Origin of the sequence: Mycobacterium sp. NPDC049093 (genome assembly GCF_040704635.1) — a bacterium.
Lineage (GTDB): Bacteria > Actinomycetota > Actinomycetes > Mycobacteriales > Mycobacteriaceae > Mycobacterium.
Window position 1 is genome coordinate 445,108 of record NZ_JBEZJS010000005.1, and the last position, 57,671, is coordinate 502,778.

At 66.1% G+C, this 57,671-nt stretch carries 52 protein-coding genes (2 of these 52 only partly in view); 29 read left to right on the top strand and 23 right to left on the bottom strand.

Features of this window, described 5'->3' with window-relative positions:
• On the bottom strand, positions 1-595 hold the 5' portion of the coding sequence (locus AB0876_RS22390) for an alpha/beta fold hydrolase (protein ID WP_491842103.1). Its footprint begins 236 nt before the window's first position; the window shows 595 of its 831 coding nt (coding positions 1-595); the start codon lies at positions 593-595; its stop codon lies off the left edge, out of view.
• 107 nt (positions 596-702) lie between these two features.
• On the opposite strand from AB0876_RS22390, the gene AB0876_RS22395 reads away from it, so the two are divergent.
• The 4 genes from AB0876_RS22395 (at position 703) to AB0876_RS22410 (ending at position 4,126) form a co-directional block, all read left to right on the top strand.
• Positions 703-1,437, top strand: a complete 735-nt coding sequence (locus AB0876_RS22395) for a (Fe-S)-binding protein (RefSeq protein ID WP_491842104.1) — start codon at positions 703-705, stop codon at positions 1,435-1,437.
• Positions 1,434-2,906 (top strand): LutB/LldF family L-lactate oxidation iron-sulfur protein, encoded by a 1,473-nt coding sequence (locus AB0876_RS22400; protein ID WP_491842105.1) that lies wholly within the window; start codon positions 1,434-1,436, stop codon positions 2,904-2,906. Before AB0876_RS22395 ends, AB0876_RS22400 begins: the two co-directional genes overlap by 4 nt.
• Positions 2,906-3,547 (top strand): LutC/YkgG family protein, encoded by a 642-nt coding sequence (locus AB0876_RS22405; RefSeq protein ID WP_491842106.1) that lies wholly within the window; start codon positions 2,906-2,908, stop codon positions 3,545-3,547. Before AB0876_RS22400 ends, AB0876_RS22405 begins: the two co-directional genes overlap by 1 nt.
• A 129-nt stretch (positions 3,548-3,676) precedes the next feature.
• Positions 3,677-4,126, top strand: a complete 450-nt coding sequence (locus tag AB0876_RS22410; RefSeq protein ID WP_491842107.1) for an STAS domain-containing protein — start codon at positions 3,677-3,679, stop codon at positions 4,124-4,126.
• A 154-nt stretch (positions 4,127-4,280) separates the two neighbouring features.
• On the opposite strand, the gene AB0876_RS22415 is transcribed toward AB0876_RS22410, so the two are convergent.
• Positions 4,281-6,620 (bottom strand): arylsulfatase, encoded by a 2,340-nt coding sequence (locus AB0876_RS22415; RefSeq protein ID WP_526042965.1) that lies wholly within the window; start codon positions 6,618-6,620, stop codon positions 4,281-4,283.
• A 153-nt stretch (positions 6,621-6,773) separates the two neighbouring features.
• Between AB0876_RS22415 and AB0876_RS22420 the strand changes: the two genes are divergently transcribed.
• The 3 genes from AB0876_RS22420 (at position 6,774) to AB0876_RS22430 (ending at position 8,621) form a co-directional block, all read left to right on the top strand.
• Positions 6,774-7,790 (top strand): AraC family transcriptional regulator, encoded by a 1,017-nt coding sequence (locus AB0876_RS22420; RefSeq protein WP_491842109.1) that lies wholly within the window; start codon positions 6,774-6,776, stop codon positions 7,788-7,790.
• 166 nt (positions 7,791-7,956) lie between these two features.
• Positions 7,957-8,307: a heme-binding protein gene (locus tag AB0876_RS22425; protein WP_491842200.1), complete on the top strand. Its 351-nt coding sequence runs from the start codon at positions 7,957-7,959 to the stop codon at positions 8,305-8,307.
• Positions 8,304-8,621, top strand: coding sequence for a hypothetical protein (locus AB0876_RS22430; RefSeq protein WP_055110798.1), 318 nt, complete (start codon positions 8,304-8,306; stop codon positions 8,619-8,621). The genes AB0876_RS22425 and AB0876_RS22430 overlap by 4 nt, the downstream gene beginning before the upstream one ends.
• Before the next feature lie 236 nt (positions 8,622-8,857).
• On the opposite strand, the gene AB0876_RS22435 is transcribed toward AB0876_RS22430, so the two are convergent.
• Positions 8,858-10,069, bottom strand: a complete 1,212-nt coding sequence (locus AB0876_RS22435) for a CaiB/BaiF CoA transferase family protein (protein WP_491842201.1) — start codon at positions 10,067-10,069, stop codon at positions 8,858-8,860.
• Between the two features lie 189 nt (positions 10,070-10,258).
• Between AB0876_RS22435 and AB0876_RS22440 the strand changes: the two genes are divergently transcribed.
• Together AB0876_RS22440 and AB0876_RS22445 are read left to right on the top strand one after the other, a co-directional pair.
• Positions 10,259-12,148 (top strand): acyl-CoA dehydrogenase family protein, encoded by a 1,890-nt coding sequence (locus AB0876_RS22440; RefSeq protein ID WP_526042966.1) that lies wholly within the window; start codon positions 10,259-10,261, stop codon positions 12,146-12,148.
• A 78-nt stretch (positions 12,149-12,226) separates the two neighbouring features.
• Positions 12,227-12,604: a hypothetical protein gene (locus AB0876_RS22445; RefSeq protein ID WP_491842111.1), complete on the top strand. Its 378-nt coding sequence runs from the start codon at positions 12,227-12,229 to the stop codon at positions 12,602-12,604.
• Between the two features lie 9 nt (positions 12,605-12,613).
• Here AB0876_RS22445 and AB0876_RS22450 read toward each other — a convergent pair whose 3' ends face one another.
• Positions 12,614-14,068: an NAD-dependent succinate-semialdehyde dehydrogenase gene (locus AB0876_RS22450; protein ID WP_526042967.1), complete on the bottom strand. Its 1,455-nt coding sequence runs from the start codon at positions 14,066-14,068 to the stop codon at positions 12,614-12,616.
• 31 nt (positions 14,069-14,099) lie between these two features.
• Complete coding sequence (gene gabT / locus AB0876_RS22455; RefSeq protein WP_526043049.1) at positions 14,100-15,446, bottom strand: 4-aminobutyrate--2-oxoglutarate transaminase; 1,347 nt, start codon at positions 15,444-15,446, stop codon at positions 14,100-14,102.
• Positions 15,447-15,557: 111 nt separating this feature from the next.
• Here gabT and AB0876_RS22460 point away from each other — a divergent pair, with 111 nt between their 5' ends.
• Positions 15,558-17,036 carry a PucR family transcriptional regulator gene (locus AB0876_RS22460; RefSeq protein WP_526042968.1) on the top strand — a complete coding sequence of 493 codons (1,479 nt, stop codon included), beginning with the start codon at positions 15,558-15,560 and terminating at the stop codon, positions 17,034-17,036.
• Here AB0876_RS22460 and AB0876_RS22465 read toward each other — a convergent pair.
• The 4 genes from AB0876_RS22465 to AB0876_RS22480 form a co-directional block, all read right to left on the bottom strand.
• Positions 17,026-17,841 (bottom strand): acyl-CoA thioesterase, encoded by an 816-nt coding sequence (locus AB0876_RS22465; protein ID WP_491842114.1) that lies wholly within the window; start codon positions 17,839-17,841, stop codon positions 17,026-17,028. The two genes, AB0876_RS22460 and AB0876_RS22465, sit on opposite strands and share 11 nt — an antisense overlap.
• A 71-nt stretch (positions 17,842-17,912) precedes the next feature.
• A complete protein-coding gene (locus tag AB0876_RS22470; RefSeq protein ID WP_491842115.1) occupies positions 17,913-19,064 on the bottom strand; it encodes an acyl-CoA dehydrogenase family protein in 1,152 nt (383 codons plus the stop codon).
• Complete coding sequence (locus AB0876_RS22475) at positions 19,064-20,287, bottom strand: MFS transporter (protein ID WP_491842116.1); 1,224 nt, start codon at positions 20,285-20,287, stop codon at positions 19,064-19,066. Before AB0876_RS22475 ends, AB0876_RS22470 begins: the two co-directional genes overlap by 1 nt.
• A gap of 109 nt (positions 20,288-20,396) precedes the next feature.
• Positions 20,397-21,611 carry a cytochrome P450 gene (locus tag AB0876_RS22480; protein ID WP_526042969.1) on the bottom strand — a complete coding sequence of 405 codons (1,215 nt, stop codon included), beginning with the start codon at positions 21,609-21,611 and terminating at the stop codon, positions 20,397-20,399.
• A gap of 104 nt (positions 21,612-21,715) precedes the next feature.
• Here AB0876_RS22480 and AB0876_RS22485 point away from each other — a divergent pair, with 104 nt between their 5' ends.
• On the top strand, positions 21,716-22,339 hold the full coding sequence (locus AB0876_RS22485) for a TetR/AcrR family transcriptional regulator (protein WP_491842118.1): 624 nt from the start codon (positions 21,716-21,718) through the stop codon (positions 22,337-22,339).
• Between the two features lie 10 nt (positions 22,340-22,349).
• Here AB0876_RS22485 and AB0876_RS22490 read toward each other — a convergent pair whose 3' ends face one another.
• The 3 genes from AB0876_RS22490 to AB0876_RS22500 form a co-directional block, all read right to left on the bottom strand.
• The gene (locus tag AB0876_RS22490) at positions 22,350-25,259 is read right to left on the bottom strand and encodes an MMPL/RND family transporter (RefSeq protein ID WP_491842119.1); all 2,910 of its coding nucleotides are present in this window, start codon (positions 25,257-25,259) and stop codon (positions 22,350-22,352) included.
• Entirely contained in the window at positions 25,256-25,684 is a 429-nt protein-coding gene (locus tag AB0876_RS22495) for an MmpS family transport accessory protein (RefSeq protein WP_064881610.1), read from the bottom strand. The genes AB0876_RS22490 and AB0876_RS22495 overlap by 4 nt, the downstream gene beginning before the upstream one ends.
• A 208-nt stretch (positions 25,685-25,892) precedes the next feature.
• Complete coding sequence (locus tag AB0876_RS22500) at positions 25,893-26,507, bottom strand: sigma-70 family RNA polymerase sigma factor (protein ID WP_491842120.1); 615 nt, start codon at positions 26,505-26,507, stop codon at positions 25,893-25,895.
• 309 nt (positions 26,508-26,816) lie between these two features.
• On the opposite strand from AB0876_RS22500, the gene AB0876_RS22505 reads away from it, so the two are divergent.
• The 3 genes from AB0876_RS22505 (at position 26,817) to AB0876_RS22515 (ending at position 29,591) form a co-directional block, all read left to right on the top strand.
• Positions 26,817-28,229 carry an NCS2 family permease gene (locus tag AB0876_RS22505; RefSeq protein ID WP_491842121.1) on the top strand — a complete coding sequence of 471 codons (1,413 nt, stop codon included), beginning with the start codon at positions 26,817-26,819 and terminating at the stop codon, positions 28,227-28,229.
• A 35-nt stretch (positions 28,230-28,264) separates the two neighbouring features.
• Positions 28,265-29,227, top strand: a complete 963-nt coding sequence (locus tag AB0876_RS22510; protein WP_491842122.1) for a DUF808 domain-containing protein — start codon at positions 28,265-28,267, stop codon at positions 29,225-29,227.
• 160 nt (positions 29,228-29,387) lie between these two features.
• Complete coding sequence (locus AB0876_RS22515; RefSeq protein WP_065459362.1) at positions 29,388-29,591, top strand: cold-shock protein; 204 nt, start codon at positions 29,388-29,390, stop codon at positions 29,589-29,591.
• Between the two features lie 58 nt (positions 29,592-29,649).
• On the opposite strand, the gene AB0876_RS22520 is transcribed toward AB0876_RS22515, so the two are convergent.
• From AB0876_RS22520 to AB0876_RS22540, 5 genes are all read right to left on the bottom strand, one after another.
• Complete coding sequence (locus tag AB0876_RS22520; protein WP_491842123.1) at positions 29,650-30,144, bottom strand: DUF5994 family protein; 495 nt, start codon at positions 30,142-30,144, stop codon at positions 29,650-29,652.
• Between the two features lie 272 nt (positions 30,145-30,416).
• Positions 30,417-31,052, bottom strand: coding sequence for a TetR/AcrR family transcriptional regulator (locus AB0876_RS22525; protein ID WP_526042970.1), 636 nt, complete (start codon positions 31,050-31,052; stop codon positions 30,417-30,419).
• Complete coding sequence (locus tag AB0876_RS22530) at positions 31,049-33,934, bottom strand: MMPL/RND family transporter (protein ID WP_526042971.1); 2,886 nt, start codon at positions 33,932-33,934, stop codon at positions 31,049-31,051. The genes AB0876_RS22525 and AB0876_RS22530 overlap by 4 nt, the downstream gene beginning before the upstream one ends.
• Positions 33,931-34,359, bottom strand: coding sequence for an MmpS family transport accessory protein (locus AB0876_RS22535; protein WP_491842126.1), 429 nt, complete (start codon positions 34,357-34,359; stop codon positions 33,931-33,933). Before AB0876_RS22535 ends, AB0876_RS22530 begins: the two co-directional genes overlap by 4 nt.
• A 113-nt stretch (positions 34,360-34,472) precedes the next feature.
• On the bottom strand, positions 34,473-35,135 hold the full coding sequence (locus AB0876_RS22540; RefSeq protein WP_491842127.1) for a TetR/AcrR family transcriptional regulator C-terminal domain-containing protein: 663 nt from the start codon (positions 35,133-35,135) through the stop codon (positions 34,473-34,475).
• A gap of 100 nt (positions 35,136-35,235) precedes the next feature.
• Between AB0876_RS22540 and AB0876_RS22545 the strand changes: the two genes are divergently transcribed.
• The 3 genes from AB0876_RS22545 to AB0876_RS22555 all read left to right on the top strand — a co-directional run bounded on the left by AB0876_RS22545 (position 35,236) and on the right by AB0876_RS22555 (position 41,836).
• Complete coding sequence (locus AB0876_RS22545) at positions 35,236-36,300, top strand: NAD(P)H-dependent amine dehydrogenase family protein (protein ID WP_526042972.1); 1,065 nt, start codon at positions 35,236-35,238, stop codon at positions 36,298-36,300.
• Between the two features lie 538 nt (positions 36,301-36,838).
• Positions 36,839-40,045: an NAD-glutamate dehydrogenase domain-containing protein gene (locus AB0876_RS22550; RefSeq protein WP_526043050.1), complete on the top strand. Its 3,207-nt coding sequence runs from the start codon at positions 36,839-36,841 to the stop codon at positions 40,043-40,045.
• A gap of 90 nt (positions 40,046-40,135) precedes the next feature.
• Positions 40,136-41,836 (top strand): alpha/beta hydrolase, encoded by a 1,701-nt coding sequence (locus AB0876_RS22555; RefSeq protein WP_526042973.1) that lies wholly within the window; start codon positions 40,136-40,138, stop codon positions 41,834-41,836.
• Here the strand turns inward: AB0876_RS22555 and AB0876_RS22560 are convergent.
• Positions 41,802-42,293, bottom strand: coding sequence for an OsmC family protein (locus AB0876_RS22560; protein ID WP_526042974.1), 492 nt, complete (start codon positions 42,291-42,293; stop codon positions 41,802-41,804). The genes AB0876_RS22555 and AB0876_RS22560 overlap by 35 nt on opposite strands.
• Positions 42,294-42,372: 79 nt before the next feature.
• Here AB0876_RS22560 and AB0876_RS22565 point away from each other — a divergent pair, with 79 nt between their 5' ends.
• Positions 42,373-43,317 carry an oxygenase MpaB family protein gene (locus AB0876_RS22565; RefSeq protein ID WP_526042975.1) on the top strand — a complete coding sequence of 315 codons (945 nt, stop codon included), beginning with the start codon at positions 42,373-42,375 and terminating at the stop codon, positions 43,315-43,317.
• Positions 43,318-43,330: 13 nt separating this feature from the next.
• On the top strand, positions 43,331-43,912 hold the full coding sequence (locus AB0876_RS22570) for a TetR/AcrR family transcriptional regulator (RefSeq protein WP_491842132.1): 582 nt from the start codon (positions 43,331-43,333) through the stop codon (positions 43,910-43,912).
• A gap of 7 nt (positions 43,913-43,919) precedes the next feature.
• Here AB0876_RS22570 and AB0876_RS22575 read toward each other — a convergent pair whose 3' ends face one another.
• Both AB0876_RS22575 and AB0876_RS22580 read right to left on the bottom strand, forming a co-directional pair.
• Positions 43,920-44,789 (bottom strand): ArgP/LysG family DNA-binding transcriptional regulator, encoded by an 870-nt coding sequence (locus tag AB0876_RS22575; RefSeq protein WP_526042976.1) that lies wholly within the window; start codon positions 44,787-44,789, stop codon positions 43,920-43,922.
• A gap of 9 nt (positions 44,790-44,798) precedes the next feature.
• Complete coding sequence (locus tag AB0876_RS22580; RefSeq protein ID WP_491842134.1) at positions 44,799-45,464, bottom strand: TetR/AcrR family transcriptional regulator; 666 nt, start codon at positions 45,462-45,464, stop codon at positions 44,799-44,801.
• A gap of 126 nt (positions 45,465-45,590) precedes the next feature.
• Between AB0876_RS22580 and AB0876_RS22585 the strand changes: the two genes are divergently transcribed.
• The 9 genes from AB0876_RS22585 to AB0876_RS22625 all read left to right on the top strand — a co-directional run bounded on the left by AB0876_RS22585 (position 45,591) and on the right by AB0876_RS22625 (position 53,267).
• Positions 45,591-45,878 carry a hypothetical protein gene (locus tag AB0876_RS22585; RefSeq protein WP_526042977.1) on the top strand — a complete coding sequence of 96 codons (288 nt, stop codon included), beginning with the start codon at positions 45,591-45,593 and terminating at the stop codon, positions 45,876-45,878.
• Between the two features lie 90 nt (positions 45,879-45,968).
• Positions 45,969-47,186, top strand: coding sequence for a sensor histidine kinase (locus AB0876_RS22590; protein ID WP_526042978.1), 1,218 nt, complete (start codon positions 45,969-45,971; stop codon positions 47,184-47,186).
• A complete protein-coding gene (locus AB0876_RS22595; RefSeq protein WP_064936961.1) occupies positions 47,183-47,845 on the top strand; it encodes a response regulator transcription factor in 663 nt (220 codons plus the stop codon). The genes AB0876_RS22590 and AB0876_RS22595 overlap by 4 nt, the downstream gene beginning before the upstream one ends.
• A gap of 95 nt (positions 47,846-47,940) precedes the next feature.
• Entirely contained in the window at positions 47,941-49,383 is a 1,443-nt protein-coding gene (locus AB0876_RS22600; protein ID WP_526042979.1) for a bifunctional aminoglycoside phosphotransferase/ATP-binding protein, read from the top strand.
• Positions 49,384-49,532: 149 nt separating this feature from the next.
• Positions 49,533-50,207 carry a cAMP-activated global transcriptional regulator CRP gene (crp, locus tag AB0876_RS22605; protein WP_526042980.1) on the top strand — a complete coding sequence of 225 codons (675 nt, stop codon included), beginning with the start codon at positions 49,533-49,535 and terminating at the stop codon, positions 50,205-50,207.
• A gap of 55 nt (positions 50,208-50,262) precedes the next feature.
• The gene (locus tag AB0876_RS22610; protein WP_491842140.1) at positions 50,263-50,775 is read left to right on the top strand and encodes a MarR family winged helix-turn-helix transcriptional regulator; all 513 of its coding nucleotides are present in this window, start codon (positions 50,263-50,265) and stop codon (positions 50,773-50,775) included.
• A gap of 14 nt (positions 50,776-50,789) precedes the next feature.
• The gene (locus AB0876_RS22615) at positions 50,790-51,221 is read left to right on the top strand and encodes a DUF5313 domain-containing protein (RefSeq protein WP_491842141.1); all 432 of its coding nucleotides are present in this window, start codon (positions 50,790-50,792) and stop codon (positions 51,219-51,221) included.
• Positions 51,222-51,282: 61 nt separating this feature from the next.
• On the top strand, positions 51,283-51,930 hold the full coding sequence (locus AB0876_RS22620; RefSeq protein WP_491842142.1) for a GntR family transcriptional regulator: 648 nt from the start codon (positions 51,283-51,285) through the stop codon (positions 51,928-51,930).
• Positions 51,927-53,267, top strand: a complete 1,341-nt coding sequence (locus AB0876_RS22625; protein ID WP_491842143.1) for an MFS transporter — start codon at positions 51,927-51,929, stop codon at positions 53,265-53,267. Before AB0876_RS22620 ends, AB0876_RS22625 begins: the two co-directional genes overlap by 4 nt.
• Here AB0876_RS22625 and AB0876_RS22630 read toward each other — a convergent pair.
• From AB0876_RS22630 to AB0876_RS22640, 3 genes are read right to left on the bottom strand one after another with little or no spacing between them, the layout of a single operon-like run.
• Entirely contained in the window at positions 53,178-54,836 is a 1,659-nt protein-coding gene (locus tag AB0876_RS22630) for an ABC-F family ATP-binding cassette domain-containing protein (protein ID WP_526042981.1), read from the bottom strand. The genes AB0876_RS22625 and AB0876_RS22630 overlap by 90 nt on opposite strands.
• Before the next feature lie 24 nt (positions 54,837-54,860).
• Entirely contained in the window at positions 54,861-55,514 is a 654-nt protein-coding gene (locus AB0876_RS22635; protein WP_526043051.1) for a response regulator, read from the bottom strand.
• Positions 55,511-56,812, bottom strand: a complete 1,302-nt coding sequence (locus tag AB0876_RS22640) for a sensor histidine kinase (RefSeq protein WP_526042982.1) — start codon at positions 56,810-56,812, stop codon at positions 55,511-55,513. The genes AB0876_RS22635 and AB0876_RS22640 overlap by 4 nt, the downstream gene beginning before the upstream one ends.
• Positions 56,813-56,980: 168 nt before the next feature.
• On the opposite strand from AB0876_RS22640, the gene AB0876_RS22645 reads away from it, so the two are divergent.
• Positions 56,981-57,671, top strand: the 5' end (the start) of a protein-coding gene (locus tag AB0876_RS22645; RefSeq protein WP_526043052.1) for a serine hydrolase domain-containing protein. The gene runs 827 nt beyond the window's last position; 691 of the gene's 1,518 nt are visible here — the first part of the coding sequence; its start codon is at positions 56,981-56,983; the stop codon falls past the right edge of the window.

Genomic DNA, 57,671 nt, shown 5'->3' on the forward strand with positions numbered 1-57,671 from the left:
CCTCGACAGCGCGCAGACCGGCCGGCTGGCGCACAGCCGCCATTTTCGTGAAGTACGCGTTCGTGCGCGCCGGGTCAGTGCCTTCGGGCGATCCTCCCTCGACCATGTCCCGCGTCGCCGCATCGAAGTCGTCGTAGAAGGGTTGCAGCACGGCCCGGGCCTGCCGTGCGTCCTGGGCCGGATACAGCGACAGGTAGTGCAGGCCGTCCAGCGCAACGACGTGCGAAACCGCGTCGGGCAGCAACCGTGCGGTTTCCACCGCTACCGCACCGCCGAGAGAATGCCCGACCACGACGACGCTCTGCGCAACCTCGGCGGTCAGGACTGCCGCCACGTCACGGGCGAATTCCTCGATCGTCCAGACCTCGCGCGCCGACCGAGATTCGCCGTGTTCGGCCAGATCGATCGCGATGACGCGGTACCGGTCCGACAGGAGGCCGGTAACGGCGTCGTAATCGGTTCTGTCACAACCCCACCCGTGAATGAAGGCGAGCGTCGGCCCGTCGGGCTGGCCGGTGACCGCGTATCGGATCGTGGTGTCGTATGGACGCTGAACCTCGCGGACCGCAGGTGCAGCCTCGCCCGTTGCCGACATACTGGCCTTTCACTCTCCGACCGCGTTCCGCAGCCACGCCGAACAACAGCCGCCCGCGGTTACGGATTCCCGGCATATTGTGGATACGTCACGGTTTAGGAGTGTGCATGCGAATCGCCCTGTTCGCGACCTGCCTGGCGGATGCGATGTTCCCACCTGCGGCGATCGCCACGGTGCAGTTGCTCGAGCGTCTGGGTCACCAGGTGGTCTTTCCTGCTGGCCAAACCTGTTGCGGCCAAATGCATGTCAACACCGGCTATCTGCAGGAAGCCACCGCGTTGGTGCGCAATCACGTCGAGGCCTTCGAATCCGCGAACTGCGATGCCATCGTCGCGCCCTCCGGATCGTGTGTGGGATCGGTCCGTCACCAACATGCGATGGTGGCCCGCCGGGCCGGCGACGAGAACCTGGCCACCCGTGCCGAGCGCCTGGCCGAAAAGACCTATGAGCTGTCCGAACTGCTGATCGATGTGCTCGGGGTCGACGACGTCGGCGCGTACTACCCGCACCGCGTCACCTATCACCCCACTTGCCACTCGCTGCGCATGCTCGGGGTGGGCGACAAGCCACTGCGGCTGCTGCACAACGTGCAGGGACTCACTCTCGTGGAGCTGCCGGAGGCCGAATCCTGTTGCGGATTCGGCGGAACCTTCGCGATCAAGAATGCCGACACCTCCACGGCGATGCTGGCAGACAAGATGGCGCACATCCTCGAAACCGAGGCCGAAGTATGCAGCGCCGGAGACTCCTCATGCCTGATGCACATCGGTGGCGGGCTCAGTCGGCTGCGCTCCGGGGTGCGCACCGTGCACCTGGCCGAGATCCTGGCGGCCGAAGCATGACCACATTCCTGGGCACCCCCGGAGTCGGCAACCTCCGTGGCGACGAGTCCTTTCCGAAAGCCGCCCGCACCGCACTGGCCGACTCCCAGCTGCGCCGCAACATCGGCCACGCCACCCACACCATCCGGACCAAACGACTGGCCGCCGTCGCCGAATGCGACGACTGGGAACAGTTGCGCGCCGCGGGCAGCGCGCTCAAGCAGGACGTGATGGCGCGGTTGCCCGAGTTGCTCGAGCAACTCGAGTCCAATGTCACCCGCCGCGGCGGCGTGGTGCACTGGGCCCGCGACGGCGAGGAGGCCAACCGCATCGTCGCCGATCTCATCCGCGCCACCGGCGCCGACGAGGTGGTCAAGGTCAAGTCGATGGCCACCCAGGAGATCGGCCTCAACGAGTACCTGGAAGCCAACGGCATCGCCGCGTTCGAAACCGATCTGGCCGAGCTGATCGTTCAGCTCGGCCACGACAAGCCCAGCCACATCCTGGTGCCGGCCATCCACCGCAACCGGGCCGAGATCCGCGAGATCTTCGACCGGGAGATGCCCGACGCGGGTGAGCTGACCGACGAGCCGCGCGTGCTGGCCATGGCGGCCCGGGCCCATCTGCGGCGCAAGTTCCTCACTGCGAAGGTCGCGGTCAGCGGGGCGAACTTCGGCATCGCCGAGACGGGCACGCTGGCCGTCGTGGAGTCCGAGGGCAACGGCCGGATGTGTCTGACGCTTCCGCAGACGCTGATCACGGTGATGGGTATCGAGAAGGTGGTGCCGTCGTTCACCGATCTCGAGGTCTTCATGCAGTTGCTGCCGCGCTCCTCGACCGCGGAACGGATGAACCCGTACACCTCGATGTGGACCGGCGTGCATCCCGGTGACGGGCCGCAGGAATTCCATCTGGTGCTGTTGGACAACGGCCGCACCCGGGTGCTGGCCGATGAGGTGGGGCGCCCGGCGCTGCACTGCATCCGGTGCAGCGCGTGCCTGAACGTGTGCCCGGTCTACGAACGCACGGGCGGGCACGCCTACGGCTCGGTGTATCCCGGACCGATCGGGGCGATCCTGAGCCCCCAACTCACCGGCACCACCGGCCACAATGACCCCAACGCCAGCCTGCCGTTCGCCTCGTCGCTGTGCGGAGCATGCTTCGAGGCCTGCCCGGTACGCATCGACATCCCGACGATCCTGGTACACCTGCGCGCGCAACAGGTGGACCAGGAAAGGACAGGGCGCGGGGTCCTTTTCTCCGGGCAGGATCTGGCGATGAAGGCGGCGGGCTGGGCAATGGGCGGCGCGGCCCGGTTCGCACTGGCTGAGAAGGCCCTGGGCGCCGGACGCCTGATCGCCGGGCGCGATCACCGGATCTCTGCACTGCCCTGGCCGGCGTCGAAGTGGACCGCCAGCCGTGACATTCCCGAGCCGCCCGCCGAGACGTTCCGGCAGTGGTGGAACCGGACCCACGAGGGAGACCGATAGTGACCGATCCGACGCCCGACGCGGCCCGCGCCGCCGTGCTCGACCGGATCCGCGGTGCCCTGGCCGCCGCACCGCCACCGTCGGTCGAGGTGCCGCGGGACTATCACCATGAGTCCCTGACCGGCGCCGGCGACGTCGAGAGGTTCTCCGAGGCCGTCGCCGAGTACCGTGCGCGGGTCCATCGGATCGGGGTCGATGCGATCGCGTCGACCGTCCTCGAGCTCGTCGGCCCGGACGCCACTGTGGTCATCCCAGCCGACCTGCCGCCCGAGTGGGTGACCGGGCTGACGGCGGTGCCCGACGAGCCGACGCTGAATGTCGAGCAACTCGATCGGGCCGATGCCGTGTTGACCGGATGCAGGCTGGGAATCGCTGCGACTGGCACGATCGTGCTAGATGCCGGCCCTGGGCAGGGGCGGCGGGCGTTGACCCTGGTGCCCGACCATCACCTCTGTGTGGTCCGGGCAGAGCAGATCGTCGACACCGTGCCCCAGGCGTTCGCCGAGCTGACGGCGACCAGGCCACTGACCTTCATCTCTGGTCCCAGCGCCACCAGTGACATCGAGCTGCAGCGGGTGGAAGGCGTACACGGACCGCGAACACTCGACGTACTGATCGTGGCCGACCTTACCGACGGGTAGGTCCGCGAATGTTCTTAGCAAAGCATTAACGCTGGCTCCCAGCCGCCTTATTTTGCCCACTTAGCGTTGTGAACAGGTTGACGCGACGGAGCTCAGCCAGAGCTCAGGAAAGACGGCGGGAGGCTGATCATGACGTTCACGAACAACACCCCGGCATTGGATCGACACTTTCGGTACGGGAACTCGGCAGTCATCTGCGAGGGCGCATCGATGCGCGCACAGTGCCGCCAACTGGCGACAGTGGTAACCGTCAAGGGAGATGTCGACAGCAACAACATCGACCAGATCGCGTCGTATGTGAATCGATTCATTCTTGCGGAGAAGCCTTTGGCACTCGATCTGAGTGGCGTGAACAGCTTTACCCCGCAGGCGATCTCACTGTTCTACGACATCGATGACCGGTGCGGCGCACTCGGTGTGGACTGGGCGGTAGTCGCCAGCCAGCCGGTCGCCGCCGAGATCCACCACCAGGAGGTGGGCGTACCGCTCAGCTCGTCGGTGCCCGAAGCCCTGCATCACTTCGCCGAAGGCAATACGGCGCGCCGCCGGTTGCTGCCCCTGCTTACCAAGAGCGCCTGAGAGAAAGGCCAACGCAATGTTGATCGATGTCCGCTGGTTGTCCCGCCTGCTTCGTCATCGTCACCGGGCGGTGCACATCTAACCCAACGCACACCAAACGACTTTCGAGGTGGCTGCCGGACCTGGTCCGGCAGCCACCTCGTTTTTGTCGGGTCTAGGTGTATGCGACGTGCACGCGGTGAATACGACCTTCGAAGGGGAACGGCGCGCGCTCGCGGTAGTCCAGCGATACGGGTGAGCCGAGGCAGGTGCCGATGTCCAGGCAGTCGTTGGCGGTGAACAACAACGGTGCACTGATCGGGACCTGGCCACTGGCGATCGTTTCGCCATTGCGCGCGACGGTGATGTCCAGCGGGCCGGCCGGGCGTGGATCCGCGTACTGAGTGGTCACCGTGAGGGTGGCGCGTCCCGGCGGGACCTTGCCCTCGGATCGGATCTTTGTGCGCTGCAGAATGAACAGGTTGTACTCGTAGCAGAGCTGCCCTTCGTCCAGATACAGGGTCAGCCCACCTGCCCCGGCGCCGAGCGCGTACAGCACCCCGTTCGCGCTGGCGGGAATGTCGACGTCGATGGTGACGACGTTGTTCTTGTTTCCGAGCGCCGGTGCGCAGAACTCCGGCATCCGGATGGTGTCGCCCGAGAACTCCCACTCCCGGTACGGCGGCGCGATGCGCAGCTCGGGGTGATACACCGGCACCCACAGCCCACCGCCGACCGGCAGCACCTCGTTGCGGGCCGCCTCGACCATGAACATCTCCCGCATCTGAGCCAGCTTCTCGGGCTGTTCAGCGGCGAGATCGTGGGCCTGGGACCAGTCTTCGTCGAGGTGGTAGAGCTCCCAGGTGTCGTTGTCGGGCGTCCAGGTGGCGATCCCCGGCGGCTGGCCCGGCACCCACGGCAGCCGCGGTCCGCGCGCCGAGGCCATCCAGCCATCGTGGTAGATGCCGCGGCTACCCATGATCTCGAAGTACTGGGTCAACTTGCCGCCGGGCGCATTTCGGTCTCCCAGCGTGCGGGCGAAACTCGCTCCCGCCAGCGGCATCTGAGGTTCACCGTTGACCGTATGCGGCGGCACGATACCGACGACGTCGTAGATGGTCGGCACGATGTCGTTGCAGTGCAGGAACACGTCCCGCGGGGCGCTCTCCGCGGCGACCTTGGCCGGCCAGCGCACCGCCATCGGGTTGCGCGTGCCACCCAGATGCGACGCGAGCAGCTTCATCCCCTTGTACGGCGTGCTGCCGGCCCAGGCCCACGCCGCGTGATACTGGTTGTCGACCAACGGTGAGCCCAGAACGTCGAGGCCGCCGAGTTCGTCGAGAGCGTCGATGTGCTGACGCACCGTGGTGGGAATCCCGTTCTGCGCCAACAGTTCGGCGATGGTGCCGTTCTGGCCCTCGCCCGACGAGCCGTTGTCACCCCAGATGTAGAGGAACAGGGTGTTCTCGGCGTAGCCGAGCGAGTCGAGCTCATCGGCGATCCGGCCGACCTGGACGTCGACGTGTTCGCCGAACCCGGCGGCGACCTCCATCAGGCGTCGCTGGAACGGTTTCTCGTCCTCGGGGATGTCATCCCAGGCGGCGAGCTGCTCATCACGTTCGGTCAGTTCGCAGTTCTGCGGGATCCAGCCCTTGTCCTTGGCGCGCGCGAACACCCGCTGCCGGTAGGCATCCCAGCCGTCGTCGAACTTGCCCGCGTACTTGTCCGCCCACTCCTTCATGATGTGGTGCGGGCCGTGGATGGCGCCGCTGGCCCAGTACATGAAGAACGGCTTGTCGGCGTTGAACGCCTTGTGCCGGCGCAGCCACGAGATCGCGTCGTCGGCCAGATCCTCCGACAGGTGGTAGCCCTCCTCCGGAGTCCGGGGCGGTGGGACGACGGTGGTGTTGCGCACCAGGTTCGGTTCGTACTGCGACGCCTCTCCGGCGAGGAAGCCGTAGAAGTATTCGAAACCCAATCCGGTGGGCCAGTTCTCGAACGGCCCCGCCGCGGTGGTCTCCTCCGCGGGGGTGTTGTGCCACTTTCCGAAGGCCGATGTCGCGTAGCCGTACTGCTTGAGCACTTCGGCCACGGTGGCGCTGGACCGCGGGATCTTGCCGGCGTAGCCGTCCCAGTCATTGGCCAGCTCGGCGATCTGGCCGTTGCCGATCTCGTGGTGGTTGCGGCCCGTGAGCAGCGAGGCCCGCGTCGGCGAGCACATCGCCGTGGTGTGAAAACGGTTGTACGACACCCCTTCAGCGCAGATTCTGTCGAGGGTCGCGGTCGTCACCTCACCACCGAAGGTCGAGGGCAGGCCGGGTCCGGCATCGTCAATGAGCACGATGACGATGTTCGGCGAGTCGTCATGGAGTCGCTTCGGCACTGACCGCGGGTTGTACGTGGACTCCTGCAACGTGCGGCCCGCGATACTGCCCGACGGGACCGGCGGGAACGGCAAAACGCCGCCGTCCGGTAGAGCTGCTGCCACCAACTGGTCACCCTGCACGTCAGACACCGCGCCCCTCTTCTCCATGAGGACTGGGCTGTGCAGCCGACCACTGGTGGGGCAAGCCGCGCAGCCGATTCACCCCGACCCGGGCATCCACTGTGCAGCAAACTGCCAGCTTCTGTCTTGACATTCCAGGACAAATCTTTGACATTGTGGGACATGGCCGTGATCCGGGGCACGGCACTCACGAATTTTCACCAGTTGGTCACCGAACTCGGTGGAGATAGTCGCGCTCTGGTCGATGCCGCCCACATTCCCTACGACGATGTCGGCCGCCACGACCGCTTCATCTCCCTGCCCAACGGGGCACAAATGCTCGAAGACACTGCCGCCACACTCGAAACCCCGGACTTCGGGCGGCGTTTGGCGCTCCGCCAAGGCATCGACATCCTCGGCCCGGTCGGGCTGGCGGGTCGTAATGCCGCCAGCGTTGCCGAAGCCTTCCTGATCTTCGACAAGTTCATGGCGGCCTACAGCCCGTCGATCACCGCGCGGGTGACCACCCATCTGGACCCGAATCTGCGTCGCTTCGAATTCGAGTACGCCCTGAACCCGGCACCTCCGCAAGCCCAGGCCATCGAGCTGTCGCTGGGAGTCACATTGCAGGTACTGCGGCTGTTCCTCGGTGCCGACTACCGGCCCGTCGCCGTGCACCTACCCCATCCCGCCCTGACGCCCACCGACGACTATCAGACCTACTTCGGCTGTCCGCCCAGCTTTTTCGAACCGGTCGCCGGGTTCACCCTGCGCACCACCGACCTGCAACGCCCGCTGCCCACCGATCGGCTTGCCCACCAGACCGCGGTCGACTATCTGGCCCAGGTGATGGGTGAATCCAACCCGACCACCAGCCAACTGGTCCGCAGCCTGGTGCGCCAACTCCTGCCCACCGGAGTGGTCGGCCTGACCGACATCGCCCGTCACATCGGTCTTCATCCGAAGGCCCTGCAACGGCGCCTGCTCGCCGAGAACGCCACGTTCGCCGACCTCGTCGACCAGACGCGGCGCGAGTCCGCTCAACGTCTGCTGCTCGACACCGACCTCAGCCTCGACCAGCTCTGCCACCAACTCGGCTATGCCGAGCAGAGTGTCCTCACCCGCTCCTGCAAACGCTGGTTCGGCACCACCCCGACGGCGTATCGCAATGGCCGCACCGCGGTACCGCCGCGGCCCTAAAGGCTGACGCACCAAGACATGCCACGTGCTTGCCGAGCGAAAGATTCGTCGCACACACCCCGTCCCACCTGCTAAAGTTCGGCCCGCCGGGCGATGCAATCGGCACCTGCCCACCTCGGGAAGGAGTCCCGCTGTGTCCCGCACACCGACCACCGTGCGCTACGGAATGATGCCGGCGTTCGCCGCTGGTGCCGTCGGGGTTGTCGTCGGCCTGTTCGGCCCTGTGACAGCAGCCGCCGAGCCGCCGCCGCCCAATTGCACGGCCGCCGATCTCGCCGGCATCGCCTCCGGAGTCGCCGCGGCAACCTCCACATACTTGTGGACCCATCCGGACGTGAACGATTTCTACACAAATCTGCACGGCCGCCCACAGGAAGAAGTGCAGGGCGACACCAAGGCCTTCTTCGACGCCAACCCGCAGGCCCACGCCGACCTGGTCGGGATCCGTCAGCCGCTGACCGACTTCCGCGCCCGTTGCGGGATCAAGCCACCTGATCAGCCCCTAGGACAACGATGAACACCCCAACGCCTCGATCATCATGGCTCCGCGCGGCCACGGTCGCGCTCGCCTTCACCGCGCTGCCCGGCGCCATCGTCCTGGCGGCCCCGGCCGGGACCGCCAACGCCGACGTGTGCGCCAGCGCCGGGCGCCGGATCTCGGTCGGCGGCTGCGTCAACATCGCCGACGCCGTCGCCCCTTACGTTCCGCCGCCGGCCTATTACGCGCCGCTCCCGGAGGACGCGCCTCCGCCGCCGCCCCCGCCGGGTTCCAACGTCAGCGGCTGCATCGGCTACAACGGCCGGTGGGTTCACGCGGGCGGTTGCAACTAGCTCCGGCGATCGCGTTTGCGTGCGTCGGTGCTTCGTTGCGCCCCGCCGGCGGGCGTTTCGCCGGTGCTTCTTCGCACTCCCGTCGGCGTGCGTTTCGCCGATTTCTACCTAGGGGTCGCTGCCGCCGCGATGAGCAGCCCTGGTGTAGAAAACCGCGCCAAAGCCTGCGCAGCGACGCCGCGGCTAACCACGCCAAAGCGTGCGCAGCGACGCCGCGGCAGACCGCGCCAACCACCTCAGGCGATCGCGCCCGAGTCCTTGAGCTCCTCGATCCGGTCCCAGTCGAGGCCGAGTTCCATCAGCACGATCTCGGTGTGCTCGGAGGCCTGGGGCGCCCGGGTGGTCTCCAAGGGTTCGTGGTTGAACTGCACGGGCCCGCGCACCACCTTGAACGGCTTCCCGCCGTCACTGGCGTCCACCTCGACGACCATGTCGTTGGCCACCGCCTGGTCGTCCGAAGCGAGATCGACCAGGCTCTGGAACGGCGCCCACTGGCCCTTCATGGTCTTGAGGTGCTGACGCCAGTACTCGAACGGCTTGCTGCCGATCGCCTTCGCGATGAGTTCGACGCCTTCCGAGGCGTTCTCGATCAGCGGCAGCACATCGGAGAACCGTGGATCATCGGCAAGCTCGGGCAGACCGAGATGTTCGAAGGCATCACGGATGTAGCCGGTCGGGCTGACAATGCACAGATTGATGGTGCCGCCGTCGGACGTCCGGTAGTTGGCCATGAACGGGTTCACCGAAGTGGCGTCGTCGGGCATCAGCGAGCGCATCGTCTCACCGGTCTCCATGCCCTGCGTGACGCTGGCGCCGGCCGCCCACCACGCCGTGCTCAGCAGTGAGACGTCGATCTCGGCCGTTTCCCCGGTCCGCTCGCGGTGGAACAACGCCGCCGAGATCCCGCCGGCAATGTTCATGCCGCCGATCGAATCACCGAAGGCCGGGATGCCCTGGGACAGTGCACCGTTGATCGCCTCCGGGGTGAGGGCATGGCCGACGCCGCTGCGGGTCCAGAAGGCGGTGCCGTCGAAGCCGCCGGTATCGCGCTCGGAACCTTTGTCGCCGTAGGCGCTGCCGCGGGCGTAGATGATGTTGGGGTTCACCGCCCGGATGTGCTCGACGTCGAACTTGTTCTTCTGCCGTTGGGCGGGAAGGTAATTGGTCAGGAAGACGTCTGCCGTCTTTGCGATCTCGTAGAGCACCTCCTGCCCGCCGGGGGTCGAGACGTCGATGCCGACGCTGCGCTTACCGCGGTTGGGGTGCTCGATGAGCGGATGTCGGTTCGGGTCGAGTTGGAACCCGCCCATGTTGATGAACCCACGCTGGGTGTCGCCGCGTACCGGGTGCTCGACTTTGATGACGTCGGCGCCCCAGTCGGCGAGGATGGCTCCCGCCGCCGGCACGAAGGTGAATTGCGCGACCTCGAGCACTCGCACGCCCTGCATGACCTTGATCAACGCGGCTCCTAACCGTTGCACTTACAGTAAGTGTAGCTAGGGCCGGGTCGGCGCAGTCGCTCCCCGCCGAAACCGCACTCCGGCAGGAGAAGTTCGAGAGCCGGCCTGCTGGAATGCCGTTTCGGCGAAATTTGGCGCGGGTATGCCACCAGCGAACGGACGTATGGAGGCCGGCCGATGACCGCTACCGGAGAAGTCAACGAACGACAAGCCAGGCAGGTCGCCGAGGAGGCGCGGGAAGCGCGATGGGACCAGCCCAGTTTCGGCAAAGAACTGTTTCTCGGCAGACTGCGGTTGGACCTGGTCCATCCGTACCCGCGTGGTCCGGCCGCGACCACGGATCGCGGCGAGGCCTTCCTCGCCGAGCTGCGGGAGTTCTGCGAGACGCAGATCGACGCTGCGGTCATCGAACGCGACGCGCAGATCCCGGACAAGGTCATCCAGGGTTTGAAGGGACTCGGCGCGTTCGGCATGAAGATCGGCGTCGACTACGAGGGGCTCGGCCTGTCGCAGGTGTACTACAACAAGGCCCTCGCCCTGGTCGGCTCGGTGCACCCCGCGCTGGGCGCCTTGCTGTCCGCACATCAGTCGATCGGGGTGCCGCAGCCGGTGTCGATGTTCGGGACAACCGAGCAGAAGCAGACCTGGCTGCCGCGGTGCACGCGGGAGATCAGCGCCTTCCTGCTCACCGAACCCGACGTCGGCAGCGACCCGGCCAGGTTGCACGCCACCGCGACCCCCGACGGCGACGACTACCTGCTGAACGGCGTCAAACTGTGGACCACCAACGGGGTCATCGCCGATCTACTGGTAGTGATGGCCCAGGTGCCGCCCGGCGAGGGACACAAAGGCGGCATCACCGCCTTCGTCGTCGAGGCAGACACCCCCGGCATCGTCGTCACCAACCGCAACGCATTCATGGGGCTGCGCGGAATCGAGAACGGTCTGACCAAACTGACCGACGTGCGGGTGCCCGCGGCGAACCGCATCGGTCGCGAGGGTGAAGGCCTCAAGATCGCGCTGACCACGCTCAACGTCGGACGGCTGTCGCTGCCGGCCGTATGCACCGGGACGGCGAAGTGGTGCGTGAAGATCGCCAGGGAATGGTCGAAGGAGCGCGTTCAGTGGGGCCGGCCGGTCGGCGAGCACGACGCCGTGGCCGGCAAGGTGGCGTTCATCGCGGCCACCGCTTACGGAATCGAGTCGATGGTCGAGCTTGCCAGCGAGCTCGCCGACGCCGGCCGCACCGACATCCGGATCGAGGCCGCACTGGCCAAGCTCTACGGCTCGGAGATGACCTGGCTGATCGCCGACGAGCTGGTGCAGATCCGTGGCGGCCGCGGCTTCGAGACCGCCGAATCGCTGGCGGCCCGCGGCGAGCGCGGGGTGCCCGTCGAGCAGGTACTGCGCGACATGCGGATCAACCGCATCTTCGAGGGGTCCACCGAGATCATGCATCTGATGCTCGCCCGCGAGGCCGTCGACGCCCATCTTTCCGTGGCGGGCGATATCATCGACCCCGACGCCGACCTCAAACACAAGGCGAAAGCAGCCGCCCAAGCCGGGAAATTCTACGCACGTTGGCTACCCACCCTGGTCACCGGAAAAGGGCAACTACCAACATCATTCACCGAGTTCGGACCGCTCGGCGAACACCTGCGCTACGTCGAACGGGCCAGCCGCAAGCTCGCCCGCAGCACGTTCTATGCGATGTCCCGGTGGCAGGGCAAGTTGGAATACCGACAGCGCTTCCTCGGCCGGATCGTCGACATCGGGGCAGAACTGTTCGCGATGACGGCGGCCTGCGTCCGGGCCCGCAGCGACACGCCGGACTCCGCGGTGGAGCTCGCCGACGCGTTCTGCCGCCAGTCCCGGGTGCGGGCCGAGCGGCTGTTCACCGAACTCTGGGACAACAGCGACGACTCTGACCGGACACTGGCGCACAACGTGCTCGGCGGTCGGTACACGTGGCTGGAGGACGGGATCATCGATCCGTCGATCGACGGACCATGGATCGCTCAGGAAGGCGGCGAGGTGATCGATGATGTGCACAGAGTCATCCGTTGAAGAAATTACTTGCGCACGTGAACAACCCGCGCGCACGCACTTCCTGCCAACGCGGCACGCTCGTAGACTCGATAGGTTATGACGACCCCGTCGAACGCGCACGGCGGCTGGGCACAGCGGCCGCATTCGGTCGATGCCCTCGATCACCGTCTCACCCGCAGACAGGCGCGTCAGATGAGTCGGCGGTTCGACCGGGTCGGCGTGGGCATCGCCGCAGCCCGCCTTCGTGAAATCTCCTCCGGGGCCCCTGCCGCCGATGCCGAACTGGAACGCGTCCAATTCGCCGTCGTCGCAGACGAACTCATGCACGACGAGCGGATAGCGAAGCTGGCACGCGGCAAGCAGCGCTGCGCGTCGTGGTTCGTGGTCGTCATCATGGGGCTGATCATGTTCAGCTCATTGCTGTGCATGGTCGTGCTGATGTTGAGCCTGATGCAGCACTCGGCGCCGTTCTGAGCCGACCGGTCAGTCGAAGGCCACGCTGAAGTACTGCGTCTCCTGGAACTCCTCGAGGCCGACACGTGCGCCTTCGCGGCCGAGACCGCTCTGCTTCATCCCGCCGAACGGGGTCGACGGATCGGACACGACGCCCCGGTTGATGCCGACCATTCCGGCGTCGAGGGATTCGGCGAGTCGCACCGCATCTTGCAGCCGGCCGGCGTAAACATAGGCAGCCAAACCATATTCGGTGTCGTTGGCCCAGCGCAGGAGGTCTTCCTCGTCGTCCCACACCACCACCGGAGCGACAGGTCCGAAGATCTCGTCGGCGAGGACGGCGGCGTCCGGGGCGACTCCGGTCAACAGTGTGGGCGCGACGAACCAGCCCGCCGATGGCACCTCGGCCTGCGCGGCGATCACCGCACCGTCGGCCACTGCGGCATCGATTGTGGCGGCCACCCGCAGCGCCGCGCGCTCGCTGACCAGGGGGCCGATCTGCGATGCCGGATCGGATGCCGGACCCACTCGCAGCGCCGCGACCTCGGCGCCCAAACCGGCGACGAACTCATCGACGACCGACGCGTGCACATAGAACCGGTTGGCCGCCGTGCAGGCCTGCCCACCGCCGCGGAACTTGGCCACCATCGCACCGGCGATCGCCGCCTCGACGTCGGCGTCGGCGGTGACGACGAACGGCGCGTTGCCGCCGAGTTCCATGCTGGCGTTGACGATCCGGTCCGCGGCCTGCTTGAGCAGCACGCGACCGACGCCGGTGGAACCGGTGAACGACACCTTGCGGACCCGGTCATCGCTCAACCAGTTCTCGACCACGGCGGCTGCATCGGTGGTGGGCACTATGTTGACCACACCGTCGGGGACGCCTGCGGCCGACAGTATTCCGGCGATCGCCAGTGCCGTCAGGGGCGTCTCGGCGGCCGGCTTGAGAACCACGGTGCATCCCGCGGCCAGCGCGGGGGCGATCTTGCGGGTCGCCATCGCGGCCGGGAAGTTCCAGGGCGTCACGAGCGCCGCGACCCCGACCGGCTTGTGTGTGACCAGGGTCCGGGTGCCACCGGCGGGGCTGACGCCGTAGGCGCCGTCCGTCCGCACCGCCTCCTCGGAGAACCAGCGGAAGAACTCAGCGGCATAGGCCACCTCGGCCCGGGCGTCGGCCTGCGATTTGCCGTTCTCCGCGCAGATCAGGGCGGCCAGGCGCTCGGTGTCGGCGACCATCAGGTCGAACACCCGGCGCAGGATGTCGCTGCGTTGTCTCGGGCTCGTCCCGGCCCAGCCGGCGAAGGCCCGGTGCGCGGCGTCGACAGCCGAGCGGGCGTCGGCCACGGTGCCGTCGGCCACTTCGGCGATGGACAGGCCGGTGGCCGGGTCACGCACTTCGAACGTGGTGGCAGCCCCGCGGTTCTGCCCGTCGATGAGGATCCCGTGCTTGGTGTCGAGACCGGCGATCGCGTTCTGTGTGTTCACTGAAAGCTCCAGGGATCGAGCCGGCCAGGGTTCAGCGGGTCTCGGCGAAGATGGCGGCCAGGATGTCCAGCCCCTCCTCGAGCAGGTGGTCGGGCATCGACAGCGGCGGCAGGAAACGGAGCACGTTGCCGTAGGTTCCGCAGGTCAGCACCACCAGCCCCTGGGCGTGGGCAGCGGCCGAGACCTGCTTGGCCAGGTCGGCGTCGGGTTCGGTGGTGCCGGCCTTGACCAGTTCGACGGCGATCATCGCGCCGCGGCCGCGGACCTCGCCGATCCGGGAATCCTCGGCAGCGATCGCCTCGAGACGGCCGGTCATCGCCTTCTCGATCTCCACCGCACGGGCCAGCAGCCCGTCGCGCTCGATGGTGTCGATCACCGCGAGCGCCGCCGCGCAGGCGATCGGGTTACCGCCGTAAGTACCGCCGAGCCCGCCGGCATGCGGCGCATCCATGATCTCGGCGCGACCGGTGACCGCCGACAGCGGCAGGCCACCGGCGATGCCCTTGGCGGTCACGATCAGATCGGGGACGACGCCGTCGTGCTCGACGGCGAACATCGCGCCGCTGCGGGCGAAGCCCGACTGCACCTCGTCGGCGACGAACACCGCGCCGGCCTCGGTACACCAGTCCTGCAGTGCGCGCAGGAATCCCGGTGCGGGAACGATGAATCCGCCTTCACCCTGAATGGGTTCGATCACGATGGCGGCGACGTTCTCGGCCCCGACCTGCTTGTCGATCAGGTCCAGGGCGCGGGCGGCCGCAGCGGCACCGTCGGTCTCGCCGTCACGGAACGGGAACGAGGTCGGCACGCGGTACACCTCACCGGCAAACGGTCCGAAGCCGCTCTTGTACGGCTGGTTCTTGGCGGTCATCGCCATGGTCAGGTTGGTACGGCCGTGGTAGGCGTGGTCGAACACCACGACGGCCTGCCGACGCGTGTAGGCCCGCGCGATCTTGACGGCGTTCTCGACGGCCTCGGCACCGGAGTTGAACAGCACGCTGCGCTTGTCGTGGTCGCCGGGGGTGAGCCGGTTGAGCTCCTCGGCCACCCGCACGTAACCCTCGTACGGGGTGACCATGAAGCAGGTGTGGGTGAACGCGGCGACCTGCTCGGTGACCGCCTCGACCACAGCCGGTGCGCTGTTGCCCACGGTGGTCACGGCGATGCCGGAGCCGAAGTCGATGAGCTGGTTGCCGTCGGCGTCGACGAGGATTCCGCCGCCGGCGGCGACCACGTAAACGGGCAAGGTGGTGCCGACGCCACCCGCGACCGCAGCAGTCTTCCGTGCCTGCATCTGCTGCGAGACGGGGCCCGGAATAGCGGTGACGATCCGGCGTTCCTGGGTGACGGCCGCACCCGCGATCTCGGCGATGCTCACGTGTTCCTCCTGCTGCTGGCGGTTGTCTGCCCTCACGCTAGGCAACGGTCTCCGCGCACGGGAGGTCAGGAGTGCACATTTTGCAGCAGATAATTGTGCAAAACTGGCAGCATGGTCCTGGTCAGCGATCTCCTCGACGAGCGCGTACTCGGACTCAGTGCCGTGCAGGTCGATCAACCCGACGCAGCGGTCCGCTGGGTGGCCACAAGTGAGCTCGCCGACCCGGGGCCGTTCCTGGAAGGCGGCGAGATCCTGCTGACCACCGGCTTGGAGACCGGCGACTGGCACGGCCAGTGGGACGGCTACGTGCGCCGGCTTGCCGACGCCGGGGTGGCGGGCATCGGATTCGCCGTCGGGCTCACCCACGCCGAAACGCCCGCCGAACTCGCCGACGCCTGCCGCAGGCACCAGGTGAATCTGTTCGAGGTGCCGCGTCCGACCACGTTCGTCGCGATCAGCCGATACGTCGCGCACCTTCTGGAGGAACAGGAGTCCACCGCCACTCGCGAGTCACTCAAGACGCAGCGCAAGCTCATCTCGGCGGCGGCCAAACCGGATCCCGCCGTTGCGGTCATCACTGCACTGGCCGCGGCGCTCGACGGCGCGACGTGCCTGATGAATCCCGACGGCCGCGTCGTCACCGGCCCGGTCGGCGCCCGCCGCAGCGAGTTTCCGCTCGACGAGGTCGCCGACGACGTCATGCGCCTCCAGGCACACGGATTGCGTTCGGCTGCGGCACAGTCCAATCCGACCACCTCGGTGTCGGTGCACCCCATCGGTTTGCGCGGGCGGGCGTCGGCCTATCTGGCCGCCTTGATGCCGGCCAGGGCATCGGAAGAACACCGTCAGGCCGTGACGACCGCCGTGGCCCTGTTGGGCCTCGTCGACGAACAGGATCGCAGCCGTGCCACCACCCGTCGGCATCTGCGTGGCCGGGCAATCGAGCTTCTCGCCGAAAGCGATGTCCGCACTGCCCAATTGGTGTTGGAGGTGGACCAGGCGGCGACCGTGCTGCCGAAGCGGATTCGCTTCTTGCGGGCCACCGGGGACGAGGCCGCCGTCGAGAACGCGGCGGCCGCCCTGGAGCGGCGCGGCATCCTTGCCGGGGTCTACGCCGGTGAGCTGTGCGCGATCACCGAACCGTCCCGGGCCGGGTCGACGGCGTCCCGGCTGGCCGAGGACGCGCTGCTCGTCGGGGTCGGGAATTCGGTCGCGCCCACCGACGGCGAGACGGGTTACCGCACCGCGGGCCTGGCGCTGGGCCAGGCCACCGACGGCTCCGGTCCGGTGGTCTGGGACCGGGTGATCGACGACGGCCCCCTGGGTCTGATCGATCCCGACAAGGCCGCCGCCTTCGCCGAATCCTGGTTGCACGGCCTCGATTCCGAGCAGCTGGAGACGTTGCGTTGTTTCCTGCGCCATCACGGGTCCAGACTCAAGGTCTCCGAGGAACTCGGCCTGCATCGCAACACCGTGCGTAATCGTCTCGCTGCCATCGAGACGGTGCTGCCCGGCAAGCTCGACGATCCACAGACCCGGGTGAGCGCCTGGATCGCCCTGCAATCGGTGCCCGAGGACCTCAGGCCTTGAAGTACACGAACTGGTGGCTGGTGGCCAGCAACGCACCGCTTCGCCCGAACAGGCGGGCGCTCTGATCGAAGTAGCCGCCGGAATATCGGTGCGCCCGTGCCGTTCCCAGAATGAAGTCGTCCCCCTGAGCCGCGAGCTGTTCGTCGTCGGCGTGGAAATACACCGAGATCGACACCGTCCCGGCCGGAACGAAGTGCCCGCGCCGCAGGAACACCCGCGGATAGAAGATATCGCTCACCGCGGTCAACGCGGCGAAATCCATTGGCCTGGGAGGCTTGTTGCGTACCCACAGGGTCGTGGTCGAACTCGCCGATTCGGTCGGTTCGGCAGAATCATTGTGGGCGTCCGGCATCGCGCCGTCGACGAAACGCATGTCGAAGTTGTCGAACCACACCACGCCGAACGGCGGCACCGACGGCTCGATGCCCTCGGGGGCCTGAGCCTGCGGCCATTCGATCTCGGTGTCCGACCAGCCTTCCCGGCGCAGCCCGAATACCGCGGTGGCGGTGGTCTTGACCTCGCCGTCCTGGCTGAGTTCGACGATCCAGTGCTGATTGGACCGGTTGGTCTTGACCAGCCTTGTCACGACCTCGAACGCACCGTCAGCGATGGGCGCCACGTAGTTCACGGTCAGCGCGATCGGTTGGCCGTGCCGCTGTGGGTGCAGCTCTACCGCGTGCAGCAGGGTGGCCGCGGTGATGCCACCGAACGGGCCCACCATGTTGGCCCACTCCGGCAGCGTCCGCCCGCGCCAGCGGTCATCACCTGCGGGTTCGAGCTCAAGGGCGTTGTCCAAGGGATGCACCCGGCCACAGTACCGAGGCCGCCTGCGCGGGTTTTCCGCGCGCCAGGGGCCTCACCGCCGGCCACGGCGGCTCACTTCGCGGGCGCGTAGTTCGGCCGGCCCAGGCCCAGCGCCTGCTGGGCGATCATGTTGCGGAACACCTCGAGGGTCCCGCCATAGATCCCGGTCGGACCGGCCAGTCGGAAGATGTACTCGGCGGCACCGTCGTCGACGGCCCCCGGCGTACCGACGGACAAAGCGCCGGCGGATCCGACGATATCCATCAGGTCCGGCGACACCTCCCGCATGGTCTGGGCGATCGCGACACGGCCGTACATGTCGGGACTGCTCAGAGCCGCTTCCAACCGGGCGACGCCCCGGCCCAACCGGTAACGCGACGCCGCGTCGTCCGGGGCCACCGCAGCGACGCGGTCCACTGCCTCGGCCATCAAGGTGATGTGCTCGGTCATGGTGGCGAGCTTCTGCAGGCCACGGGTCTCGCGTTCGAAGGTGCCGTGTTCGAGTTCGAGCGCGCCACGCAGCACCGTCCAGCCGCCGTTGACCTCGCCGACGCGGTACCGGTCGCTCACCCGGACGTCGCTGTAGTAGGTGATGTTGGTGCGGTCCCCGTCGACGGTGCGGATCGGCTGAATCTCGACGCCCTCGGAATCCAGCGGCACGAGGAACATCGTGAGGCTCTTGTGTTTGGGCGCGGCGGGGTCGGTGTTGGTCAGCAGGAACACGTATTGGGCGTTGTGCGCATTCGAGGTGAACATCTTGGACCCATTGATAATCCAGCTGTCGCCATCCCGGACGGCACGGGTCTTGCAGGTCGCGACGTCGGACCCGCCTTCGGGTTCGGTGTAGCCCAGGCACAGCCGCAGGCGCCCGTCCAAGACACCGGGCAGTACCTCGTCGAGAAGCTCGCGTGAGGCGAACTTCTCAATTGAATGCGCGACCATCGCGGTCGTGCCCCAGTGGAACCAGGGGGTGTGCGCCCGGCCCACTTCCAGCTCCCAGATGCGGCGCCGGACCGCGCTGAATCCGCCGTCGGCCTCGGCCTGGTAGTCACCGGCCAGGTACCCGGCCTTGCCCAGGGCCAGATGCACTGCCTCGTCGAAGTTCTCGCCGGTCTCGCGGTCATGCTGGATCACCTCGTCGGTGACCACCTCGGCCAGGAAGGCCCGCAGCTCATCCCGGAAGGCCCGGTCTTCCGCGGAGAGCTCGACATGGGAGAAGTCCATCAGCACACCGTGACACTTTTATCGTCATTTGTAAATATGGCCGGTCGACGGCGCAGCAGTAGCAGAAGGGCGCCTCCGATGAATGCGGCGACTCCCGCCAACACCAGGAACCCGTCGAAGCTGTTGGTGGAAACCAACATACGACTGAGCACCACGGCCCCCACCGCAGACGAGACACCGATCACCGCGGACAGGATGCTGAGGACGGTGCTGTACACGCCGAGGCTGAAGTGCCGCGCCACCAGGTAGGCGATGACATCACCTTCGGCTCCCCAGGCGGCGCCGAGACAGCAGACGGCCACGGTGAGGACACCGATGCCCTCCCACGGCGACGCGATGAGCAGGCAGCCGAGACCCGGCAGTGCCATCGCCACCGCGGCGACCACCTGCGCGGGCAGCCGATCGAGCGCCACGCCGCACACGAAGCGACCGACGATGACGGCGATCGCGAACACCGTGATGAGCACCGCGACGTCGGCGCCGGCCCCGGCGTCGCCGAGCATGATCCCGAGCTGGGTGGTGGTGACCGAGTGGTACAGGTTGCACAACAGGACACCGGTCAACAGAATCCAGAAGACCCTGCTGCGCCCGATGGCACGGTAGTCCTTGCCGGCCTTACGTTCTCCCGCGGCCTGCGCCGGCTCGCCGTTGTGTCCGGGAACGAGCACCAGGGCCAAGACGCCGATGAGCGCAATGGTGGCCGCGATGGCCAGACAACCGACCCGCCAACCAAAGGTGCGGTTGACGACATCGAGCGCCGGGGCGCCGATGGCACCCAGCAGCGGCGGACCGGAGATCGCGATGGCCAGGGCCAGACCCCGGGCCGCCTGGAAACGCGTCGCGACCAGCCGGCTGTAGATCGCCGGTGTCGTGGTCACCCCGAGCGCGATGAGGGCGACGTTGATCGCGAAGTACTGCCAGATGGGTCCGGACATCATCGCGTACGCGACCCAGCACGCAGGCAGTCCGACGACGCCGACGGCGGCAATCCGCCGGACCCCGAACAGGTCGGCGAGGCGGCCGTAGAACGGCAGGAACACGAACGTCAGCAACGTGATCGCACCGGTCAGGGCGAAATCCGAGCGGCTCCACCCGAACGCCGCGAGGAACTGCGGCCCCATCGCGGCATTGGTGTAGGCGCTCAGGCTCAGACCGGCGCTGAGTCCGGCGGTGGCGGCAGCGAGCGGTTGCCAGTGGGTCCGCAGCTCGCCGAAGTACGTCATGGTGCCCCTCCCTATCCGCCGAAGTGGCATTCCAGCAGGCCTTTACTCGCACTTCTCCTGCCGGAATGCGGTTTCGGCGAATGCTAGGTGCTGGGCACCGGGCCGGCAGTCACCAGGTGACCGGCAGCTCCACAACGCCGTAGATCTCCTTGTCGTTGTGGAATCTCAACTCGTCCGGCTCGACCGCCAGTAGCAATCCGGGCAGTCTGCGCACCAATGCGGTCAGGGCGATCTGCAGTTCGGCCCGGGCAAGGTTCTGGCCGAGACACTGATGCACGCCGTAACCGAAGCCGAGATGCCCTCGGCTGTTGCGGTTTACGTCGAAGGCATCGGGTTGTTCGACGAATGCCGTGTCGAAGTTGCCCGCAGGCAGGTTCATGAGGACCGCGTCACCGGCTCGGACGAGCTGCCCGCCGATGACCACATCCTCCAGAGCAACGCGGTCCACCAGGCTGTGCACGATCGACAGATAGCGCATCAACTCCTCGACGATGCTGGCCACCACGGCTGGGTCATCGGTCTCCCGTAGACGCGCGGCAGCGTCGGGATGCTGGATCAAGGCCAGCGCACCCAAGGCGATCATGCTGGCGGTGGTTTCGTGGCCGGCAGCCAACAACATCTGGCCGTTCATGGCGGCAGTTTCGCGGTTGAGTTCACCCGTGGCCACATGGTCGGTGATCAGCCGACTCATCAGATCGTCACCCGGTTCCCGCTCCTTGCGAGCCACCAGGTCGAACATGTAGGTGAACAACGCCAGCTGGGCCTGCAGGCGGTCCTCCTCGGATGCGTTGGCGTCGAGCCCGGCCGCACTCTGCTTCTGGAAGAACTCGTGATCCTCGTACGGCACCCCCAGCAGCAGACAAATGACCATCGACGGCACCGGCAGCGCGAACTTGCTCACGAGGTCCGCCGGCGAACCGGCCGCGATCATCTCGTCGAGGAAGCCGTCTACCACCTCCTGAATCTGCGGACGCATCCCTTCTGCACGACGGAAAGTGAAGTCCCTGGTCAACATTCGACGCAGCCGCTGATGCTCGGGATCATCCAGACGCGGAAAGATCAGGGCGATCTCGCCGCTCTCCGTCGGTACGCCGTACAACCCCGTATTGGCACTGAGCCGCTCGTCGACAAGGGCTGCCCGGATGTCCTCGTAGCGGCTGATCATCCATACCGGCTTCCCCTTCCAGACCGCGGCCTGAAGTCCTTCGGCCTCCCGCCATCGGGCGAACACCGGGGCCGGCGCCAATGGGCACCCGTCAGCGCGTGGAGCGGGGATCGTGGGAAGTTCAGCCTCCACCGACACGTCAGGACGAGGCATGGTCATCGGTGATCCTCACAATCTCCGGGCAGCAACTGGCAGTCAGCTGCCAGTTGCTGCGAGGTTAGAACGAGCAGATCTGGCAGTCAACTGTCAGATAGGCTGACGCCATGTCGATGGCCGAACGCCCGCTGCGCACCGATGCGGCGCGCAATGCCGACCGCATCCTGCGGGCGGCTCGTGAGGTGTTCGCCGAGCTCGGCCCCGATGCGCAGATCGACACGATCGCCGACCGCGCCGGAGTGGGTGAACGAACGCTGTACCGCAGGTTCCCGACGAAGGCTGACCTCCTGCGCGCCGCGCTCGATCAGAGCATCGATGAGAATCTGTCTCCGGCAATCGAAAAAGCGCTCGCCAGGAAGGATCCGCTACGCGGGCTGACCGAGCTGATCGAGGCTGCCACCGCACTCGGTGCCGCCGAGCACAACATCCTTGCTGCAGCCAGGCGCGCCGACGCGCTGGCCAACGTCGCGGATCGCCTCGAAGCCGCCATGCAGGAACTCACGACGCGGGCCCAGGAGGACGGCCTGGTTCGCGGCGATCTCGTCGCCGAGGATCTGCCGAGGATCGTTGCGATGCTCAACAGCGTGCTGTGGACGATGGACCTCGGCAGCGACGGCTGGCGCCGCTATGTGGTCCTGATCCTGGATGCCATCACCACCGCGCAGCCGCGACCGCTGCCCGCCGCTGCGCCTCTCAATCGTCCTGATTCCCTGGACAATTGGCCGATGTGAACGTGCGACGTTAACCCGACGACACCGGAATGGCCGCTGTGTCCTCATCGTCGGCGCGGGGCGGACGCGGCGGCGACGGCTTGCGGAAGTGGTTGTCCCCGCGGGGATAAACCACTTGCGGCCACCAGAACCACCTGCCCAGCAGGGTGGCGATGGACGGCATCAGCAGTGACCGCACGATGAAGGTGTCGATCAGCAGGCCGATCGCGATGGTCGAGCCCATCTGGGCCAGCACAATCAGGTTGCTCGCCATCATGCCGGCCATCGTGGCCGCGAACACCAGCCCGGCCGAGGTGACCACGCCACCGGTGCCGGCCATGGACCGGATGATGCCGGTCTTCAGGCCCGCGTGGATCTCGTCCTGGAACCGGGACACCAGCAGCAGGTTGTAGTCGGATCCGACCGCCAGCAGGATGATCACCGACATCAGCATGACCAGCCAGTGCACCGGCATCCCGAACAGGTCCTGCCACAACAACACCGAGATGCCGAACGACGCGGCGATCGAACTGCCGGCCGTCAGCACGATGACCAACGCGGCCACCGCACTGCGCGTCAGAATGAGCATGATCATGAAAATCAGCGTCAGCGCCGACACCACCGCGATCATCAGGTCGTAGCGGGCGCCGTCGGACATGTCCTTGTAGGTCGCCGCGACACCGCCGAGATAGATCTTGGCGTCCGACAGTGACGACATCTTCAGCGCCTCTTGCGCGGCCTTGCGCTCGGACTCGACGCGTGCGATCCCATCCACCGTCGCCGGGTCGGTCTGGTGGGTGATGAACATGCGGGCGGACTTACCGTCCGGCGACAGGAACATCTTGAGGCCGCGCTCGAAATCGGGATTCGTGAAGGCTTCCGGGGGCAGATAGAACAGGTCGTCGTTCTTGGCGTCGTCGAAGGCCGCACCCATCGACAGCGCGGTGTCGTTCATCGCCTGCATCTGGTCGATCAGGGCCTTCTGCGAGTTGTACGACGCCAGCGACAGGTCCCGACTGGTTTCCATCGACGCGATCGTCTGCGGGAGCAACGCGGTCAGCTTCGGCGCGAGGTCCGCGAGTTGATCGGTGTTGACCTGTACCGACGAGGTCTTGTCGGTCAGCTCGTCGATCCCGTCGAGGGCGTCGAAGACCGACCGGGCCGCGGAGCACATCGGGATGTCGAAGCAGTGCGGTTCCCAGTAGAAGTAGTTACGCATGGGCCGGAACTGGTCGTCGAAGTTCGCGATGTTGTCCCGCATCTTCTTGGTGACCTCCAGCAGCTCCTGCGACTTCGCCGCGGAGTCCTGGGTGAGGTGGGTCTGTTCGAGCGAGAGCTGGTATTGCCGCTTCATGATGTCGATCGAGGTGTTAGTCGCGTCGATCATCCGAAGCTGGTCGTCGAGTTGCTTGCGCTGGAACGGCAGGTTCATATTGCTGGTCTGCCCCGAGATACTGGTCTGGAACGGAATCGAGCTGTGCTGGATGGGGATTCCCAGCGGCCGGGTGATGCTCTGCACCATCGCGATGCCTTCGGAGTGCATCACGTTGCTCGAAATCTTGTTCAGCACAAGCATGTCGGCGGGATTGCGCATGTCATGGGTGGACTCGACCATCAGGATGTCGGGGTTCATCCTGGCCTGGGAGAAATGCCGGTCGGCAGCGGCGAAACCGACGTTCACCGGGGCATCGTCGGGCAGGTAGTACCGGTCGTTGTAAGCCGGCTTGTACCCGGGGATGGCCACCACCCCGATCAGCACGATGAACAGGCTGGTCACGAAAATCGGTGCGGGCCAACGCACCACCGCGGTGCCGACCTTGCGCCAGAACTTGCTCTGCGGGGGCCGCTTGGACTCGTACAGCCCGACACGGCTGCCGAGGTAGAGCACCGCCGGGCCGAGCGTGACCGAGATGACCACGACAACGACCATGCCGATCGCGACAGGGGCACCCATGGTGGAGAAGTAGGGCAGTCGCGCGAAGCTGAGGCAGTAGGTCGCTCCGGCGATGGTCAGACCGGAACCCACGATGACGGGCGCGACCGATTTGAAGGTCGCGTAGTAGGAGTCATCCCGGTCCAGGCCCATGCCGCGGTCTTCGCGGTACCGGCCGAAGATGAAGATGCCGTAGTCGGTGGCAGCGGCGATCGCCAACATAGTCAGGATGTTGCCCGCGAAGGTGGTCAACCCGAACACGTCGTGCATGGCCAGCACGGACACCACGCCGCGGGCGGTCAGCAGCGCCAGGAACGTCAGGAACAACTGGATCAGCGTGGTCCTGATCGAGCGATAGACCACCAGCAGCATGGCTGCGATGGCGACCAGGGTGATCAGGGTGATCTCGGCCAGGCTCGCGTTGCCGATGACGTGCATGTCGTTGGTCAGTGCGGCAGGGCCGGCGACGTGCGCCTGCACCCCGGGCGGAGCCTTCGTCTCCTCGATGACCTTGCGGACGGCTTCGACGCCCTCGTTGGCGAGCGTCATGCCTTGCTCGCCGGCGAGGTTGATCATCACGTACGACGCCTTGCCGTCGGCGCTCTGCGCGCCGGCCGCGGTCAGCGTGTCACCCCAGAAGTCCTGGATGTGCTGGATGTGCTCGGGATCCTGCTGCAGCTTGTGGATGATCTCGTCGTAGTACTGGTGCGCGTCCGGGCCCAGCGGCTCCTGGCCCTCGATGACGATCATGATCGTGCTGTTGGAGTTGAACTCCTGGAAGTTGGCGCCCATCAACTTCATCGCCTGCATCGACGGGGCGTCCTCGGGCGCCATCGGCGCGGCGTGCAATTCACCGACGACCTCCAGCTGCGGCGCGATCACATTCACGACGACCGCGATCGCGATCCAGATCAGGATGATCGGCCACGCCAGAATGCGGAGAAGGTGCGGGAAGGCAGGCCGCTTCGGCTTGCCGGTGGACTCGGGCGAGGTGACGGATGTGGTCATGCGGACTTCACCAGGCAGTAGGTCTGGGCGTTGACGCCATTGGCGGATTGCTCCTCGCGCACGGTGCCGTTGACGGTCACACGGCACCCGATGTGGTCGCCGCTGCTTTCACTGTCGCTGCGCGCCATGAGGTTCGCGCTGACCGTCGGCAACGTGGTGGACAAGGTGACGGACCAGGGCAGCTGGGCGTTGACCGAGTGCACCTTGGCGTCTGGATCGAAATAACTGATCTCGGCGGAAGTTCCGGGCGGCCCGTACACCTCGTACAAGACCACCTTGGGGTTGAACTGGACGATCTCGATCCCGGCTCCGGCATTCGCGTTGAGATCCTCCGAGCCGAACATCCGGTGTAGTCGTGAGACCACCAGGCCCGATACGGCCAGTACGACAATCAGAACCACTGGAATCCATGCGTGTTTCAACACACGACGAGCACCCCGACCAGGACTCACCGGTACCTCCCGACGATTACCCGAACCCGCCGACAGCGATGAGGCTTTCGGCGCTCGGCGAATTAGTTCGAATAACTATGTACAGCGCGGGGAACTTTACACCGCTGCGACCGAGGGCGCAGTCACGGCCTCGATGCTGGGAACTAGCTGTCGATTTCCTGAAAGGCTGGAGACCGGCGCGCTAGGCCGCCGTGCCGTCACGCGAAGGACGATCCAGATAGCCTCGGGCGGCGGCCATTTCAACCAGCCTCGAACGCAGGGCGCGGCGCCCGCGATGCAGCCTCGACATCACCGTCCCCACCGGAATCTGCAGAATCTCCGCGATCTCCTTGTACCGGAAACCCGCAACGTCGGCGTAGTACACGACGACGCCTTGTGATTCCGGCAATGCCCGCATCGCCCCGCGCACCTCGTCATCGCCCATCGACTCCAGGGCCGCCAGTTCCGCCGAGACCACGCCGAGCGGGAATCGCTGCGCCACCTCCGCGAGCTGGGCGTCGGAGAGCTCGTCGGCGAAGACCTCCTGCGGTCGACGCTGCGCGGTGCGGTAGGAGTTGATCCACGTGTTGGTCAGGATCCGGAACAGCCAGGCTCGGATGTTCGTGCCGTCCTGGTACGTGTGAAAACTGCTGTAGGCCTTGACCATTGTCTCCTGCACGAGGTCCTCGGCGTCGGCCATATTGCGCGTGTAACGACGCGCGGCCGCGAACAGCTGATCCACCAGCGGCAGCGCATCACGCTCGAATCGCTCCGCGCGACAATCGTCGTCGAAACTCACGTGCCTACCTGTGCTCATCGGCATGGCCCCCGCTCCTGCCACTGCTCATATCGCTAGCCTCAGATGCTCGCCACTCGAAGCTATCCGGCGACGCAGCCGATCCCCAGGGGGATTACCCCCAGGTTCGCGGTGGTTTTCCACACCGCACCGGCCGCGCCGAACTGTCATGCACGCAGCATGACACCTCAACCCAAGTTGAGGTCAAATGGTTTTCCCGGCGCCAATCTCTTTGCGGCTGTTGCATTTGCACATTTCGCTGATGAATCCGCGGCAGACATCGGCCATACGTCAGGAAACCGGGCCACTCCCGCCTTAGGCTCATCGGTTATGAATCGACTCGATCGCTTCTTCGAGATCTCGGCTCGCGGCTCGACGGCCCTCTCCGAGATCCGTGGAGGCCTGGTCACCTTCATCGCGATGGCCTACATCATCGTGCTGAACCCGGTCGTCCTCTCCGCCACCGCCGACGTCGCGGGCAACAAGCTCGCATTCGCGCAAGTCTCGGCCACCACCTGTCTGGCGGCCGGCGTGATGACGATCCTGTTCGGGATCATCGCGCGACTGCCGTTCGCGTTCGCCGCGGGCCTGGGCATCAACTCGTTTCTGGCCACGACCGTGGTGGGCACAGTCACCTGGCCCGAGGCCATGGGTCTCGTGGTCATCGACGGTCTGATCATCGTGGCGCTGGCCGCCAGCGGGTTCCGCCGCATGGTGTTCGACGCAGTGCCCATGCAGCTCAAATTGGCGATCACCGCGGGCATCGGCCTGTTCATCCTCTTCATCGGAGTGGTCGACGCCGGGTTCGTCGGCTCCACCGGTCTGGCCTCTCCCCCGGTCGGGCTCGGCACCGGCGGCATCGGGTCGATCAACACCGTGCCGACCGTCGTCTTCGTATTCACCCTGCTGGTCACCGGCATCCTCGTGGCACGCAAAGTCCGCGGCGGCATCCTGATCGGTCTGGTCACCGGCACCGTGGTGGCCGTGATCGTCGAGGCGATCTGGCACCTCGGGTCGGCTCAGGACAAGCCCGGCGGCTGGGGCCTGTCGGTCCCGACCCTGTCCGGCTCCCCGTTCGCGCTGCCCGACCTGTCGCTGGTCGGCGACGTCAGCCTGGGCGCCTTCAGCCGGATCGGGTACTTGGCGGCCATCATGCTGGTGTTCACGCTGGTGTTCGCCAACTTCTTCGACGCCATGGGCACGATGACCGGGCTGTCGCGGGAGGCCGGTCTGTCCGACCCGCAGGGCAACTTCCCGCGGCTGAAGTCAGCGCTGATCGTCGAGGGCGCCGGTGCCGTCGTCGGCGGATCCTCCTCGGCGTCGTCGAACACCGTGTTCATCGAATCCGGCGCGGGCATCGAGGAGGGCTCCCGCACCGGGTTCGCCAACCTCGTCACCGGTGCCCTGTTCCTCGCGGCCATGTTCGTCGCCCCGCTGGCCTCGATCGTGCCCACCGAGGTCGCGGCCGCGGCCCTTGTGATCGTCGGCGCCATGATGGTCTCGCAGCTGCGCCACATCGACCTCTCCGAGTTCTCGGTGGCCCTGCCCGTGGTGCTCACCGTGGCCACCATGGCCTTCAGCTATTCGATCGCCAACGGCATCGGCGTCGGCTTTGTGGCCTGGGCGGTGTTGCGGTCGGCCGCCGGTAAGGCCCGTGAGGTCAGCCCGCTGCTGTGGATCGTGGCCGCCGGCTTCATCCTGTACTTCGCCCGGGGCTGGATCGAGTCACTCATCGGCATGTAGCGGCCGGTAGCCTTCTCGAACATGGGGACAACGGTATGAGCGCCGGCCTGTTCGGTTTGCTCGACGACATTGCTGCCCTGGCGCGGCTGGCGGCGGCTTCGATCGACGACATCGGTGCGGCCACCGGCAAGGCGACCGCCAAGGCAGCCGGCGTGGTGATCGACGACACCGCGGTGACGCCGCAGTACGTGCACGGCATCAGTGCCGACCGCGAGCTACCGGTCATCAAGCGCATCGCGATCGGCTCGCTGCGCAACAAGATCCTGTTCATCCTGCCCGCGGCCTTGCTGCTCAGCCAGTTCGCACCGTGGTTGCTGACCCCGATCCTGATGCTGGGCGCCACCTACCTGTGTTTCGAGGGCGCCGAGAAGGTCTGGGGGCGGTTCACCGGCCACGGCGGACACGACACCCACGACGAACCCACCACGGCCGTCGGCGGCGACGCCGAGAAGTACATGATCACCGGGGCAATCCGGACCGACTTCATCCTGTCCGCCGAGATCATGGTGATCGCCCTCAACGAGGTGGCCAACCAGACTTTCTGGCCACGGCTGATCATCCTGGTGATCGTCGCCCTGGTGATCACCGCCGCGGTCTACGGAGTCGTGGCCGGCATCGTCAAGATGGACGACATCGGCCTGCTGATGGCCCAGCGCTCATCGAAGGTGGCACAGAAAATCGGCCGTGGCCTGGTCGCCGGGATGCCCAAGCTGCTGTCGGCACTGTCGACCATCGGCACGGTCGCGATGTTGTGGGTCGGTGGGCACATCCTGCTGGCGGGCACCAACACGCTGGGCTGGCGCACCATCTACGACGTGGTCCACCACGCCGAGGAAGCGGTGCACCACGCGGTGGGCGACCCGTTCGGCGGAGTGCTGGCCTGGCTGACCAACACCGCCGCATCGGCAGTCATCGGTCTGGTGGTCGGCACCGTGGTGGTGGGGATCGTGCATGTGCTGCCGTTCGGCAAGAAAGAGGGTCACGACACCCCTGCCTGACTGCGGGTCGAAGCTATTCCACCCATGGGCAATTGGGCCACACCGCAGCAAAACCGATTGCGGCAAAGGCAAATACTTTTAGGCGCGCCACGCATCGACGTGTCATACTCGTCCAGGACGTTTTTGGTACGTCCAGTTTTACAATGAGAGAAGTAAAAATATGACACAGGGAACTGTGAAATGGTTCAACGGCGAAAAGGGCTTCGGCTTCATCGCTCCTGACGGCGGCGCCCCGGACGTCTTCGTCCACTACTCCGAGATCAACGGTGGTGGATTCCGGTCGCTCGAAGAGAACCAGCGTGTCGAGTTCGAGATCACCCAGGGTGCCAAGGGCCCCCAGGCGGTGGGAGTCACTGCGATCTGATCGCCCCAAGACCTGAGATGGGCTGGTACGGATGCTTCCGTACCAGCCCATCTTCATGTCACACCGGCGTTTCGGCCTGCAGATGCCCCAACCAGCGCACGGATTCGACCCGGGCTACGCCCAGCACCCGATCTGCGGTGTCGAACACCGGGGTGCGCCGTACCGCGTCCTCCACGGGCATCGCTGCGGCACAACGCATCACCAACCCGCCCAGGGCGACGGATGTCTTGCACGGGACGACAAGGAGTTTCACGCACGCGTCCCGGCCCGCCACCATCATCAACCGTGGCCGACTCAGCTTCACCCCGTTGGGCACCCGGGTGCCGGTCACGATCGAGTCGAGGTCGAGCTGCCCCTCCGCGGCCGACCAATTGACGCGAATATCAACAACTTCCCCCAGTGATCGATGCAGCGCCCCGACCAGTTCGGGCAGTTCGCTTGCCACCGAGGCGGTGTGTGGCCACCACGCTCCGTCGATATCCGCGCCCAACTGTCGGGCGAGCGTGAGACGGACGGGACTGGCGAGCCGCCGTGTCCCGTTGAGGCCGTTCACGACGACTGCGCATCTGCACGCGACTGTGGCCTGGGCCGATCCGAGAAAACCAGATCCGCCGGCGGAGCATTCGAGCTCTCGACCGCCGGCACGGGTTCTTGCTGCTCGGGATGTGAAAACAGTTCGGACGATTCCATAAGAGTGTCCTCGAAAGGTGCGGGACTACCGCACGGGGTTTGGAGGCGAGCGATGGTTGATCACCGGGCCTAACCACAAACCTACACCCGATGGCCGCGACGGCGCGGTGCCGGGGGCACCACGGGCCACCATCGTCATCGGCCGCGGACGGCCGGCAGGATCAAGGTGTCGATGACATCGCGGACAAACTTCGAGTCGACGCTCTGACCGTTGACCACCCGCATCAGACCCATTCCGGTCAGCACATCGGCCACCAACGACCAGTCCCGGTCGGCGGCGACCTCGCCGCGAGCAACGGCCTGCGCCAGGATCGTCGTCATCACGCGGCGGCCCTTGAGCAGCATCAGATCTTCGAGCGCCGAGCCGAGGTGCGGGTCGTGGGTGGCCTCGACCGCCACCCTCAGCACCAGGTCGTACGAGAAGAGGTCGTTGTCACTGCGCGCGGTGCGCTGGACGATTTCGTCGAAATCGCCTTCCAGGCTTCCGGTGTCGGGCGCGTCGTCCTCCATCAGGTCCGGCTTCCAGTACACCAGCGCATCGGTGATCAACGCGGCCTTCGACGACCAGCGCCGGTAGATGGCCGCCTTACCGACACCGGCGCGCGCGGCGATGTCGTTCATATTGGTGTTGACGTAACCGTTTTCGGCCAACGCAGCCAACGCCGCATTGAGGATCGCCGGATCACGCGACCGATCAAGGCGGCCGTCGGTGCGCCGGCGCAGTCTCGACTCTGCGTCCGGCGTACTGCCACAGTCACTCAAGACAATCATCTACTGGTCGGGATGGGCGCGGTGCTGTCGTCGCTCTCACCGGCCTTCTTGCGTTCGCGCTCAAGGCGCCCCTGCCGGGTGATCTCAAAGGTGTTGAGCGGCCACCAGAACCAGCGACCCAGCGCCGCCGCGATGGACGGTGTCATGAACGAGCGCACGATCAGCGTATCCACTACCAGGCCGATGCCGATCGTCATACCGAGTTGGCCGACCACCCGCAGATCCGACACGATCATCGACATCATGGTGAAGGCGAACACCAGGCCGGCCGCGGTGACGACACGGCCGGTGGCCCCGATCCCGCGGATGATCCCGGTATTGAGCCCGGCGTGGATCTCTTCCCTGAAGCGCGAGACCACCAACAGGTTGTAGTCCGAACCCACCGCCAGCAGGATCACCATCGACAGCGGGATCACGATCCACTGCACGCCCAGGCCCAGGATGTCCTGCCAGAGCAACACCGACAAGCCACACGCCGTTCCCAGAGAAGCGGCCACCGTGCCCACGATCACCATGGCGGCCACCACACTTCGGGTGATGATCAGCATGATGCTGAAAATGAGGATCATCGCCGCGATCACCACGATCATCAGATCGGTTACCACGCCATCCTGCATGTCGCTGTACATCGATGCCGTACCGGCGAGCGATACCTTCGCACTGGCCAGCGGGGTGCCCTTGAGCGCATCGGCGACAACACCTTTGAGGTCGCGGACATGTTCGATACCGTCCACCGAGGCCGGGTCGCCCTGGTGGGTGATGATCATTCGGACCGCCTTGCCGTCGGGCGACATGAACATCTTGACCGCACGGTTGAAGTCAGGGTTCTCGAACACATCCGGAGGCAGGTAGAACATGTCGTCGTTCTTGGCCTGATCGAAGTACAGGCCGATCTCCGTCGCCCCCTTCGCCGCCTCCTGTTGCGCGGCCTGGGTACCGGCCATGGTGCTGTGCGTCGCGATCATGAAGTCTCGCATCCGCTTCATCGTCCCGATGGTGTCCTGCAACACCGGCAACATCTGCGGCATCAGCTGATCCATGCGGTCCATGTCGACTGTCAGACCCTGCATTTCATCGGTCAATTTGTCGATGCCGTCGAGAGTGTCGAAGATCGACCGCATCGACTGGCACATCGGGATGTCGAAGCAGTGCGGCTCCCAGTAGAGGTAGTTGCGCAGCGGCCGGAAGAAATCGTCGAAATTGGCCAGGTTGTCCCGCATCTCCTTGGTCGCTTCCACCATGTCGTGGGTTCGACCCACCATGCTGTGGGTGGTTTCGGTGAGCTCCTTGGTGATGGCGTACATGCGTTCCATGCTGGCGACGGTCTTGCTCATCTCGTCGGCCTGTTCGAGCATCTGCGCCGAGTTGTCGTTGTTGAACTTAGCGGACTGCAGCGTGCTGGCGTTCTGCGCGCCGAGCAGGAACGGGATCGAGCTGTGTTCGATCGGCGCACCCAACGGGCGGGTGATGGTCTGCACCCGTTCGATTCCCCGCATGTGCATCACGTTCTTGGCGACCTTTTCGATCACCAGCATGTCCGAGGGGGTGCGCAGGTCATGATCCGCTTCGAGCATCAGCAACTCGGGGTTCATCCGGGCTTGGGAGAAGTGCCGATCAGCAACGCCCATGGCCAGGTTCGCCGGCATATCAGCCGGGGTGAACTGCTTGTCGTTGTACTGCGGCACATAGGTCATCAGGGCGGCGAAGCCGATGACGGCGATCAGGCTGGTGACGAAGACGATGGGGATCGGCCAGCGAACCACCGACGTACCGATCTTGCGCCAACCCGGCGACGCGATCTTGTGCTTGGGATCGAGCAGGCCGAACTTCGACGCGATGGTCAGGACGGCAGGTGCCAACGTCAGTCCGGCGATGATGATCACCAGAACTGAGATGGCGCAGGGCAGACCCATGGTCTGGAAGTAGGGCAGCGTGGTCATGGTGAGGCACAGGCAGGCCCCGACGATCGTCAAACCGGAGCCGAGGATTACGTGCGATACGCCGCTGTAGGCGACGTAGAACGCGTCCTCGCGGTCCAGGCCTTTCGATCTCTCCTCGTGATACCGGCCGAGGAGGAATATCACATAATCGGTGCCTGCGGCCAGGGCCAGCATGGTCACCATGCTCACCGCGTACGGGGTCAGGCCGATGATGTTCAGGTAACCGGCGGCAGCCGTAACACCCTGTGCGGCAAATAGTTCCACAAGAATGACGACCATCGACACGAGCAGCGTCACGACGGAGCGGTACACCGCGAGCAGCATCACGATGATGACGCCGACCGACACCAACTCCATTTTCGCCATACTTTGATGGCCTGCCACGCTGGTATCGGCGTTGAGCACGCTGTTTCCGGCGACGTGGGCCGAGATACCCGGCGGAGCGGGCACCGAGGCCACGATGTCACGCACCGCGGCCACGGAGTCGTGGCTCTTGCTGGTGCCCTGGTCCCCGGCAAGGAAGATCTGCACATAAGCGGACTTGCCGTCCACACTCTGCGAACCCGCCGCGGTCATCGGATCGCTCCAGAAGTCTTGAACGTTCTGGACGTGCTCGGTATCGGCCTTCAGTTTCGCGACGATCTCGTCGTAGTACTTGTGCGCGGCGGCACCGACCGGTTCGTCGCTCTCCAGCACCACCATCGCTGAGGAATCCGAATCGTACTGCTGAAACACCTTGCCGATGTTCAGCATCGCCTTGTAGGAGTCCGAGCTGGTGGGGCTCAGCGGCACCGACCGGGATGCGGCGACCTCATCGAGTGACGGGACAAGGGTGCCCAGGGCAACCGTGAGGAGTACCCAGAACACGACGATCGGCAGCGAAAAGATCCGGACCATGTGGCCCAGGAACGGGCGATGGGTCTTCGAGTGCGCGTTGCTCATACGGATTTCACCAAGCAGTAGATGAACGGTTTGAAGGTGTCGGTGCTCGCCCGGTCGTCACGGACGTCGTCGTCGACGGTCACCCGGCATCCGAGACCACTGACGTCGTCGTCACCCTGAGCCATGATGTTGGCCGACATGGACGGCAGCGTCGTCACGATCGTGAACGACCAGGGCAGCGGGGCGTTTTCGATGAGGTTGGGTTGACCGTATTCGTCGAGATAGTTGATGTTCGCCGTGCCCCCGGAACCGGTGATCTCGTACTTGATGTGCTTCGGATTGAAGTTCTCGGTGATTCCGGAGCCCTCCGCCAAGTTCGGTCCCTGTTTGTCGGTCTCCCGAATTCGAAGGATCGCGTAGGCGCCCAGGCCGACGACAACCACCAGCACAATCGGTATCCACGCTTTTTTGAGCAACCTGAACACCGTTGCGCCTCCCCGACTGTGACACTCGAAAATTAACCCAGACGGAACTCAGGTTCCGTCTAAGAGGATGCTGAGTACTGTACTCGAGTCAAGATCGGCTGACGACTCGGTGGCTACTCGGCCAGAAATCGCTCAAGCCCGGCAATCACGATGTCGAGGTTGAATTCGAAATCGTGGGCTGCCGCCGCATCCACGTCACGATCGGCCACCACACCGCTGAGCAGCGGGAAGTCTTTGGACGGCAGGTCTTTCAGGGCGCGGATCACCTCGGGCGTCTGATGATGCAGCCGCGATCCGGCCGAACCCAGCACATCATGCGCGGCGGACATCGCGAGCCCGGACACCAGCGTGAGTACCCGGCCCGCATCGTCAGTGGTGAAGCCCGCGGCGGTCAGGGCCCGTAACACCTGCTCGGCCAGCGCGAGGCTGGCCGCGCCGCCGGTCCCGCTCAGACGGAAACTCGTGGCCGTCACGCCGAGTTTGAGTACGCCCTGACGGATCGCGCGTGTGTGCGCCCGCAGGATCTCCTGCCAACTTGCGTTCTCGGGCAGCCTCACCGAGGCGAGCTCGGTCTCGAACAGGTCGGCCACAACGAGCTCGAGCAGACCGTCGCGGTCACCGACGTAGTAGTGCAACGTCGTGCGGTCGACCCCGAGCGCGTCGGCCACCGCCTGCATCGTCAACGTGCCCGGCGGCATAGCCCGTGCCGCGGCGACGATCTGCTGCTGGTCGATGCGCGGTGGACGGCCCCGGCGCGGCGTGTTTGCGGTGGCCACGCGGGCAGTCTAGTTGCCGAGCGGGCCGTCGTCGGGCGACTCTTCCCTTTTTCTCACGGTCGTGGAAAACTGCCGGAAACCGAGCAAGGGAGCCGCTGCCGTGTCACAAACTTCGCCATACCGGGTTGTCCAGTGGACGACGGGAAACGTCGGGAAGAGTTCGGTGGCGGCCATCGCCCGCAACCCGAACCTGGAACTGGTGGGCTGCTATGCGTGGTCGCCAGACAAGTCCGGAAAAGACGTCGGCGAGCTCGTCGGCATCGAGCCCCTCGGGGTCGCGGCCACCAATGACGTGCAGGCACTGCTGGCCCTCAAACCGGACGTCGTGGTCTACAACCCGATGTGGATCGACGTCGACGAACTCGTCGAAATCCTTTCCGCCGGCATCAATGTCGTGGCGACAGCCTCATTCATCACCGGACACAATCAGGGCGAGGGCCGCGACCGCATCGTCGAGGCCTGCCGCAAGGGCGGCTCGACGATGTTCGGATCGGGCATCAGCCCCGGCTACGTCAACCAGTTGGCCATCGTGGCCGCAGGCATCTGCGACCGGGTGGACAAGGTCACGGTCAACGAGGCCGCCGACACCACCTTCTACGATTCACCGGAAACCGAGAAGCCGGTCGGATTCGGCCAGCCCATCGACCATCCCGACCTCCAAGCGATGACCGCCCATGGCACCGGGGTGTTCGGCGAGGCGGTACGGATGATCGGTGACGCACTCGGTATCGAGTTCGACGAGGTTCGTTGCGACGCCGAATATGCCCAGACGACAGAGGATCTCGACCTCGGCTCGTGGACGATTCCGGCCGGCGGCGTCGCCGGCGTGTTCGTCAGCTGGAAGGGCATCATCGGCGATACCACCCGTGTCGAGCTCACCTTGCGCTGGCGCAAAGGCCAGACGTTGCAACCGGATTGGCAGATCGATCAGGACGGCTGGGTCATCGACGTCGCGGGCCGTCCGACCGTGACGATGAAGGTCGGCTTCCTGCCGCCACCGGATTTCGAGGCCACCACCCTGGAGGAGTTCATGGTGCTCGGGCACATCATGACCGCCACTCCCCCGATCAACGCGATCCCCGCGGTGATCGACGCCGCGCCCGGCATCGTCACCTACAACGATCTTCCGTTGATCCTGCCGCGCGGTGTCGTCCCGACGGGCTAGGTCGTGTCTGTTAATTGCGGACGCGGTAGAAGGTGAAGACGGTGGTGGCGGATCCTCAGCCCTGGCCGTGCCCGTGCCGCCACAACACCATTCATATTGATTAGCCATGCTCTACTTCTAGGATTGCAGCCACATGCTGGCAGCAATCCTCGGCGTAGGCGCTTCCAGGGTTTGAATCAGCTGCGCCTGAGCCAACCACCGGCATGAGCATCTCAATTGACTCGAGCCGGCCGGCATCACCGCCGGCCGGCCGCGTCGTTTTGCGGTGGCGAAACCACCAGCTGCCACCGATGCAGGCTTACAGACTGCATTGAGCAGCATCGGATCTCTGACACTTTGCAGCACCTGAAGGCGTGCTCCTCACCACAGGATTGGTCCATCCGTCGAACGCAACCGACGGCATCGATCAACGACGATTGAGGAGACCGGAACCGTGGACTCGTTGCGCGCCAACCCCATTACGCCCGATATACAGGATCAGCAGGCCGGGGTTGTGGTACCCAGCCGGCTACTGGGAGTCAACGCGCTCAACGATCTGATGGGCGATGCCGTCGAGGTGAACCTCGACTGGACCGATGCCGCAGACGGACGGCTGAACTTTGCGCTCGCAGCCCTCGAGCCGGTGCCGCTGCGCCGGATGCTGCCCGCGCTGCAGAGCATGGACCTCGAGGTCCTGGAGGAACAGGCGGATACCTGGACCAGGCCGGACGGGCGGGTCTGCCACGTCTACCACCTGCTGTTGCAGCCCGGTCCCGACGTCGTCGACGCGGTGGCCCAGCCGCAGGACGACACCGTCGACCGCATCCGCGAGACCTTCCGAGCGATGTGGGCGGGCCGCGTCGAATCGGACGGATTCAATGCGCTGCTACTGCGGGCTGCCCTGAGCTGGCGACAGGTGACCGTGCTGCGCAGCTACAGCCGTTACCTTCGACAGCTGCCGATGCCCTACGGCCAGACGCGCATCCAACGGGTCCTGCTGGACAACCCGGCGGCCACCCGCGCACTGCTGGATCTGTTCGAGGCCCGGTTCGACCGCACCGAGCAGCCGGCGGACAGCCCCCACCGCATTTCCCGCATCGCAGAGGCCGAGCAGCAGGTGGCCACCGAGATCGATCAGGTGCTGCACATCGACGCCGACCGGATCCTGCGCGGGTACCACAATCTGATCAACGCCACGGTGCGCACCAACGCGTTCGCGCCCGATGCCCTCACGGTCTGGGCACCCTATCTGGTCCACAAACTCGATGCGCGGTCCGTCGACGAGCTGCCACAGCCACGTCCGCTTTCCGAAATCTTCGTGTACTCACCGGAATTCGAGGGCCTGCATCTTCGGTTCGGGCTGGTGGCCCGCGGCGGGCTCCGTTGGTCCGACCGCCACGACGACTACCGCACCGAGGTCCTGGGACTCGTGAAGGCACAGGCCGTCAAGAACGCGATGATCGTTCCGGTCGGAGCCAAGGGCGTATTCGTCGTCAAAGCCCGTGCCGCCGCGGGCCAATCACCCCGTGTTCAGGGGCTGCGGAGCTACCGGCAGTTCATCGCCGCACTGCTCGACGTGGTCGACAAGACCGCCCCGTCAGATTCCGAAGATCGGCCCCGCTTCGGCGGAGTGGTGTGCCACGACGGACCCGACCCATACCTCGTGGTGGCCGCGGACAAGGGCACCGCCACATTCTCCGATTCCGCCAATGCGGTGGCGCTCGACCGCGGTTACTGGATGGGCGATGCCTTTGCCTCCGGCGGCTCCGCCGGTTACGACCACAAGGCGATGGGCATCACCGCTCGCGGCGCCTGGGTCAGCGGCGACACCCACCTCGCCGAACTCGGTATCGACTCGGCGACCGATGAGTTCACCGCTGTCGGCGTCGGCGATATGAGCGGGGACGTCTTCGGCAACGGCATGCTGCTGCGTCCCGGCCTGCGACTCGTGGCCGCATTCGATCACCGGCACATCTTCATCGACCCACAGCCCGACACCGTGCCGGCCCGCAAAGAACGCCAACGGCTGTTCGAACTGCCCCAGTCGTCGTGGGATGACTACGACCGTTCGGTGATCAGCCCGGGTGGCGGGGTGTGGCCGCGGACCGTGAAAACCATTGCCACCACACCGCAGATGCGTGCCGCGCTCGGCATCGACGACGACCGGACCCGGCTCACTCCCACCCAACTGATCAGCCATATCCTGCGCGCCCCGGTAAACCTGTTGTTCAACGGTGGAATCGGCACCTACATCAAGGCCCGCGACGAACAGCACTCCGATATCGCCGACAAGGTGAACGATCCGGTGCGGGTGGACGCCGAGGATGTCCGGGCCCAGGTGATCGTCGAGGGCGGCAACCTCGGGCTGTCCCAGCGCGCCCGCATCGCCTACGCCCGGCGAGGTGGCCTGGTGAACACCGATGCCATCGACAACGCGGCCGGAGTGGACTGCTCGGATCACGAGGTCAACATCAAGATCCTGCTGGACTCCGCCACCCGGTCCGGCCTGATCACGGGTAGCGCGCGCAACCGACTGCTGGCCGATATGACCGACGAAGTGGCACAGCTCGTCCTGGCCAACAACCAGGCGCACAATCGTCTGCTCAGCGATGCCCGCTCGAACGCCACCCAGATGGTCGACGTGCACGCCCGGATGACGGCGGACCTGGAGACCCGACGCGGGCTACACCGATCCCGCGAAAACATGCCCAGCCCAGAGGAATTCGCTGACCTGGCCAAGGACGGTCGCGGCCTTGCCGCGCCACAGCTGGCCACCTTGATGGCGCACGTGAAGCTCGACCTCAAGGCTGACCTGCTCGCCGGCGAGATGTTCGACGACCCGTACTACGTCGCGCTGCTGACCCGGTACTTCCCGCCGACGTTGCGGCGACAACTCGGCGAGCCACTGCCCGAGCATCCGCTTCGCCGGGAGATCATCACCACCTCGATCGTCAACCGCGTGCTGGCCACCTCGGGGCTGACCTTCGCGTTCCGGCTCTCCGAGGAAACCGGCGCTGCCCCAGCCGATATCGTGCGGGCCCATGCCGTCGTGTCCGAGGTTTTCGACCTCGACACACTCTGGTCGGACATCTATACCGCCGATCTCTCTCCGGCGCTGACGAATGCGATGGTCATCGAAGGCCGGCGTCTTCTCGACCGGGCCGCCCGATGGTTCTTGCTCAACCGGCCGCAACCGCTCGAAATCGACACCGAGATCACCCGATTCAGCAACCAGTTGGCGCTGCTGCACGGACAGCTCGGATCGATGCTGCGAGGCCAGGAGCGTGCCACCGTCTTGATGGCGCACGACGACCTGGTGGCGCGCGGCGTACCGGCCAACATCGCCCACCGGATCAGCGAATCCCTCTATGCGTTCAGCCTTCTGGACATCATCGAGGTCGCTCATGTCCACGGAGAGGACGCGGCCCAACTGGCCAGGATCTACTTCGAACTGTCGGACCGGCTGGGGGTGGATCGGTTACTGCTGGCGGTGTCGTCGCTTCCGCGGGGTGGCCGCTGGCATGCCCAGGCCCGGCTGGCCCTTCGGGAAGACCTGTACCGCTCATTGCGCGATCTCACGATCGACGTCACCAAGCACGGTCTCGAGGGCGATAAGGCCGCATGCAGCATCCGCGACTTCGAGGCCTACAACCGGCCGCGCCTGGACCGGGCCAAACGCACGCTGGACGAGTTCCTCGACTCCGCCGAGCCCGACCTGGCGGTGTTGTCGGTGGCATCGGCCCAGCTGCGCCGACTGCACCGATGAACTCGTAACCAACCCACCGAAAACCTCATCCGGCGGCCGATTCCGCGGTTAGCATCCAGCCAATCGCGGATCGGCGTACCAGGGGGACACGTGGCGCACTTGTCAGGATGGGTTGGCGCCGGTGTGCTGACCGCCGGAGTGTCGGCGGCGTTGCTGGCCGGTGCCGGCACAGCCAACGCCGAGACCGGCTCTCCAGGCGATTCGCATCCCGGTCCGGCGAAGACGTCGACCAGCAGTGCAAAGCCGGACCGCTCCGCGTCCGCCGGTAATCGACGTGTCACACCGCACCTCAAGCGGACCGATCATCCGGCCCGTTCCGCGGCACCTCGTGTGCGTCGCACAATCGAGCGGGAAGCCGTCGGGAAGGACGCCGTCGGGACGGCAGAGGCAGCTACCAAGCAGACACCGCTTCGCCCGCTGTCGACGCAGCGCAGCGCGGTACGCAAACAGCTGCGTGAGCGCCTGGCACCGCTGACCGCCGACCTGGTGCAACACGACAAACCAGCCAGCGACGTGCGTAATAGGCTGACCGCGATTTCTCAAGTGCCGAAAACGATTTCAGCTACCGCACCGAGCGGATTCGGCGTGACTGCGTCGTCGCCCGCACAACTCCCCGATCTGATCCAATCCGGCTTGCAGTCGGTGGTCACCGCTGTCGGGTCCGCGTTGTTCGATGCGGTCGGCGGAGTGATCCGAGCCGTCGACGGACCACCGACCGTGCCGCCCGGGCTTCGGGATTCGGTCGAGGTGAGCAGCTCGACGCTGGTGGTCTCGCCCGGCAACGAGGTTCCCGCCGACTGGTACTTCCCGACGCACGGTCAGCCGGACCGGCTGATCTACCTCCAGCACGGATTCATCGCCACCGGACCGATGTACAGCTACACCGCGTCCTATCTGGCCGACCGCACCAACAGCGTCGTCGTGGTAACCACCGTGACGTCCAACCCGTACACCCCCGGCGGCATGTGGCTCGGTGGGGACAACATGCACAAAGCGGTCGCCGAGCTCTTTCTCGACCCGGATCGAAAAGCCTTGAACGCCAGTATGGCTACCGCATCATTGAAGGCCGGCCAGGAAAGCTTCACCGTTCCACAGCGATTCGTGCTCGTCGGCCATTCACTCGGCGGTGGCTTCGCGCCCGGGGTGGCCGGCTACTACGCCGAGGGGTTGGTCGCCCGCCGCGCCGAAGGACAGGATGCCCCCAACGACCTTGCCGGCGTGGTGCTGCTGGACGGGGTTCCCCCCTCGGGCAGTCTGCCGGCTGCGATGGACCGCCTCCATCGGCTCGAGGCCAGCAATGGCAACGATCCTGCCGACTATGTGCCGGTCTATGAGCTCGGTGCGCCGCTGAACGCGTTCAACTCCACCAGCAAGGTGAACGACGAGCTCTCGGCGGCCAGACCTGGGACGTTCGTCGGGGTCGTCGTCAACGGTGGTGTCCATATGGATTCCATGCTGGGCGGTAACCCACTGATCCAGGCGGCGGCCTATCTGGTGGCGGGCATTCCGCAGCCGCAGAACCCGCCCGCAGTGCAATTGTTGATGGCCGGATGGGTCAACGACATGTTCGAGGGCAACATCGATCCGGCCACGGGCCGGTGCCTGAGTGACTGCAACGGCACATACGGCGACGCGGGTCAGACCGTCGACATCGATGCCGGGACAGGCAATGCCACCGCCGTCGTCATCGACTCGGGAACGCTGCCCGACGAATCCGACTGGAGTGCACTCGGGTTCGTCCCGGTCGACGCGTCGTTTATTCCCCGCTCGGTGCTGTCACGGTGGGTGTAGCGCTCACCGGGAAATTGACCGAGTTGGCGATGAAGCACATCCGGTGGGCTTCGTGATGGAGCTCGGTGGCCTCGCCGACCCGGTGCCCGTCGGTGATGGTGACCTGCGGCCGTAGCGTGACATCGGTGAAAACGCCACTGCCCTCGGCGTTCTCGCTCATCGTGCCGTCCGGCCGGTCACTGTAGGCAGTGACGACGATGCCCGCCTTGGCGCACAGCGCCAGGTACCACAGCATGTGGCACTGCGACAGGCTGACCACGAGCAGCTCCTCGGGGTTCCAGCGCTGAGGGTCTCCCCGGAAGGCCGGATCGGCGCTACCCAGGATCACCGGCTTGCCGGGCGTCTCGACGCCGGTCACGTCGTGGTCACGTGCGTAGTCGCGGTAGCCGCTGGTGCCCGAACCCGTGTTGCCGGTCCAGGTCACCTCGACCTCGTATCGATGCGTCCGGTTGGCCATGCGCGTGACGGTACCAATCGAGTACGTCAGGACGATTTCCACTATTGACACATTGGCACAGATTGCTAGCCTTTGTGCCATGTCTATTGGCAGCGTGGCCGAACGGGACGTAGTGCGGCCGAACGTACTGGCAGATTTCCGCAGGCACTCGGGCAGCATCCTGGGAGGTGCCTTCGGTGCAGCAGCCTTCGACGAGGTGGCCCTGGTTCCGGTGGCCGCGGCCGTCGATCGCAGCGGCCGGTTCGAGCGCAACTTTCTCGATCGCGGGGTGCGCAGCGGATTCTCGGCATTTCTGGCGATCTGGGGCGACGCGACAGACCGGGAGGCGGAGGGGCGCCGGCTGCAGACCATGCACCGCGACGTCCGTGGACACGGCAAGGACGACTTCGCCGAGGTCCGCTACAGCGCCCTGAACCCCCAGCTGTGGAACTGGATTGCGATCAGCGGCATCTTCGTGGTCCTGCATTCGTTCACCCCGGCAACCGGTATCACGATGAATGCCGCCGAGCAGGAGGCGGCCTACGGTCAACTGCTCGAAGCGTTCCGCTCCATCGAACTGCCTGGCGCATCGGCGAAGCTGCCGGAAACCTATGCCGACGCGGCTCGCTATTACGACGACATGGTGGAAAACCAGTTGCAGGGCAATCCATTCCTGAGCCGAGTGACGGCCGGCCTGACACAGCTGCCGCTGCCGACCCTGCTGCTGCCCACCCCGCTGCGATTGGCGCTGACCCCGTCCTGGATGGCGGTGCGACCGATCGCCGGCCGCGTGATCAAGGTGTGCTCATTCGGCATCATGCATCCGGGGATCCGGGAGATGACAGGGTTCCGCTGGCAGCCCCGCCATGAGCGGGAGTTCGCGGTCTACACCCGATTGCTTCAGCTGGCCTGGCGGACGCTGCCCGACCGGCTCCTGCTGGTGCCCCTGGCCTACAACCGACTGCAGTACGAGAAGCTGGTGCGCCTGCACCGATCGGTGGCACTGGATTCGTTCGCGCCGCTGGGATGCCCGGCGGCGGGCTGACACACTGGTAGCGATGCCACGCAGTAACGCCAGCCAATCCGAGCAGGAAGACGCCATCCTCAAGGCCACCGCCGAGGAGGTGTCGCTCGTCGGGCTCGGCCGGGCCAGCCTGGACGTCATCGCCAAGCAGGCCGGCGTCAGCCGCCGCACTCTGTACCGTCGTTTCCCTACCCGCGATGCTTTGATCACCGAGCTGGGGCGGCGTACGTTCGACGCGGCGATGCACCGGTTACGCACCGTCGCAATCGATTCCGGTCCCAATGAGGCGGCGGTAGCGGCGTTCTGCGAAGGCATGCGGCTGTTGACCACCGAGCCGGTGATGCGCCGGTTCCTGCGGCTGGACACCGACTTCACCGCGGTGGCCGGTGCCTACGACCAGGCTCCGGCGTTTCTGCACCACGCCTCGTCGGCGATGGCCAAGGCACTTCGCGCGGCGGGCGCGACCATGCCTGACGCCGAGCTGCTGGCGGTGGCCGAGTTGCACATCCGGTTGGCGTGCTCGCTGGCTCAGATGCCGACGACGGTGTTGGACGTCAACGACGACGACGCGGTGCGCGCCTACGCGCGACAGCATCTGGCCCCACTGGTGCGGTAGCGGGCCCTCAGGCCCGGGCCGGCCCGCGCAGGCCGGCGGCCGCATCGCGAACCGCCGCCGTGACGGCGTCGACCATGGGGCTGTCGAGCTTCCAGCACTGCCAGTACAGCGGCACGTCCAGATACTGCTCGGTGATCCGGACGAAGTCGTCGTCCACCAGTTCTTCGGGGTACATCCCCCAGCCCAACCCGGCCCGCACCGCGGCGCCGAAACCCTCGGCGGTCGGGATGAAATGGATCGGCCTGACGACATCTTTGCGGAACACCTTGCGCACCAACTGATCCTGTAGTGCGTCATCGCGGTTCCAGGCCAGCGACGGCGCCACCTGCGCGGCGTCGCGGGTGAATCCGTCCGGCAGGTAACGCTGCATGTACCCGGCACCGGCCACCGGCACGTAGCGCATCGCCCCCAGGGAATACACCCGGCAGCCCGGCACCGGGCGTCGCTCGGTGGTGACCGCGCCCATCACCACACCCTCACGCAGCAAGCGTGCCGAGAGATCCTGGTCCTCGATCCGGATGTCGAACAAGAACTCGGACGCCCGGGCGAACACTCCGGTGAACCAGGTCGCCATCGAATCGGCGTTGACCGCCAACGCGATCCTGGTGCGGTGCCCGGCACCGCCACCCATCTCCGCCAGCGTCTCGGATTCCAGCAACGCCGTCTGCGCCGCCAACCTCAGCAAGGGCACACCGGCAGGCGTTGCCGTACAGGGCTTTTCGCGAACCACCAGAACCTGCCCGACACGCTGCTCCAGGGCCTTGATGCGCTGACTGACCGCCGACGGCGTCACATGCAGACGCTGCGCGGCCGCGTCGAAACTTCCCAGCTCGACCACCGCGGCGAAGGCAGCGAGCTGCTGGCCGTCGATCTGCACGCCACGATCCTAATCGGGCTGACCCTCGTTGCCGCACAAACCGCTGCCGGTGAACCGGACCAACTGGTCAACCCACCCGCGGTCCAAGCCGCCGGGCCCCAAAGGCCGACCGTAGAGCGACAAGTCCGAGCTGGCCAGCGCGCCGATCATCCCGAGGATGGCAATTGTGCTGCGCTGCTGGCCTTCTCTGGTCTGAATGTCCGGCACCGCACGCCCGGCCGCGGCGAAGAACAACTCCGGCAGACTCGGTGTGCCCGCCAGCTGGTCGAGCCAGATCTGGTCTTCATCCAAGGCAAGCTGATTCATCACCTTGAGCCACCGCAATCCGCCGACCGGATCCTCGTCGAGCAGCCTGACGTACGGCGCGATGAGAGCTTCGACGACGTCAGAGACCCCGATCTCGTCGCCGCCCTCAGCCACCCGCACCAGCTCCTCGACAACGGCCTCGAACACCGTCGGGGCACGGCGTCGCGCCACCTCCAGCACCAGGTCCCGCTTGGCCGGGAAGTGATAGGCCACCGCACGACTGGCCACGCCCGCCTCGCGGGCCACCGCCCGCGCCGCCACCGCACCGATCGACATCTCCGCGAACATTCGCTCTGCGGTATCGACGATCAGAGTTCGGGTGTCGACATCACGCCGGGGACCACGCCTACGGGTCGAACTCGAGGGCACAACAGGAGCCTAACCAGTTGCGGCCCCATCGTCCTGTGGTCGGTTCAGTTCTCCTACTACGGTCGTAGGTCAAGATCGGACAACAGCGCGATGTGGGCTGACCTGCATTCTTCGTAGCGTCGAGCCATGACACGAGCACAGCGTTCCCCAGCTATCTCGATAGCGAATTCGATGACCGGCGTCGCCCGTGGATGGACGGCGAAAGACGCCGTTTTCGCGCCTCAGGTGACAGGTCCAGCGATCCCGAGCGGCCCCACCCGTCGGGAGGGCGGTTTCTGGCGGCGCACCCTGACCGCGCTACGCACAGCCCTGGCGGCGGCTCCCCGACCCGATCTGAAGCAGCCGTACTATCCGCCGCTGCGCGAAAAATTCGTGGAGGACTCCGCGATGGCACGCGAGATGTGGCGACTCTGAGTGTTGAAATCCGACCCCAGGAAATCCGGCCCCAAAAAATCCAACTGTAGTAGGACGTACGAAAACAAGCTCACCTTCTACGATCAGAACATGCTCGGCAGCATCGCCCGCGGCTTCCGCGCGCATGTACACCGGCGGGGGTACGCCCTGCCGGTGGGCTACAACTGGGCCATCGTGTTGGCGTTCGACACCACCGTCATGGGTGCCGGCGTGGTGGCGATGTTGCAGCGGCCGTCGGCCGACCTTCCGGCGGGTCTGCTCGCACTCGTCATCTGTATCGCCCCCTTCGCGTTGTTCTACCTGTCCGGCATCGATTTCAAGGCGCCGATCGTCTGGGCGACCTGGACGACCTCGACCGCGATCCTGCTGTTCGCGACCGCGACACCGGTGCCCAACGACTTCGCCCCACTGATCGCGGTGCTGATGGTCGGCGAAGTGGCCTCGCTGACCGGCGTGTGGGGCGGATTCCTCGCGTCGCTGACCGCGGCCACCCTGCTGCTGACCGCCGCAGCGCAGCACCGCCTCGACGCTCTGCCGCTCTATCTCGGAATCCTCGGGATGGGCTGGCTGGTGGGCTATCTCGTACATACCCAGCAGCAACTCATGCGGCAGCAGCAGGAGTCGCAGGCCGCGCAGGCCCGCCACGCCGCGGCCGATGAACGGCGCCGGATCGCCCGCGAGGTCCACGACGTGATCGCGCATTCGCTGAGTGTGACCCTCCTGCATGTGACGGGTGCACGTCGTGGGTTACAGCAGGACCGCGACGTCGACGACGCCGTGGAGGCGTTGGAGCAGGCTGAACGTCTGGGCCGTCAGGCCATGGCCGATATCCGCCGCACGGTCGGGCTACTCGACGGCGCCCCGATGAGCATGGCTCCCGAGCCGGGCGTCGACGACATCAGTTGTCTGGTAGATGATTTCGTGCGTGCCGGGCTCAATGTGCGATGCGACGCCACCGGCCGCACCGATGCGGTCTCCGCGGCGGTGGGCTTGGCCCTATATCGCATCGCCCAGGAGTCCTTGGCCAACATCGCCAAACATGCACCCGATGCGGAAGCGACAGTGTTACTGAGGATCTCACGTACCTCGGCGACCTTGACGGTTGCCAACCGACTGCCGGTCCCAGCGTTGGCTGTGAGGAACGGTCACGACGTGGAGGGTCGCGGTGTGCGCGGAATGCGCCAGCGCGTCGAGCTCCTCGGCGGGATCATCAGCGTCGGCCCCGCCGACGACGGATGGTCGGTGCGCACGAACATTCCACTGGACGACACCGACCGGGCACCCCGATGGTGCCCCGTGGTGTCATGACGGATCCCGTGAGCGAGGTCGCGGTCCTGCTCGTCGACGACCAAGATCTGGTGCGCTCCGGCCTACGTCGCATCCTTCGGCGCAAGGACGGCTTCACGATCGTCGCCGAATGCGCCGACGGCGACGAGGTGCCCGACGCCATCAGCCGGTACCGCCCCGACGTGGTGGTGATGGATCTACGGATGAAACGGGTCGACGGGATCGAGGCCACCCGCCAGGTGACAGCGGTCGACGGGCCGCCGGTGCTGGCGCTGACCACATTCAACGACGACGAGTTGCTCTCGGGTGCGTTGCGCGCGGGAGCCAGCGGGTTCGTCCTCAAGGATTCCTCCGCCGAGGAACTGATCCGGGCGGTGCGCGCCGTGGCACTGGGCGACAGCTATCTCGACCCCGCGGTGACCTCGCGGGTGCTCACCACCTACCGCAAGTCCGCCGAACCGCGTCGCGCCGCCGCCGTCGGCGACCTCACGGCCCGTGAACTCGATGTGCTGACACTCATCGCCAAGGGGCATTCGAACGCCGAGATCGCCGATGAACTGAGCATCTCCGGGCTCACCGTCAAGAGCCACATCGGCCACATCTTCATCAAGCTCGACCTGCGCGACCGCGCGGCTGCGATCATCCACGCCTACGACTCCGGGCTGGTCAGTCCCCGGTAATAGAGTCTTCGGTCCATGGGCTGAAGGACTTTCGGCAGGCGAACGCCGACGGATGACCACTACCTTCCGTTGTCCGAGCGGAGCCATCATGGGTTATGGCCGCAACCGAAATCCACGAAACACACACCGGGATCGTCGCGTTGGTGGGCGAGAAGGCTTACAAGGTCAAGAAACCCGTCACCACGGACTTTCTCGATTTCAGCTCGGTCGAGCAGCGCGAACAGGTGTGCCTGCGTGAGGTTCGCCTGAACCAGCGGCTGGCGCCCGACAGCTACCTCGGGGTCGCCCATTTCTCCGATCCGCAAGGTGGTCGGCCCGAGCCGGTGATCGTGATGCGCCGGTACCCCGATTCGCGCCGGTTGACGTCGATGGTGCTCAGTGGCGAACCTGTGGAAAAGCATCTGTCGGCGATCGCGGAGGCGATCGCGCGGTTTCACGCCGGCGCCGAACGGTCGGAAGACATCGACCGTGCAGGGACCGCGCCTGCGGTTTCCGGCCGTTGGCGTGACAACCTCACCGAATTGCGCACGTACGCCGGAACGGTGGTACCCGCAGAATCGCTGGCCGAGGTCGACCGTCTGTATGACCAATTCATCGCGGGACGCACCGCACTGTTCGACGGCCGCATCGCCGAGCGCCGCATCGTCGACGGCCACGCCGACCTGTTGACCGGCGATATCTTCTGTATGCCGGAAGGGCCGGCCATCCTCGACTGTCTGGAGTTCGACGACGACCTACGCCATGTCGACTGCTGCGACGACGCCGCATTCCTGGCGATGGATCTGGAGTTCCTCGGCCGTAGCGACCTGGCGGACTACTTCACGGCCGAGTACCAGCGGCTTTCCGGGGATACGCCGCCGCCGGCCTTGGTCGACTTCTACATCGCCTACCGTGCCGTGGTCCGCGCCAAGGTCGACTGCATCCGGGTTCAGCAGGGCAACGCGAGCGCCGCGGACGACGCCACGCGCCATCTCGACATCGCCCTCGATCACCTCCGCCGAGGTGCCGTGCGACTGGTCATCGTCGGCGGTGGCCCCGGTACCGGTAAGACCACACTCGCGCACGGTCTCGCCGAACAGGTGGCTGCGCGGGTCATCTCTACCGATGACGTGCGCCGCGAGCTGCAGGACCGTGGTGTCCTCGACGGAGCGGCCGGGATATTGAACGAGGGGCTCTACAGCACCGAGAACGTGGCAGCTGTTTATGAGGCCGTGCTGGAGAAGGCCCAACAAACCTTGGCCATGGGGCAGTCGGTGATCCTCGACGGCACGTGGCGGGATCCGGGCCTTCGCCGGCGAGCGCGGGAGATGGCGGCGGGCCAGAATTGCCCGACCGTGGAGTTGGCGTGCACGGTGCCTCTCGACGAAGCCAAGCAGCGCATCGTCCAGCGTCAGGTCACCAACTCGGACGCCACCCCGCAGATCGCAGAAGGTTTGGCGTCCGACGCCGATTGGTCTGACGCCCACCCCATCAACACCCGCCGTCCGCTTGCGGACTCCGTCGCCGAAGCCCAACGGATCTGTTGCTCGGCGATCTGACCTCCATTACGAAATGAGGTTTCGGTGTAAACCCGGAGCCGCTGGCCGATAGATAGCCCTTGTAAAGTAAAACGGCGGCCTTCCTTCCGGCTGCGACCAGTACAAACTTTCCGGGTCACCAGGTTCGGCACATCCACCAAGGGGGAAATATGAATGAAGTGCTGGCCCGTGCCGGCATCTTCCAGGGTGTGTCGCCAGACGCCGTGGCAGCGCTCGTCCGGCAGTTGGAGCCGGTGACCTTCCGTCGGACCGAGGTGGTGTTCTCCGAAGGCGAGCCCGGCGACACGCTCTTCATCATCACGGCAGGCAAGGTGAAGATCGGCCGCAAGTCCGTGGACGGTCGCGAAAGCCTGATCACGCTGATGGGCCCGTCGGACATGTTCGGTGAGCTCGCCATCTTCGATCCGGGACCGCGGACCTCGACCGTGACCGCACTGACCGAGGTGAAGGCGGTCGTGATGAGCCGCAGCGTGCTGCGGAGCTGGATCGCCGACCGTCCCGAGATCGCCGGACAGCTCCTGCGCGTGCTGGCCCGCCGGTTGCGCCGCACCAACGACAACCTGTCCGACCTGATCTTCACCGATGTGCCGGGCCGGGTGGCCAAGCAACTGCTCTACCTGGCACAACGATTCGGCAGCCGCGACGGCAGCGCGCTGCGCGTCGACCACGAGCTGACCCAGGAAGAGATCGCCCAACTCGTCGGCTCCTCCCGCGAGACGGTCAACAAGGCCTTGTCGGACTTCGCGCAGCGCGGCTGGATCCGCGTGCAGGGCCGCAGCATCCTGATCGACAACGCCGAACGATTGGCCAAGCGCGCACACTGACCGTGTGACCGTCGAGACATTGTTAGTGCCCTAACTATTAGGGTACTTTCTAAGTATGACCGCAGTATCCGAAGCGTCTGCACCCTCGGGTCAGCTCAGCGCCGACCCCCTGGCTCTTGAGCGGCAGGTCTGTTTCGCGTTGGCCGTCAGCAACCGCGCCGTGCTGGCCGTATACCGGCCACTACTGGAGCCGCTGGGCCTGACCCATCCGCAGTATCTAGTGATGCTGGCGTTGTGGGATCACCAACGGTCCGATTCCGGCGGCACTCCGCCGCTGTCGGTCAAAGAGATCGCCTCCGCGCTGCAGCTCGATTCGGCGACGCTCTCGCCGATGCTCAAACGGCTGGAAGCCCTCGGCCTGCTCACCCGCAGCCGCCGGGCCGGGGATGAACGCGCGACCGATGTCGAGCTCACCGAGGCCGGGATCGCCCTGCGTGAACGGGCCCTGGCCATCCCGCCTGCGGTGGTGGAGCGCCTGGGCGTCGACATCGCCGAACTCGAAGAGCTGCATCGGGTATTGACCCGCATCAACGTGGCTGCGCTGGCGGCCAATTCACTCACCGATTGATTTCAGGAGCCCTCATGGCCGGCCAGAAGAAGACCCAAGACCGTCCCAACTTCTTTCAATACGTCGCCTACTGCTACGGCAAGCGGTTGCCCGATTCCATGCGCGAGTGGGTGGCTCACGACCTGGCCGACCATGGCGCCGTGCGGCGGCACTTGATCCGGATGGCGATCCCGCCGCTGTTTGTACTGGCGCCGCTGTGGCTCCTGCCCGCGTCGCTCTATGTGCACATCGAGATGACCGTGCCGATCTACATCTGGGCCATCTTGATGGCACTCGCGCTCAACAAGATCTGGCGCCGGCACCGGTTGGCACAGCACGGGCTGGACCCCAATCTGGTCGACGAGATCCAGTACAAGAAGGACCAGCGGAAGCACGAGGAGTACATCCGCCGGTTCGGTCCCCGTCCGGAAGCGTCCAAGCGTCAGGCCAACAGCAGCCCGTTCTAGGGTTTGACCTGGCCACACCCCTTGCATGCAAGCTTGCATGCAAGGGGTACAGTGGTCTTCCGTGGGCCAGGACGAGAAATCGAGCAACAGCCAGCGCGTCTACCGGATGACCAAGGACCAGATCCTCTCCGGTGAGTTTCGCGGCGGGCAGCTGCTCAGCGAGGTAGAGGTGGCGACGCAGCTCGGCGTCAGCCGCACGCCGGTACACGAGGCGTTTCTGCGCCTGGCCGCCGAGGACTTCCTGGATCTGATGCCGCGACGCGGCGCCGTCGTCGTCCCCGTGTCCGCCCAGGAGGCCACCGACCTGCTGGAGATGCGCCTGGCACTGGAGACCGCGGCGGTGCGCCGGCTGTGCCGGTCATCGGAATCCATCGACGCCCTGTTCGGTGAACTGACCGAGTTGGTCGAACGGCAGCGCCATGGCGCCGCGATCGGTGACGCCGATCAGTTCGCCGCCGCCGACGATGCGTTCCACCGCCGGATCGTGCAGGTCGCCGGGAATTCGATCGCCGGCCGCTTCTACGGATCACTCAGTGATCGGCAGCGCCGCATGATGGCCGACGCCGCCCGATCGGACTCCGCCCGGCTCACCGAGTTGATCGGCGAACACGCGGATCTGGCCGATGCCATCGGCCGCCGTGACGTCGCCGGTTTCGAGGGTGCCCTGCTGTCCCACCTGGAAGCGACCTACCGGGTGGTGCTGGCATGACCGCTGTCGCAACGGAATTCGTCGAGGCGCCCATCCAGCGTCGGCGACGCATGCAGCCATGGCTTGCCGTCGCCATCGCCGTCTTCTGTATCGGTTGGGGCGGAAACCAATTCACCCCACTGCTGATCGCCTATGCCCAGCACTCCGGCTACACGCGGGTGGACGTCGACATCCTGTTGGGCGCCTACGTTCTCGGCCTGATTCCGGGGCTGCTGATCGCCTCGACGCTGTCAGACCGCCACGGTCGACGCAACGTGATGGCCGCCGGGGTGATCAGTGCGGCGTTGGGCAGTCTCATCCTGGCCGTCGGTGACTACTGGGGCTTCCCGGCCCTGTTCGTCGGCCGATTGTTCAGCGGGGTGGCAGTCGGCATCGCGATGGCAGTCGGTTCGGCGTGGATCGCCGAACTGTCCAGGCCGCCCTTCGACCCCGACGCTTCCGCCGGGGCCGGTGCGCGCCGCGCCTCGATCTGCCTGTCCCTGGGCTTCGGCGTCGGGCCGCTGTGCGCCGGCCTGCTCACCGTGTACGCGCCGCTGCCGTTGGTGTTGACCTACCTGGTCCACGCTGCCCTGTGCGTGCCGGTGGTGTGGGCGGTGTGGAACCGGACCGTCGAGACGCGGTCCCGCACGACCTCACGACCCCTCCTCGACGGGTTGAAAGTGCCCGCAGCCGGTCATCGCCGCTTCCTGCATGTCGTTGTTCCCATGGCGCCGTGGATCTTCGGCTCGGCCGCCATCGCGTACGCCGTGGTGCCGGCGCTGGTCGCCGACCAGCTCGGGTCCTGGGCGCTGCTGTACACCGTGGGGCTGACCGTGCTGACACTGGGCTGCGGCGTGGCGATCCAACCGGTCGCGCGCCGGCTCGACGACGTGTCCAGCTCTCGCGCCGTGGTGGTGTCGATGGCGTTGATGGCACTGGGCATCTTCGCCGCGGTGGCCACCGCCGTCACACACTCGGCGCTCGTCGCTCCGCTGGTCGCGATGCTGCTCGGCAGCGCCTACGGCATTGCGATCGTGTCGGGTCTGCTTGAGATCCAACGCATCGCCCCGCCCGACGAGCTCGCCGGCATCTCCGGGGTCTACTACTCGCTGGCCTATCTGGGGTTCCTGCTGCCCGCGGTACTCGCTGCGCTGGCGCACTGGTTCAGCTATCCGGAGATGCTGACTTTCGTTGGCGTACTGGCGATTGTCTGCACGGCCGTGTGCGCGTCGGGGTGGGCCAAGCATCTGGAACCGCGGACCCCGGCGCTACAACTCGGCAACGCGCCCGTCGTCGACCAGCCACCTTCGGTCCAACCGAACGTTCTGCAGCATGCGGCGGTCATGCGTCACCAGTAACAACGCACCGTCGTAGGCCTCAAGCGCCTGTTCGAGTTGCTCGATGGCGGGCAGGTCCAGATGGTTCGTCGGCTCGTCGAGAACCAGCACATTGGTGCCACGTGCCTGCAGCAACGCCAGGCCGGCACGGGTTCGCTCCCCCGGTGACAGCTCGTCAACCGGGCGCTCGACATGATCGGCCCGCAGCCCGAACTTGGCCAACAGGGTGCGCACATCGGCCGTCGACCATTCCGGCAGCTGCTGTTCAAAGCGGTCCACGAGTCGCGCGGTGCCGGTGAAATCGGCTCGGGCCTGGTCGATCTCGCCGATGGCGACACTGGCACCCAGGCCGGCGCGACCCTCATCGGGCTGTCGACGTCCCAGCAGTAGCCGCAGCAATGTCGACTTCCCCGCCCCGTTGGCGCCGGTGATACCGATCCGTTCGCCGGCATCAACCTGCAGCGACACCGGACCCAGCACGAAATCACCTTGCCGCACAACGGCATTGTCGAGGGTCGCGACGACGGAGCTCGACCGTGGCGCAGCACCGATGGTGAACTGCAGGGTCCATTCCTTCCGGGGTTCCTCGACCTCCTCGAGTCGGGCGATCCGGCTCTCCATCTGACGTACCTTCTGCGCCTGCTTCTCGCTGGACTCGGTGGCCGCACGTCGACGGATCTTGTCGTTGTCCGGTGACTTGCGCATTGCGTTGCGGGTGCCCTGGCTCGACCACTCGCGCTGGGTACGGGCGCGGGCCACCAGGTCGGCCTTCTTCTCGGCGAACTCCTCGTACTGCTCGCGCCGGTGCCGGCGGCCGACCTCACGCTCCTCCAGATAGCTTTCGTACCCACCGCCGAAAACAGTGGTGGTGTTCTGCGCCAGATCCAGCTCGAGTACGCGAGTCACGCTGCGGGCGAGGAACTCCCGATCGTGACTCACCAGGACCACACCCCCACGAAGTTCCCTGACGAACTGCTCGAGCCGGGCGAGACCGTCGAGGTCCAGATCGTTGGTCGGCTCATCGAGCAGCACGATGTCGAACCGCGACAACAGCAGTGCCGCCAACCCCACCCGCGCCGCCTGCCCACCGGACAATGCGGTCATCGGCGTCGAGTCCGGTCGCACGGCATCGGTGTCGAGTCCGAGATCGGCCAGCACGGCAGGCAGCCGTTCGTCGAGGTCGGCCGCGCCCGTGGCGAGCCAGTGATCCAGCGCGGCCGAGTAGGCAGCAGCCGGATCCTCCTCGCCCGGGATCGGGTCGGCGAGTGCTGCGGCCGCGGCATCCATGACCCGCGTGGCTTCGGTGCACCCCGTGCGGCGGGCGATGTAGGCCGCGACGGTCTCCCCAGGTATGCGCTCGTGTTCCTGCGGCAGCCAGCCGACGAACGCATCGGCCGGCGCGACGGTGACGCCGCCTTCGAGCGGCTCGAGATCCCCGGCCAGGATCCTCAGCAGTGTGCTCTTGCCGGCGCCGTTGACGCCGACAACCCCGATCACATCACCCGGCGCGACCGTCAGGTCGACCCCTTCGAACAGGGTGCGATGGGCGAAACCGCCGGCCACATTCTTCGCGACAAGCGTTGCGGTCATGGCCCTATCGTCGCATCACCGGGGTCAGGGTCCCCAGCCGCGCAGGTACGTCAGCACCGCGCGCACCCGGCGGTGCTGTTCGCCGTCGATCGGCAGGCCGAGTTTGGCGAAGATACTGCTGATGTGCTTCTCCACGGCACCGGCGCTGACGACCAGGGTGCGGGCGATGTTCGCGTTGGACCGCCCCTCTGCCATCAGCCCGAGCACTTCCTGCTCGCGCGCCGTCATCTGTCGCAGCGGGTCGTCGCGACGGCGTCGGACCAGTAACTGGGCCACCACATCGGGGTCGAGCACCGTGCCACCGGACGCCACCCGTTGCACCGCATCGAGGAAGTCCGCGATCGCCACGACCCGGTCCTTGAGGAGGTAGCCGATCGCGCCCGTTCCGTCCGCCAGCAGGTCGTCGGCGTAGGACACCTCGACGTACTGGGACAGCACGAGAACTGGCGATCGGACCACCCGACGCCGGGCTTCCACCGCGGCACGCAGGCCCTCGTCGGTGTGAGACGGCGGCATCCGGACGTCGACCACCGAGACGTCCGGCCGGTGTTGTTCGATCGCCTGGACCAGCGACGGGCCGTCGCCGACCGCGGCGACCACGTCGTGGCCGTTCTCGGTCAGCAACCGGACGAGGCCCTCCCGCAGGAGGACCGCATCGTCGGCCACCACCACTCTCAACACAACAGCTCCACCCCGATCGTGGTCGGCCCGCCGGCGGGACTCACCACGCTCAGCGTGCCACCGCCGGCCCGGATCCGATCGGCCAGACCCGCCAGGCCGTGGCCCTTGGCCACGTGCGCACCGCCGTCACCGTCGTCGACGATCTCGACGCGCACACCGCTGGGCCCGTGTGCGACCGTGACCCAACAGTTCTGTGCACCACTGTGTTTGGCGACATTGGTCAGCGCCTCGGCCACCGCGAAGTAGGCAGTGGTCTCCACCGCGGCGTCGAGCCTTCCCGCCGGCTCACCCAGCGCGGGGTCGACCGCGAGCTCAACCGGGATGGTGCACCGCGCCGCCAGTGCGGCCAGCGCGCTGGGCAGTCCACGATCGGTGAGTACCGGCGGGGCGATACCGCGGGACAGCGCGCGCAACTCGTTCAGCGTGTCCTGCGTCTGACTGATCGCTTCGTCGAGGGTGTCGCGCAGCGGCCCCGGATCACCGTCGAGGTGCTGGCGCGCGCGACCCAGGTCCATCGCGAGGCGGATGAGCCGCTGCTGGGGTCCGTCGTGAATATCCCGTTCCAGTCGGCGCAGGGCGGTGGCCTCGGCGGAGGCGGCCGCGGCCTTCTGTTCCGTCAGCACGTTGATCGTCTGACGAAGCTCGGCCACACCGGTCAACAGGGCGCGGCTGAAACCGGCCTGGAGCACGGCGCACCCCCGCACCACGACCGGGAGGCTGATCAGGCAGACCAGGCCGATCGCGGTCTGGAAGGCGATCCGGGCGAAGGCACTGTCGCCGAGCCCGATCAGCTGGGCAAGCGAGGTGTTGTCGGGGCCGCGCGGGATGCTCCAGTCCCACAGAACGGTCAATGTGCCGGAGATCGCCGACGCCCACCAAGTGATCACGATGGTGAACGTGACCACCGCGATCGGAAAGCACAAAATGCCGTACACGAGGTCCAGCCAGAACTGGCCCTGCGTGAGCGGGGCGAGGATCCGCTTCCAGAGGCCCGCACCCGGCGGGGCCGCCCGGTAGACCGGCCGGCTGCGGGGCCGACGCAGCACGGCCGGAAAGCGAAGCCGCTCGATATCAGCGAACAGGCGTGCAACGAACAGGGTGCCGACGAGGATCAGCAGGCCGACACCGATGACCAGCGTCCCGATCCCCGCGGACAGTCCGGTCACCAGCACGCTGAAACTCACTGTGGCGAGCGGAAACCCGAGCAATACATATCCGGTGTCCACGCCGAGCTGCCGAAGCAGGCCGATTCTCTCGGGCTGCGCCGTGTTCCTCGGCAGGGTGCCGCTGGTCATGGGCTCGACGCTACGCATCTGTCGGATCCACCCCCATCCGGCGCGCCTGCGTGTCCGGGGTAGGGCTGTCCCTACCCTCGGGGACGGCCGGACGAAAAGGCGCGGCGTGTTTCAAAGCCCCAAACTCCTCGCAGCGTCCACCGCCCAACTACCGTCTTTCCGGTGGCAATGTCACGGTCGCGTCTTGCTCGGCTCTGCGCCGTCGGAGCCGTCGCGTTCACGATCGCGGCGGTCACATCGTGCGGGTCGTCGACGCGTCCACCGGCGGCCAGTTCCACGTCGACGACGACTACGCCGGCACCCATCGCCCCACCACCCACGACGGCCGCCGTTGTTCCCACGGGTGACTTCACCCCGGTCGTCCAGATCATCGACGACGCGATCGCGGCACCTCGACTGCCCGGAGCGGTGGTCCAGGTCGGGCACGGCGGAAACATCGTCTTCCGTCAGGCTTTCGGCTCACGCAAGCTGGCCGGCGAACCGGGGCTGGACGGGGCACCCGCCCCTGCCGAACCGATGACCGAGGACACGATCTTCGATCTGGCCTCGCTGTCGAAGTGCCTCACGACGGCTGTCGGCATCCTGCAGCTCTACGAACAGGGCCGGGTTCAGCTCGACGAACCCGTGCAGAGCTACCTGCCCGACTTCAACCCCAACAACGACCCACGCCGTGCGCGGGTCACGGTGCGCATGTTGCTCACCCATACGTCGGGCATCGCGGGAGATCTGAGCCTGGACGGGCCGTGGGGACTGGACAAGCCCGACAAGGCCGAAGGCATCCACCGGGCGCTCGGGGCGTGGGTGGTGTTCGAGCCCGGAGAGCGCTTTCACTACTCCGACATCGGCTTCATCATCCTCG

Excerpts from the sequence above, each read along its gene's own strand:
- AB0876_RS22395 (WP_491842104.1), top strand. The coding sequence starts at position 703 with ATGCGAATCGCCCTGTTCGCGACCTGCCTGGCGGATGCGATGTTCCCA.
- AB0876_RS22400 (WP_491842105.1), top strand. The coding sequence starts at position 1,434 with ATGACCACATTCCTGGGCACCCCCGGAGTCGGCAACCTCCGTGGCGAC.
- AB0876_RS22410 (WP_491842107.1), top strand. The coding sequence starts at position 3,677 with ATGACGTTCACGAACAACACCCCGGCATTGGATCGACACTTTCGGTAC.
- AB0876_RS22420 (WP_491842109.1), top strand. The coding sequence starts at position 6,774 with ATGGCCGTGATCCGGGGCACGGCACTCACGAATTTTCACCAGTTGGTC.
- AB0876_RS22425 (WP_491842200.1), top strand. The coding sequence starts at position 7,957 with ATGATGCCGGCGTTCGCCGCTGGTGCCGTCGGGGTTGTCGTCGGCCTG.
- AB0876_RS22430 (WP_055110798.1), top strand. The coding sequence starts at position 8,304 with ATGAACACCCCAACGCCTCGATCATCATGGCTCCGCGCGGCCACGGTC.
- AB0876_RS22435 (WP_491842201.1), bottom strand. The coding sequence starts at position 10,069 with ATGCAGGGCGTGCGAGTGCTCGAGGTCGCGCAATTCACCTTCGTGCCG.
- AB0876_RS22440 (WP_526042966.1), top strand. The coding sequence starts at position 10,259 with ATGACCGCTACCGGAGAAGTCAACGAACGACAAGCCAGGCAGGTCGCC.
- AB0876_RS22445 (WP_491842111.1), top strand. The coding sequence starts at position 12,227 with ATGACGACCCCGTCGAACGCGCACGGCGGCTGGGCACAGCGGCCGCAT.
- AB0876_RS22460 (WP_526042968.1), top strand. The coding sequence starts at position 15,558 with ATGGTCCTGGTCAGCGATCTCCTCGACGAGCGCGTACTCGGACTCAGT.
- AB0876_RS22470 (WP_491842115.1), bottom strand. The coding sequence starts at position 19,064 with ATGGACTTCTCCCATGTCGAGCTCTCCGCGGAAGACCGGGCCTTCCGG.
- AB0876_RS22475 (WP_491842116.1), bottom strand. The coding sequence starts at position 20,287 with ATGACGTACTTCGGCGAGCTGCGGACCCACTGGCAACCGCTCGCTGCC.
- AB0876_RS22480 (WP_526042969.1), bottom strand. The coding sequence starts at position 21,611 with ATGACCATGCCTCGTCCTGACGTGTCGGTGGAGGCTGAACTTCCCACG.
- AB0876_RS22485 (WP_491842118.1), top strand. The coding sequence starts at position 21,716 with ATGTCGATGGCCGAACGCCCGCTGCGCACCGATGCGGCGCGCAATGCC.
- AB0876_RS22490 (WP_491842119.1), bottom strand. The coding sequence starts at position 25,259 with ATGACCACATCCGTCACCTCGCCCGAGTCCACCGGCAAGCCGAAGCGG.
- AB0876_RS22500 (WP_491842120.1), bottom strand. The coding sequence starts at position 26,507 with ATGAGCACAGGTAGGCACGTGAGTTTCGACGACGATTGTCGCGCGGAG.
- AB0876_RS22505 (WP_491842121.1), top strand. The coding sequence starts at position 26,817 with ATGAATCGACTCGATCGCTTCTTCGAGATCTCGGCTCGCGGCTCGACG.
- AB0876_RS22510 (WP_491842122.1), top strand. The coding sequence starts at position 28,265 with ATGAGCGCCGGCCTGTTCGGTTTGCTCGACGACATTGCTGCCCTGGCG.
- AB0876_RS22515 (WP_065459362.1), top strand. The coding sequence starts at position 29,388 with ATGACACAGGGAACTGTGAAATGGTTCAACGGCGAAAAGGGCTTCGGC.
- AB0876_RS22525 (WP_526042970.1), bottom strand. The coding sequence starts at position 31,052 with ATGATTGTCTTGAGTGACTGTGGCAGTACGCCGGACGCAGAGTCGAGA.
- AB0876_RS22530 (WP_526042971.1), bottom strand. The coding sequence starts at position 33,934 with ATGAGCAACGCGCACTCGAAGACCCATCGCCCGTTCCTGGGCCACATG.
- AB0876_RS22550 (WP_526043050.1), top strand. The coding sequence starts at position 36,839 with ATGGGCGATGCCGTCGAGGTGAACCTCGACTGGACCGATGCCGCAGAC.
- AB0876_RS22560 (WP_526042974.1), bottom strand. The coding sequence starts at position 42,293 with ATGGCCAACCGGACGCATCGATACGAGGTCGAGGTGACCTGGACCGGC.
- AB0876_RS22565 (WP_526042975.1), top strand. The coding sequence starts at position 42,373 with ATGTCTATTGGCAGCGTGGCCGAACGGGACGTAGTGCGGCCGAACGTA.
- AB0876_RS22570 (WP_491842132.1), top strand. The coding sequence starts at position 43,331 with ATGCCACGCAGTAACGCCAGCCAATCCGAGCAGGAAGACGCCATCCTC.
- AB0876_RS22585 (WP_526042977.1), top strand. The coding sequence starts at position 45,591 with ATGACACGAGCACAGCGTTCCCCAGCTATCTCGATAGCGAATTCGATG.
- AB0876_RS22590 (WP_526042978.1), top strand. The coding sequence starts at position 45,969 with ATGCTCGGCAGCATCGCCCGCGGCTTCCGCGCGCATGTACACCGGCGG.
- AB0876_RS22595 (WP_064936961.1), top strand. The coding sequence starts at position 47,183 with ATGACGGATCCCGTGAGCGAGGTCGCGGTCCTGCTCGTCGACGACCAA.
- AB0876_RS22600 (WP_526042979.1), top strand. The coding sequence starts at position 47,941 with ATGGCCGCAACCGAAATCCACGAAACACACACCGGGATCGTCGCGTTG.
- crp (WP_526042980.1), top strand. The coding sequence starts at position 49,533 with ATGAATGAAGTGCTGGCCCGTGCCGGCATCTTCCAGGGTGTGTCGCCA.
- AB0876_RS22610 (WP_491842140.1), top strand. The coding sequence starts at position 50,263 with ATGACCGCAGTATCCGAAGCGTCTGCACCCTCGGGTCAGCTCAGCGCC.
- AB0876_RS22615 (WP_491842141.1), top strand. The coding sequence starts at position 50,790 with ATGGCCGGCCAGAAGAAGACCCAAGACCGTCCCAACTTCTTTCAATAC.
- AB0876_RS22625 (WP_491842143.1), top strand. The coding sequence starts at position 51,927 with ATGACCGCTGTCGCAACGGAATTCGTCGAGGCGCCCATCCAGCGTCGG.
- AB0876_RS22630 (WP_526042981.1), bottom strand. The coding sequence starts at position 54,836 with ATGACCGCAACGCTTGTCGCGAAGAATGTGGCCGGCGGTTTCGCCCAT.
- AB0876_RS22640 (WP_526042982.1), bottom strand. The coding sequence starts at position 56,812 with ATGACCAGCGGCACCCTGCCGAGGAACACGGCGCAGCCCGAGAGAATC.